The 55,112-nt window shown below is 62.1% G+C and carries 54 protein-coding genes, 1 tRNA gene and 1 pseudogene (1 of these 56 running past the window's edge); 10 read left to right on the forward strand and 46 right to left on the reverse strand.

Translation table 11 applies throughout. The features are described 5' to 3' along the window. Window positions 1-37: 37 nt before the first annotated feature. The 21 genes from BBG20_RS12150 to BBG20_RS12250 all read right to left on the reverse strand — a co-directional run bounded on the left by BBG20_RS12150 (window position 38) and on the right by BBG20_RS12250 (window position 21,782). Window positions 38-874, reverse strand: a complete 837-nt coding sequence (locus BBG20_RS12150) for an IS3 family transposase (protein WP_065899479.1) — start codon at window positions 872-874, stop codon at window positions 38-40. Continuing rightward, window positions 871-1,173: an IS3 family transposase gene (locus tag BBG20_RS33130; RefSeq protein WP_065899480.1), complete on the reverse strand. Its 303-nt coding sequence runs from the start codon at window positions 1,171-1,173 to the stop codon at window positions 871-873. Before BBG20_RS33130 ends, BBG20_RS12150 begins: the two co-directional genes overlap by 4 nt. Before the next feature lie 402 nt (window positions 1,174-1,575). Beyond that, complete coding sequence (locus BBG20_RS12160; RefSeq protein WP_065903542.1) at window positions 1,576-2,931, reverse strand: LLM class flavin-dependent oxidoreductase; 1,356 nt, start codon at window positions 2,929-2,931, stop codon at window positions 1,576-1,578. A 20-nt stretch (window positions 2,932-2,951) separates the two neighbouring features. Then, window positions 2,952-3,386: a RidA family protein gene (locus tag BBG20_RS12165; protein ID WP_065903544.1), complete on the reverse strand. Its 435-nt coding sequence runs from the start codon at window positions 3,384-3,386 to the stop codon at window positions 2,952-2,954. A gap of 11 nt (window positions 3,387-3,397) precedes the next feature. Further along, window positions 3,398-4,981: a flavin monoamine oxidase family protein gene (locus BBG20_RS12170; RefSeq protein WP_065903546.1), complete on the reverse strand. Its 1,584-nt coding sequence runs from the start codon at window positions 4,979-4,981 to the stop codon at window positions 3,398-3,400. Between the two features lie 12 nt (window positions 4,982-4,993). Further along, window positions 4,994-5,917, reverse strand: a complete 924-nt coding sequence (locus tag BBG20_RS12175; protein WP_065903548.1) for an ABC transporter substrate-binding protein — start codon at window positions 5,915-5,917, stop codon at window positions 4,994-4,996. A gap of 18 nt (window positions 5,918-5,935) precedes the next feature. Continuing rightward, a complete protein-coding gene (locus BBG20_RS12180) occupies window positions 5,936-6,709 on the reverse strand; it encodes an amino acid ABC transporter ATP-binding protein (RefSeq protein ID WP_065903551.1) in 774 nt (257 codons plus the stop codon). Next, complete coding sequence (locus BBG20_RS12185) at window positions 6,702-7,673, reverse strand: amino acid ABC transporter permease (protein WP_065903553.1); 972 nt, start codon at window positions 7,671-7,673, stop codon at window positions 6,702-6,704. Before BBG20_RS12185 ends, BBG20_RS12180 begins: the two co-directional genes overlap by 8 nt. Window positions 7,674-7,689: 16 nt before the next feature. Next, complete coding sequence (locus BBG20_RS12190; protein ID WP_065903555.1) at window positions 7,690-10,083, reverse strand: TonB-dependent receptor plug domain-containing protein; 2,394 nt, start codon at window positions 10,081-10,083, stop codon at window positions 7,690-7,692. 800 nt (window positions 10,084-10,883) lie between these two features. Beyond that, window positions 10,884-13,007, reverse strand: a complete 2,124-nt coding sequence (gene gspD / locus BBG20_RS12195; RefSeq protein WP_065903557.1) for a type II secretion system secretin GspD — start codon at window positions 13,005-13,007, stop codon at window positions 10,884-10,886. A gap of 5 nt (window positions 13,008-13,012) precedes the next feature. Continuing rightward, complete coding sequence (locus tag BBG20_RS12200; RefSeq protein ID WP_065903562.1) at window positions 13,013-13,531, reverse strand: general secretion pathway protein GspN; 519 nt, start codon at window positions 13,529-13,531, stop codon at window positions 13,013-13,015. Continuing rightward, the gene (gene gspM, locus BBG20_RS12205; RefSeq protein WP_065903564.1) at window positions 13,528-14,127 is read right to left on the reverse strand and encodes a type II secretion system protein GspM; all 600 of its coding nucleotides are present in this window, start codon (window positions 14,125-14,127) and stop codon (window positions 13,528-13,530) included. The genes BBG20_RS12200 and gspM overlap by 4 nt, the downstream gene beginning before the upstream one ends. Continuing rightward, a complete protein-coding gene (locus BBG20_RS12210) occupies window positions 14,102-15,094 on the reverse strand; it encodes a PilN domain-containing protein (protein ID WP_065903566.1) in 993 nt (330 codons plus the stop codon). The genes gspM and BBG20_RS12210 overlap by 26 nt, the downstream gene beginning before the upstream one ends. After that, window positions 15,091-15,792 carry a general secretion pathway protein GspK gene (locus tag BBG20_RS12215; protein ID WP_065903569.1) on the reverse strand — a complete coding sequence of 234 codons (702 nt, stop codon included), beginning with the start codon at window positions 15,790-15,792 and terminating at the stop codon, window positions 15,091-15,093. Before BBG20_RS12215 ends, BBG20_RS12210 begins: the two co-directional genes overlap by 4 nt. Beyond that, the gene (locus tag BBG20_RS12220; protein WP_065903570.1) at window positions 15,789-16,397 is read right to left on the reverse strand and encodes a prepilin-type N-terminal cleavage/methylation domain-containing protein; all 609 of its coding nucleotides are present in this window, start codon (window positions 16,395-16,397) and stop codon (window positions 15,789-15,791) included. Before BBG20_RS12220 ends, BBG20_RS12215 begins: the two co-directional genes overlap by 4 nt. Further along, the gene (locus BBG20_RS12225; protein ID WP_065903573.1) at window positions 16,394-16,726 is read right to left on the reverse strand and encodes a type II secretion system protein; all 333 of its coding nucleotides are present in this window, start codon (window positions 16,724-16,726) and stop codon (window positions 16,394-16,396) included. Before BBG20_RS12225 ends, BBG20_RS12220 begins: the two co-directional genes overlap by 4 nt. Next, window positions 16,723-17,148 carry a prepilin-type N-terminal cleavage/methylation domain-containing protein gene (locus BBG20_RS12230; protein WP_065903578.1) on the reverse strand — a complete coding sequence of 142 codons (426 nt, stop codon included), beginning with the start codon at window positions 17,146-17,148 and terminating at the stop codon, window positions 16,723-16,725. The genes BBG20_RS12225 and BBG20_RS12230 overlap by 4 nt, the downstream gene beginning before the upstream one ends. A 7-nt stretch (window positions 17,149-17,155) precedes the next feature. Then, on the reverse strand, window positions 17,156-17,566 hold the full coding sequence (gene gspG, locus BBG20_RS12235; RefSeq protein WP_107338969.1) for a type II secretion system major pseudopilin GspG: 411 nt from the start codon (window positions 17,564-17,566) through the stop codon (window positions 17,156-17,158). Between the two features lie 20 nt (window positions 17,567-17,586). Then, the gene (gene gspF, locus BBG20_RS12240; protein ID WP_065903584.1) at window positions 17,587-18,783 is read right to left on the reverse strand and encodes a type II secretion system inner membrane protein GspF; all 1,197 of its coding nucleotides are present in this window, start codon (window positions 18,781-18,783) and stop codon (window positions 17,587-17,589) included. Beyond that, the gene (gene gspE, locus BBG20_RS12245) at window positions 18,780-20,477 is read right to left on the reverse strand and encodes a type II secretion system ATPase GspE (RefSeq protein WP_065903587.1); all 1,698 of its coding nucleotides are present in this window, start codon (window positions 20,475-20,477) and stop codon (window positions 18,780-18,782) included. The genes gspF and gspE overlap by 4 nt, the downstream gene beginning before the upstream one ends. Window positions 20,478-20,741: 264 nt before the next feature. Next, entirely contained in the window at window positions 20,742-21,782 is a 1,041-nt protein-coding gene (locus BBG20_RS12250) for a LacI family DNA-binding transcriptional regulator (RefSeq protein WP_065903593.1), read from the reverse strand. A gap of 209 nt (window positions 21,783-21,991) precedes the next feature. Here BBG20_RS12250 and BBG20_RS12255 point away from each other — a divergent pair, with 209 nt between their 5' ends. Genes BBG20_RS12255 through BBG20_RS12265 form a run of 3 tightly spaced genes read left to right on the forward strand, consistent with a single transcriptional unit; the run spans window position 21,992 to window position 26,438 of the window. Beyond that, window positions 21,992-24,175, forward strand: a complete 2,184-nt coding sequence (locus tag BBG20_RS12255; protein ID WP_065903596.1) for a TonB-dependent receptor — start codon at window positions 21,992-21,994, stop codon at window positions 24,173-24,175. Between the two features lie 2 nt (window positions 24,176-24,177). Next, window positions 24,178-25,509 (forward strand): LLM class flavin-dependent oxidoreductase, encoded by a 1,332-nt coding sequence (locus tag BBG20_RS12260; RefSeq protein WP_065903598.1) that lies wholly within the window; start codon window positions 24,178-24,180, stop codon window positions 25,507-25,509. Further along, window positions 25,506-26,438, forward strand: a complete 933-nt coding sequence (locus BBG20_RS12265) for a sulfonate ABC transporter substrate-binding protein (protein ID WP_065903607.1) — start codon at window positions 25,506-25,508, stop codon at window positions 26,436-26,438. The genes BBG20_RS12260 and BBG20_RS12265 overlap by 4 nt, the downstream gene beginning before the upstream one ends. Window positions 26,439-26,900: 462 nt before the next feature. Here the strand turns inward: BBG20_RS12265 and fecE are convergent, their stop codons facing one another. The 6 genes from fecE to BBG20_RS12290 all read right to left on the reverse strand — a co-directional run bounded on the left by fecE (window position 26,901) and on the right by BBG20_RS12290 (window position 33,545). After that, a complete protein-coding gene (gene fecE / locus BBG20_RS12270; RefSeq protein WP_065903609.1) occupies window positions 26,901-27,689 on the reverse strand; it encodes a Fe(3+) dicitrate ABC transporter ATP-binding protein FecE in 789 nt (262 codons plus the stop codon). 4 nt (window positions 27,690-27,693) lie between these two features. Then, window positions 27,694-28,662 carry an iron chelate uptake ABC transporter family permease subunit gene (locus BBG20_RS12275; protein ID WP_065903613.1) on the reverse strand — a complete coding sequence of 323 codons (969 nt, stop codon included), beginning with the start codon at window positions 28,660-28,662 and terminating at the stop codon, window positions 27,694-27,696. Further along, on the reverse strand, window positions 28,659-29,648 hold the full coding sequence (gene fecC / locus BBG20_RS12280) for an iron-dicitrate ABC transporter permease FecC (protein WP_065903620.1): 990 nt from the start codon (window positions 29,646-29,648) through the stop codon (window positions 28,659-28,661). The genes BBG20_RS12275 and fecC overlap by 4 nt, the downstream gene beginning before the upstream one ends. Window positions 29,649-29,650: 2 nt before the next feature. After that, a complete protein-coding gene (locus tag BBG20_RS12285) occupies window positions 29,651-30,565 on the reverse strand; it encodes a Fe(3+) dicitrate ABC transporter substrate-binding protein FecB (protein ID WP_371920694.1) in 915 nt (304 codons plus the stop codon). A gap of 36 nt (window positions 30,566-30,601) precedes the next feature. Next, window positions 30,602-30,985: a hypothetical protein gene (locus BBG20_RS32435; RefSeq protein ID WP_141697274.1), complete on the reverse strand. Its 384-nt coding sequence runs from the start codon at window positions 30,983-30,985 to the stop codon at window positions 30,602-30,604. 154 nt (window positions 30,986-31,139) lie between these two features. Continuing rightward, window positions 31,140-33,545: a TonB-dependent receptor gene (locus BBG20_RS12290; protein ID WP_065903639.1), complete on the reverse strand. Its 2,406-nt coding sequence runs from the start codon at window positions 33,543-33,545 to the stop codon at window positions 31,140-31,142. 255 nt (window positions 33,546-33,800) lie between these two features. Between BBG20_RS12290 and BBG20_RS12295 the strand changes: the two are divergent. Beyond that, a pseudogene (locus BBG20_RS12295) lies at window positions 33,801-34,644 on the forward strand (lipopolysaccharide biosynthesis protein). Window positions 34,645-34,696: 52 nt separating this feature from the next. Here the strand turns inward: BBG20_RS12295 and BBG20_RS12300 are convergent. From BBG20_RS12300 to thrS, 10 genes are all read right to left on the reverse strand, one after another. Then, a complete protein-coding gene (locus BBG20_RS12300) occupies window positions 34,697-35,245 on the reverse strand; it encodes a cytochrome b (RefSeq protein WP_065903649.1) in 549 nt (182 codons plus the stop codon). Between the two features lie 249 nt (window positions 35,246-35,494). Then, window positions 35,495-35,571 (reverse strand) — tRNA-Pro (locus tag BBG20_RS12305). A gap of 90 nt (window positions 35,572-35,661) precedes the next feature. Beyond that, the gene (locus BBG20_RS12310; protein WP_003174972.1) at window positions 35,662-36,018 is read right to left on the reverse strand and encodes a MerR family transcriptional regulator; all 357 of its coding nucleotides are present in this window, start codon (window positions 36,016-36,018) and stop codon (window positions 35,662-35,664) included. Next, window positions 35,999-36,301, reverse strand: coding sequence for an integration host factor subunit alpha (gene ihfA, locus BBG20_RS12315; protein WP_002553164.1), 303 nt, complete (start codon window positions 36,299-36,301; stop codon window positions 35,999-36,001). Before ihfA ends, BBG20_RS12310 begins: the two co-directional genes overlap by 20 nt. Window positions 36,302-36,304: 3 nt before the next feature. Continuing rightward, window positions 36,305-38,683: a phenylalanine--tRNA ligase subunit beta gene (gene pheT, locus BBG20_RS12320; protein ID WP_065903653.1), complete on the reverse strand. Its 2,379-nt coding sequence runs from the start codon at window positions 38,681-38,683 to the stop codon at window positions 36,305-36,307. Between the two features lie 26 nt (window positions 38,684-38,709). Then, a complete protein-coding gene (gene pheS, locus BBG20_RS12325) occupies window positions 38,710-39,726 on the reverse strand; it encodes a phenylalanine--tRNA ligase subunit alpha (protein ID WP_034099107.1) in 1,017 nt (338 codons plus the stop codon). Between the two features lie 109 nt (window positions 39,727-39,835). Next, window positions 39,836-40,192, reverse strand: a complete 357-nt coding sequence (gene rplT / locus BBG20_RS12330) for a 50S ribosomal protein L20 (RefSeq protein ID WP_002553161.1) — start codon at window positions 40,190-40,192, stop codon at window positions 39,836-39,838. Between the two features lie 30 nt (window positions 40,193-40,222). Continuing rightward, window positions 40,223-40,417: a 50S ribosomal protein L35 gene (gene rpmI / locus BBG20_RS12335; RefSeq protein ID WP_002553160.1), complete on the reverse strand. Its 195-nt coding sequence runs from the start codon at window positions 40,415-40,417 to the stop codon at window positions 40,223-40,225. 60 nt (window positions 40,418-40,477) lie between these two features. Then, complete coding sequence (infC, locus tag BBG20_RS12340; protein WP_169850653.1) at window positions 40,478-41,029, reverse strand: translation initiation factor IF-3; 552 nt, start codon at window positions 41,027-41,029, stop codon at window positions 40,478-40,480. Next, a complete protein-coding gene (thrS, locus tag BBG20_RS12345; protein ID WP_065903656.1) occupies window positions 41,029-42,951 on the reverse strand; it encodes a threonine--tRNA ligase in 1,923 nt (640 codons plus the stop codon). The genes infC and thrS overlap by 1 nt, the downstream gene beginning before the upstream one ends. 367 nt (window positions 42,952-43,318) lie before the next feature. Here thrS and BBG20_RS12350 point away from each other — a divergent pair, with 367 nt between their 5' ends. Further along, the gene (locus BBG20_RS12350) at window positions 43,319-43,633 is read left to right on the forward strand and encodes a hypothetical protein (RefSeq protein ID WP_083221367.1); all 315 of its coding nucleotides are present in this window, start codon (window positions 43,319-43,321) and stop codon (window positions 43,631-43,633) included. 289 nt (window positions 43,634-43,922) lie between these two features. Beyond that, window positions 43,923-44,135: a cold-shock protein gene (locus tag BBG20_RS12355; protein WP_003234260.1), complete on the forward strand. Its 213-nt coding sequence runs from the start codon at window positions 43,923-43,925 to the stop codon at window positions 44,133-44,135. 74 nt (window positions 44,136-44,209) lie between these two features. On the opposite strand, the gene BBG20_RS12360 is transcribed toward BBG20_RS12355, so the two are convergent. Together BBG20_RS12360 and BBG20_RS12365 are read right to left on the reverse strand one after the other, a co-directional pair. After that, a complete protein-coding gene (locus tag BBG20_RS12360; RefSeq protein ID WP_065903659.1) occupies window positions 44,210-44,530 on the reverse strand; it encodes an I78 family peptidase inhibitor in 321 nt (106 codons plus the stop codon). Between the two features lie 144 nt (window positions 44,531-44,674). Further along, the gene (locus BBG20_RS12365) at window positions 44,675-44,983 is read right to left on the reverse strand and encodes a hypothetical protein (protein WP_065903662.1); all 309 of its coding nucleotides are present in this window, start codon (window positions 44,981-44,983) and stop codon (window positions 44,675-44,677) included. A gap of 171 nt (window positions 44,984-45,154) precedes the next feature. Here BBG20_RS12365 and BBG20_RS12370 point away from each other — a divergent pair, with 171 nt between their 5' ends. Then, window positions 45,155-45,367: a hypothetical protein gene (locus BBG20_RS12370; protein ID WP_010209115.1), complete on the forward strand. Its 213-nt coding sequence runs from the start codon at window positions 45,155-45,157 to the stop codon at window positions 45,365-45,367. Window positions 45,368-45,400: 33 nt separating this feature from the next. On the opposite strand, the gene BBG20_RS12375 is transcribed toward BBG20_RS12370, so the two are convergent. The 7 genes from BBG20_RS12375 to BBG20_RS12405 are packed head-to-tail and all read right to left on the reverse strand — an operon-like array spanning window position 45,401 to window position 52,364. Further along, a complete protein-coding gene (locus BBG20_RS12375; RefSeq protein ID WP_065903665.1) occupies window positions 45,401-46,429 on the reverse strand; it encodes a nucleoside hydrolase in 1,029 nt (342 codons plus the stop codon). A 25-nt stretch (window positions 46,430-46,454) separates the two neighbouring features. Then, on the reverse strand, window positions 46,455-46,859 hold the full coding sequence (gene rbsD / locus BBG20_RS12380; protein WP_065903671.1) for a D-ribose pyranase: 405 nt from the start codon (window positions 46,857-46,859) through the stop codon (window positions 46,455-46,457). Beyond that, window positions 46,856-47,773: a ribokinase gene (gene rbsK, locus BBG20_RS12385; RefSeq protein ID WP_065903689.1), complete on the reverse strand. Its 918-nt coding sequence runs from the start codon at window positions 47,771-47,773 to the stop codon at window positions 46,856-46,858. Before rbsK ends, rbsD begins: the two co-directional genes overlap by 4 nt. A gap of 23 nt (window positions 47,774-47,796) precedes the next feature. Continuing rightward, window positions 47,797-48,819: a LacI family DNA-binding transcriptional regulator gene (locus tag BBG20_RS12390; protein ID WP_065903694.1), complete on the reverse strand. Its 1,023-nt coding sequence runs from the start codon at window positions 48,817-48,819 to the stop codon at window positions 47,797-47,799. 3 nt (window positions 48,820-48,822) lie between these two features. After that, window positions 48,823-49,800: an ABC transporter permease gene (locus BBG20_RS12395; protein ID WP_010209107.1), complete on the reverse strand. Its 978-nt coding sequence runs from the start codon at window positions 49,798-49,800 to the stop codon at window positions 48,823-48,825. After that, the gene (locus BBG20_RS12400) at window positions 49,797-51,350 is read right to left on the reverse strand and encodes a sugar ABC transporter ATP-binding protein (protein ID WP_065903699.1); all 1,554 of its coding nucleotides are present in this window, start codon (window positions 51,348-51,350) and stop codon (window positions 49,797-49,799) included. Before BBG20_RS12400 ends, BBG20_RS12395 begins: the two co-directional genes overlap by 4 nt. Before the next feature lie 57 nt (window positions 51,351-51,407). Further along, on the reverse strand, window positions 51,408-52,364 hold the full coding sequence (locus BBG20_RS12405) for a sugar ABC transporter substrate-binding protein (protein ID WP_065903701.1): 957 nt from the start codon (window positions 52,362-52,364) through the stop codon (window positions 51,408-51,410). A gap of 564 nt (window positions 52,365-52,928) precedes the next feature. On the opposite strand from BBG20_RS12405, the gene BBG20_RS12410 reads away from it, so the two are divergent. From BBG20_RS12410 to BBG20_RS12420, 3 genes are all read left to right on the forward strand, one after another. Next, the gene (locus BBG20_RS12410; RefSeq protein ID WP_065903702.1) at window positions 52,929-54,017 is read left to right on the forward strand and encodes an asparaginase; all 1,089 of its coding nucleotides are present in this window, start codon (window positions 52,929-52,931) and stop codon (window positions 54,015-54,017) included. A 178-nt stretch (window positions 54,018-54,195) separates the two neighbouring features. Beyond that, a complete protein-coding gene (locus tag BBG20_RS12415) occupies window positions 54,196-54,447 on the forward strand; it encodes a DUF1654 domain-containing protein (RefSeq protein ID WP_177343942.1) in 252 nt (83 codons plus the stop codon). 4 nt (window positions 54,448-54,451) lie between these two features. Further along, a protein-coding gene (locus tag BBG20_RS12420) for an endonuclease (protein WP_065903705.1) crosses the window boundary here: on the forward strand, window positions 54,452-55,112 show its 5' portion. It continues 29 nt past the right edge of the window; only the first 661 of its 690 coding nucleotides appear in the window; its start codon is at window positions 54,452-54,454; its stop codon lies off the right edge, out of view.

The raw sequence follows: 55,112 nt of genomic DNA on the forward strand, positions 1-55,112 counted from the left end.
TGAACTGGTCAAGTAATCTTGGACACCGATTAAGGTTTCACGCCACCAGCTTCTCCCTGGCGACTGGTGACCGATAGTCGTTGTAGCTATGCGGCCTGGTGATGTTGTAGCGCGATACATAGCGCTGCACATCCGCTCGGGCCTCATGTTCCGACCCGTAGCCTGCTTCTGGCACCCACTCTGATTTCAAACTTCCAAAGAAACGCTCCATCGGAGCGTTATCCCAGCATTCGCCTTTACGGCTCATGCTTTGTCGGAGTCCATGTTCCAGCAGTTCATTTCTGAATTTATGGCTGGTGTACTGGCAACCTTGGTCGGAGTGAAACAGTACGTCTTTTGGGCGACCGCGCAGTTCAATCGCCATGCGCAGGGCTTCGCAGGTCAGCGTGGCATCAGAGATCATCGAAAACGACCAGCCCACAATCCGGCGAGCGAACAAGTCCAGAACCGCCGCAAAATACAGCCAACGCTTGCCGACTTTGATGTACGTCACGTCCCCACACCACACCTGATTGACCGTCGCAACATCAAACTTGCGTTTGAGCACATGCGGTGCCACCAAAGCCTCCACGCCAGGTGACTTGTACTTATGGCGCCGGCGTTGACGGCTGACAATGCCTGCTTCTCGCATCAAGCTGCGAGCCATGAACCGCCCGACATCATGCCCGCCGGCTTGCAGCTGTTTAGCCAAGGTACGAGCGCCCGCAGACTCTCTCGACGCCCTGTGGTGCTTGACCAGCATAGCCTTGAGTTTCTCTCGCTTAGGGCTCACCTTGCCTTGGCGCTGACGCCATGCGTAAAAGCTACTGCGGTTTATTCCGAACACACGACAGCAATCGTTAACGCCGTACTGCTCGCCCAGCTCACAGATCAACGAGAGTGATCTTTGGCGTCCAAAAGCAGGAGAGCACTGGCCTTTTTTAGGATTTCGATATCCCGGTCTCTTTGCCTGAGCAAGGCTTTAAGTTCCTGGATCTCTCGCTGATCCGCGGTAATCGCCTTGGCTCCCACCGGAGTCGAGCCCAAGCGTTCCTTGCGAACTTGATCGACCCAGCGGCGCAAGGCCGTAGGGCCAATATCCAAGCTGGCACAGACCTCGGGAACCGACTGCCCCTCGTCCAGCACCATGCTGGCAGCCTTGAGTTTGAACTCACATGAATAAGATTTACGCATATCCAAACACCTCAGATTTGGACGCCATCATAGCGCCCGATTGAGGTGTCCAAAATCATTAGGCCAGTTCAAGCCGGCTCCTACAAAGAGCAAAAAGCGCATCCACGATGCGAAGCGAGCCGCTTTTGATCTTGATCTGAGGCGCCCCATTAAACACGCTGGCCGCACGCAGGTTTGAATCCGTGGGTAACCCGGCAGGACGCCGGGTTAGCCGCACTGGGCCAGGGATGGCCCATTGCGGTGGCCCACGGATTCAAGCCTGCGTGCGGGCACACCGAGCCTAGGCGAGGTGCCGAGTGTTGGGGCAAGAGCGTTTTGGTTACTTTTGCGCTGTTCAAAAGTGACCCGCCGTAAGGGCGGAACCCATTGCAGCCGTTACCCAACAACGGATCCCCACACAATCTAAGCCCCAATAACCCTCAAAACCTCATCCGTCACCCGCGCCGCCGTGTGGCGATTCACCGGCACCGGCAAGCCCAGGTGCCCACGCAAAGTGTCGTGGCTGTACTCATGGCGAAACAACCCACGCTCACGCAACAGCGGCAACACCTGGTCGGTAAACCGCGCAAAGTCATCCGGCGCGCCCACGTGGATGTTGAAACCATCCACCGCGCCCTCGACAAACCAGCGCTCGATCTCGTCCGCCACGGTCTTCGGCGAGCCGACGAAACTCGAAAACGGCTTGGCAAAACGCAGCGCCGCCTGACGCAGGGTCAGCTTCTGGTCGCGGGCCACTTGCTTGATGTTCTCGGCATGCCCGCGATAGCCGTTGCTGCCCAGGTCGCCCAGTTCCGGAAAGGGTTCGTCGAGCGGGTACTGGCTGAAGTCGTGGTAGTTGAACGGCCGCCCCAGTTGTACCAGCGCCTTGTCCAGGTCCAGCTCGCCATTGCGCGCGCGGTCGATGGCCTGGGCCTCTTCGTCGGTGTCGGCAATGATCGGCGAAATGCCCGGCAGGATGGTCACGTGGTCAGGGTTGCGCCCCGCCGCTGCGGTGCGTCGCTTGATGTCGCTGTAGTAGGCCTGGGCGTCCTCGAAGTTACCCACGCCGGCAAAAATCCCCTCGGCATAATTGGCCGCCAGGCTGCGCCCGGACTCGGAGATGCCCGCCTGGAAAATCACCGGCTGACCCTGCGCCGAACGCTGGATATTCAACGGCCCGGTCACCGAGAAAAACTCGCCATGGTGGTCGAGACGATGCTGGCGCTGCGGGTCCAGAAAGACCTTGCTGGCTTTGTCGCGCACGAAGGCGTCGTCCTCGTAGGAATCCCACAGGCCTTGCACCACCTCCAGGTGTTCGGCCGCGCGGCGGTAGCGCTCGGTATGGTCGATATGCTGTTCACGGCCAAAGTTGCCAGCCGCGCCTTCAAGGCCCGTGGTGACTACGTTCCAGCCGGCACGCCCGCCGCTGATCAGGTCCAGCGAGGCGAACTGCCGCGCGACGTTGAAAGGTTCGGTATAGGAGGTGGTCAACGTCGCCACCAGGCCGATCTTCGAGGTCGCCCCGGCGATGGCCGAGAGCAAAGTCAATGGCTCCAGGCGGTTGAGAAAATGCGGCGCCGAATCCGCAGTGATGTAGGGGCTGTCGACGATGAAGACCAGGTCGAACTTGGCCGCTTCCGCCTGCCGCGCCTGGGCACGGTACCAGTCGATATCGACACTGGCATCGCCCGGGATCTGCGGGTGCAGCCATTCGTTTTGCGCGGTGCCGACACCGGTGAGGATGGCGCCGAATTTGAGTTGCCGCGGTGCTGTGGACATGGGAGGTCTCCTGGTTGGCATCAAGCAGTGCGGGCAGCGATGGCTTCGACTTCCACCAGTGCACCGGGCAGTGGCAACGCCACCACTTGCAACGCCGTACGCGCGGGTTTGTTCGGCTGCTCGGGCGTGCCGAAGAACTGCGTATAGCCACGCTGCAAGCCGGCAAAATCGAGCTTGCCGGCCGTCTCTTCGGCGCCGACCAGGAACACGCGCAATTGCACGATATCGCCCAGGTCGAGGTCGTGTTGCTGAAGGATCCTGCGGATCTTGTTGAACACCGACACGGTCTGCACTTCGGTATCGCCATAGGCCGCCGGCGTGCCCGCCTGGGCATTGGCGTCGTGCAGGTCCGGCAAGGTGCCGCTGACGAAGATCAGGCTGGCGGAAGCCGGCACGGTGACGGTCTGCGAGATCGGGAAATCGCCGACGCTGGTACGTTGAATGCTGTCGCTCATGGTGTTGATCCTCAGGAGGCGGCCAGGGCCGCAAGGTGGGTTTGTTGGGTCACGCGCTCAGCCAATTGCGCGACCACATGCCGTGCCGAGTTGGCCGCCGATTCCTGCCAGATGCCCACGCCGCTTTGCACCAGGCCATCGCCGGCGAAGTACACGCGCCCATGCGCCTGTTCGAGCAAGGCACTGGCGTCGGCGGGGAAGTGTTCGCGTTGCAGCCACGGGCCTTCGCTGTAGGGAATCTGTTCCCAGGACACGGCCAGCGGGTTGCGCAGGTGTTTCGAGTAGCCCGGGTGCAACAGCTCCACAGCTTCCTTGGAGGTGGCGTACTGCTTGTCGAACGGCTGGGCGCCAAAGGCCGCGGCGCCCTCCCCGGTCACGTAGCCCGCCACCAGCAGGCCTTCGCGGGTGTTGAGATCGTTGCTCGGGTACCACAGCAGGCGCGCCGGGTGCTCGATCCAGGACAGGCCGCCGTAGGTGCGATAGTCGGTCTCCCAGAAGCGCGGCGATTGCCAGGCCACTTTGGTGGCCTGGTCGCTGCGGGTGCTGAGCAAGGCAGCCTTGATCGGGTCGCTGAAGTCCGTATCGAGCCTGGCCAGCAGCGGCAACGGCAGGGTCGAGACCAGGTAATCGGCGCGAACCACCTGCTCACGGCCACTCGGGGTGTCGTGGTAGGTGACAGCCACGCCGTCTTCCAACTGGCGGATCTGGCGCACCTGCGCGCCCAGTTGCACCTGTCCACGAACCCGCTCGTAAAACGCATCGGTGATGCGGTCCATGCCGCCGACCGGCTGGAACATGGTCGCCGAGAATTCCGGAAACTCGGTGTGCAACAAAGCGCCCCAGAGTTCCGGGTGCAGCAGTTGATCCAGCGCCAGCGGACCACGGCTGGCCGGCAAGGCACCAGGATGCGCGGGCGATTCCAGGTGCCCCGAACGAATCGTGCCCTCGAAGGCCAGCTCCTGGGACAGGTCGCCATACACCTGCAGGAACGCCAGCAACCGCGTGCGTTCTTCACTGCTCAACACATCATCGAGGGCATCGCGCTGCACCGCCTTGGCCAGCAACCCGGACAGGTGCCCGCGCGCATCGTTGATCGCCTGGCCGACGGTGAACGCCGGCTTGCTCACATCCGGCCGCACCTGAGCGCCATGGCTGCTGTTGACCAGCACTTCGAGGGGCACGCCCAGCTCGCTGCAGTAGTCGAGAATCGTGCGGTGCTGGCTGGGGATGCGCGCAGGGCCGGCGTTGAAATACAGGCCCTGATCGAATGCCACGGTCTGCGTGCGGCCGTCCTTGTAGTCGACGCGGTCGCCGTTGCGCAGGGTCCAGGTGCGTCCGCCGACCCGCTCACGCGCCTCCAGCACTTGCACACTGAAGCCGGCGCGGGTCAATTCCAGGGCGGTGACCAGCCCGGCAATCCCGGCACCGAGCACCAGCACGCGGGTGCCCTGCCCCAGGCCTTCCTTGAGTTTCAGCGGTTGCGGGCGGCGGTGGGATGAAGGCCCCAGGCCCAATACCGCGAGCGCATCCTTGACGGCTTTTTCGCCGCCGACCGCAGCAATGCTGGACAGCGCTTCACGTCGTGTCAGTCCCATGTCAAATCCTCCTTAATCCGGCAGGCCCGGTGGGTTGATCAGCGACTTGTCGACCCGCTCCACGTCCAGGCCCCAGCGTTGCAGCACCTGCTCGTATTGGCCGCCGGCAATCGCGCCTTCCAGCGCGGTGTGGATCGGCTTGACCAGACCATTGTCCTTGCGCGTGGTCACGGCGATATCCGCCTGCAACGGCCAGCCACCGTTGACGGTGCCGACGCGCTTGATGCCGCCGGTGATCGCGGCGGAATAGGCGTACACCGAGTTCGGCCCGAACAGCGCATCACTGCGCCCGGACTGCACCGCCAGTTGCGCAGCGGCCTGGTCGTCGAAGTACTGCAACAGCGCAGGCTTGCGGCCGGCCTTTTCATTGGCGTCGTTCCAGGCCAGCAGGACTTTTTCCTGGTTGGTGCCGGAACCGACGATGATCTTCAGCCCGGCAATGTCCTCGGCCTGTTTGATCTCAGTGATCTTGCTGGTGCTCTTCACGTAGAAGCCCAGCACGTCCTGGCGATAGGTGGCGAAGTCAAAGCGCTTCTTGCGCGCCTCGGTCACGGTGACGTTGCTGATCACCGCGTCGTATTTGCCCGAACTGACACCCAGGGGCCAGTCTTCCCAACTGGTCTGCACCACGTTGAGTTGCAGGCCGAGGCTGTCGGCCACCAGTTGCGCGGTATCGGCCTCGCTGCCGATGGTGGTCTTGTCGTCACTGGCGAGCAGCGCCAGGGGCGGCCCGGCGACACCGGACACGGCGACGGTGAACTTGCCCGGCTGGGCGAACTTGAAGCCTGGCGGGATCTGCGCGATCGCCGCTTCATTGCGCGGCACATGAATGCGCACGCGGTCAGGGCTGAGGTCAACCTGTTGCACGGCGAAGGCGCTTTGCGCGGTGCTGACGGCCAGCGCCAGCAGGGCCACGCGGGCTGTGGTGATAAACATGGGCAGTCACTCCTTGAACTAAAGCACCTTGCCGAGAAAGGCCACGGTGCGGGGATGTCGGGGTTGGCGGAAAATTTGTTCGGGCGGGCCTTCTTCAATCAACTGCCCGTCACAGAGGAACACCACGTGATCGGCCACTTCGCGGGCAAAGCCGATTTCGTGGGTGACGATCACCAGGGTCACGCCCAATTGGGTCAGGCCCTTGATCACGTCGAGCACCTCGCCCACCAGTTCCGGGTCGAGGGCCGAGGTCGGTTCATCGAACAGCAGCACCTTGGGGTCCAGCGCCAGGGCGCGGGCGATGGCGACGCGCTGTTGCTGGCCGCCGGAGAGCTGGCGCGGGTAGGCGTCGACCTTGTCGGCCAGGCCCACCTTGGCCAGCAGTTCACTGGCCTTGGCCTGCGCCTCGGCCTTGCTCCAGCGCTTGTGGGCCAAAGGCGCCTCGGCGATGTTTTCCCAGGCAGTGAGGTGCGGGAACAGGTTGAAGTTCTGGAACACGAAACCGACGTCGATACGCCGCTTGAGAATCTCGCGCTCCTTGAGTTCATAGAGCAGGTCGCCCTTGCGCCGGTAGCCGACGTATTCACCGTCGATGGTGATGTGCCCGCTGTCGATCTTCTCCAGGTGGTTGATGGTGCGCAGCAGGGTGGATTTGCCCGAGCCCGAAGGCCCGAGAATCACCGTGACCTTGCCCGGATCGATGGTCAGGTCGATGTCCTTGAGCACCTGCTGGTTGCCAAAGCGCTTGCCCACGCCCTGGATCTGGATACGCCCTGCGCGTGCTTCAGCCATGGGTTTTCTCCTTCAGCCAGCCACGTATGCGTTGCAGCGGCGTGGGCGGCAACACGCGCGCGGTGCCCCGTGCAAAGTGGCGCTCGACGTAGTACTGCGCGCTGGTGAGCACGGTGGTGATGATCAGGTACCAGACGGTCGCGACGATCAGCAGCGGGATCACCGCCTGGGTGCGGTTGTAGATGACCTGCACGGTGTAGAACAGCTCCGGCAGGGCCAGCACGTAGACAATCGAGGTGCCCTTGACCAGGCCGATGATTTCGTTGAAACCCGACGGCAGGATCGAGCGCAGCGCCTGGGGCAGGATGATCCGGAAGATCCGCCGCGAAGCCGGCAGCCCCAGGGCCGCCGCGGCCTCATGCTGGCCGGCGTCGACGCCGATCAGGCCGCCGCGAATGATCTCGGCCGCATAGGCCGCCTGCATCAGGCTCAGGCCGAGCACCGCCACGGTGAATTGGCTGAGCACGTCCACCGTCGACCACTCGGCGAAGACCACGCTGGTGAATGGCACGCCGAGCACGATGTGGTCGTACAGGTACGCGAAGTTGTAGAGGATGATCAGCACCAGCAGCGCCGGCATCGAGCGGAAAAACCAGATATAGCCCCAGGCCAGGGCCGCCAGCAGCGGCGACCCCGACAGCCGCGCCAGCGCCAGCGCGGTGCCGAGGATGATGCTGAACACGGTGCTCAGCAGGGTCAGCAACAGCGTCTGGCCGAGGCCGCGCAGCACCGACGGCGAGAAGAACCACTGCCCGAACACGCCCCACTCCCAGCGTGGGTTGGTGGCCAGGGAGTGCACGATGGCGAGCAGCACCAGCGCGGCAAAGATCGACCCTGCCCAACGCCAGGGGTGCCGGGCCGGCACCACCTGCAGGGCCTTGATCGGCGTGGAGACACGGCTCTGGCGAACCGGCTGGTCGGTGACCTCATCAATCAGGTCATAGGATTTGGCGACAATGGGCATGGTTTATTCCTCGGCCTTAGAAGGCATAGGTCAAGCGGGTGTAGTAGTAGCCACCGGTAAAACCGAAGGGCGAATAGGTGCCGTAGCTGCTGACCATGGTGCTGCTGGGTACGCCTTGTTTCTTGGGGTAGACGTCGAACAGGTTCTTGGCCCCGATGGCCACGTTGAGGTCTTTGGTGAGGTTGTAGCCAAGGTCGAGGTCGGTGATCCATTTGGCGCTGTAGACCCGGTCGAGGCTGCGGTCATCGGAGACGTTGACCTCCTTGTAGGAGCCGTAGCGGGTCAGGGCCAGGTTGAGGTTGAAGCGGTCGATGCTCCAGTCGCCGCCCAGGATCAGCTTGGTGCTGGGCTGCACACCGGTGATCAGGTTGCGCGCCTGGCGGTCCATCAGGTCATAGGCGGTGCCCAGGATCGTGGTCGACTCCTTGTAGTTGAGGATCTTGGTCTGGTTCCAGTTGAACGCCGCCGTCCACTTCAGCGCGCCGTATTGGCCCAGGTCCTGGCTGTAGTTGCCGACCAGGTCCAGGCCTTTGGTGCGGGTGTCGGCACCGTTGATGAAGTACTGCCCGCCGGAGGTGGAGGTGATGCCGTTGCCTTGCAGTACCTGGGTGATTTCGGGGCCGAGCAAGGTGCCGGTGAGGGTGATGCGGTCACGCAGGTTGATCACGTAGGCGTCGGCGGTGAAGTTCAGGCGATCGGTGGGCGTCAGGGTGAAACCGAGGCTGAAGTTGGTCGAGCGCTCGGGCTTGAGTTCCTCGGCACCGAGGGCCTTGGCCGCCGCCGAACCGACCGGCAGCACGCCGTAGTTGATCGACTGGTACACCCCGTTCACCACGCCGTACGTGGTCGAGCGCGCACTGAACAGGCTGTTGGCCAGGGACGGTGCACGGAAGCCATTGCTCACGGTGGCGCGTACGGCGAACTGCGGGGTGAAGTCATAGCGGGTGGTCAGCTTGCCGCTGCGGGTCGCGCCCACGCCCTGGTTGTAGTGTTCGTAGCGAAAGGCGGTGCCCACGTACCAGTCCGGCACGGGGTTGAAGCCGACGTCGACATAGCTGGCCAGGCTGTTGCGCGAGGCGCTGCTTTCTTCATCCGGCGAAATGCCGTTGGTGACCTGCGCCCCGGACGATGCACAGTTGCCCGGCGCCACGCAGTAGCCGCCGTTGGCATAGGACGCGTAATCACCGGCCTGGACCTCATAGGTGTCACGTCGATGCTCGAAGCCGTAACTCAGGTCCAGGGGCTTTTGCAGGCCGATGTCGAAACCGCGCTTGAAGTCGAGGTTGGTGGTGAGCTCGGTGGAAATCCAGGTGCCGGAGGTGAAGTGGTTCGGCGTGGCCTCGCCCAGCGACGGGTTCTGGTTATGCGTGGTGCCCTGCTCTGCGTCGTTGCGCCCGTAAGTGGTGGACAAGTCCCAGTCCCACTCGCCGACCGTGCCTTTGCCACCCAACGCGGCCTGGAAATCATCCTCGTCGATAAACCAGGTCGGCGTGTAGCCGCCAGGGTAACCGTTGGGTCCGGTGGTAATGGTGTTGGTGATGGTCGGCAGGCGGAAGTTCTGGCCCTGCTCGGCCTTGCGTCGCGAATAGGTGGTGAAGGAGTAGAGGCTGAAGCTGTCGTCGATCGGCAACTCGGCGTTGTAGCCCAGGGTCAGCAGGTTGGTCTTGGGGGTGCCGTAGCCGCCGTAGGTGGAGCGCCCGGCCTGCTCATAGGCCTGGGCGTACGTGTAGCCGTTGGCGCTGGCCTTGTTGTCATCGTTCTGGCTGCGTGCATCCAGCGCCAGCTGCACGATGCCGCCGTTGCCGATTTCAAAGCCCTTGTTGAGGCTTTGCTGCACGGTCTGTTTCTTGCCGTCATAACCCTGGCCGACATTGGTCACCGAGGTGCCGCTGGTGTCGGCCTTGAGGATCACGTTGATCACCCCGGCGATGGCATCCGAGCCGTACTGGGCAGCGGCGCCGTCGCGCAGCACTTCCACATGGTCGATGGCGCTGATGGGGATCAGGTCGAGGTCGGCCGGCGCCGCGCCGGTGTTGATGCCGTTGATATTCAAGGTCGCGGCCGTGTGGCGGCGCTTGCCATTGACCAGCACCAGCACTTCGGCGGCGCTCATGCCGCGCAGGTTGGGTGCGCGGGCAATGCCGCTGGCGTCCCAGCCGGTCTTTTCCGGCAGGGTCAGCGACGGGATCACCGCGCTCAGCGCTTCCATCAGACCGGGCTTGCCGGTGCTCTGCAATTGCTTGGCGCTGACCACATCGATCGGCACCGGGCTGCTGGTGACCGTGCGTTGTTCGGCGCCACGGTTACCGGTGACCACCACGGTAGACAGGGTGCTGTCGTCCTGGGCCTGGGCCGCAGCGGCCAGGATTGCCAGGGCCACTACGGCGGTCGGTTGTAAAACGTGCTTCATAGCCACTCCAGACTTTCCAAATCGCGAGGTCGGGCAATCACGCGGTCGTGTGCGGTGCTCGATGTTTTTTCAAGGGGTGTTGCGGCGATTGGAACTAGGTGTGGGGCAGGTGTGGGGATTGAATTGGCAACATACGTTGAACTCCCTTCCAACGATTCTGCCGCGGGGCGCGTGACCCGGTTGTGGCGGGCAGAATCTGAATTACGCTGGGTACCATCCGAGGTCAGGGGTAGGCTGTTGGATTCAACATAAAGGAATGGATATCAAAAATATAATGCTATTTGGGCATAAGCTAATATTCTCTAAATTCATTATTTGTGAATTGTTTTATTCTTGTTGGTAATGTCTTTTTGAGATTATGTTTGGTGCGGGGTGAGGGTGCATATCCGTTATCTGGGTAACGGCGGCTATGGGTTCCGCCCTTACGGCGGCTCACTTTTGAAAAGCGCAAAAGTAAGCAAAACGCTCTTGCCCCACCACTCGGCCCCTCGCCTAGGCTCGGTGTGCCCGAAAACAGGCAGCCCGAAGCGGGCCGCCGCGACGGGGCGTCCCTGCCCCGTCGCGGCTAAACCGGCGTCCTGCCGGTTTACCCGCTCCGTACTACCTGTTTTCGGCCAGCGTGGTTAATGGGGCGCCTGAGGATCAAGATCAAAAACCAGATCAAAAACCAGATCAAAAGCTGATTGGCTTTTCTGTGGGAGCTGGCTTGCCTGCGATGCGCACACCTCGGTAAATCAGGCATACCCAGGTGACACCATCGCAGGCAAGCCAGCGCCAACATGTTGACCACACCGGTCGGTTCAAGGCCGCAGCAGCTGCATCTGCTGCCGATAATCATCTGTCACCTGCCGCGCCTGGCCATTGCTGGTGATCACCTTGGGCGTGATCAACACTATCAACTCGGTGCGATCCTTGGACTTGCTGGTATTGCCGAACAACCACCGCAACCCGGGGATTTTCCCCAGGTACGGCACCGCGCTGACGCTCTCGGCGTTGTCCTGCTTGATCAACCCACCGAGCAATACCGTCTGCCCGCTCTGCACCGCGACCTGGGTCGACACCGAGCGCGTGGAGATGCGCGGGTTCACCGGCGTGTCGCTGTTGGAACCCGGGTTCTCGGCGTCGCTGACCTGCTGTTGAATATCCATATACACCAGGCCACCCGGATTGATGCGCGGCACCACATCCAGGATCACCCCGGTCTGTACATATTCGACGCTGCTCAAGGTGGTGTCCGCATCGCCGGTGTTCACCGTGGTCTGGCTGATGGGAATGTTGTCGCCGACCTGGATCTGCGCCGGCTGGTTGTTCATTACCACCAGCGACGGCGCCGAGAGCACCTGGGTGCGGCCGTTGGTTTCCAGGGCGTGCAGGGCCACTTGCAGGTTGGAACTGACGAAGGAGTAGAACAGCGAATCCGTCGCGCCCAGCCCTGCCCCGCCGCCGCCCAAGGCGCCTTGGCTGCCCGACGCATTCGCCACCGTGGTGCTGGCGGAATTGCCCGCCAGGCGCCCCAGGTACCACTGCACGCCGAGGTCCAGCTCGCCGGTGAGCTTGACCTCGAGGATGCGGGTCTCGATCTGCACTTGCAGCGGTGGGTTGTCGAGACGCTTGATCGCGGCTTCGATCTCTTTCCACTGTGCCGGGCGGGTGCGCACCAGCAGTTGGTTACTGCTTTGTTGTGCGGTGATGCGGGTGCCGGCCTCGAGGCTTTTATCCGGCACGGCGGGTGGTGTTTCCTCGGTGGCTTCGGGCTCATCGGCAGGCGGTGGCGGAGTGTTCTGCAAGCCGCCGCCGCTGCTGTTTAGCGATGAGAGGGTGGTGGTGCGCAGACCCGGTGCGACTCTGGCCGGGGTGTCGTCCTTGATCGCGCCATTGCCGTAGATCTGCCGCAGGTATTTGGCCAGGTCGGAGGCTTTCATGTTGCGCACATCGTAGACGTACATCTGCGGCTCGTTGCCGCCGCCTTCATCGATGGTGCGGATCCAGTCGCCCACTTCGCTGAGGTACTGCGGCTGTGAAGAGATCGCCACCACCGAATTGGTGCGCTCGATCGGCAAAAACCGCAGCATGCCGGCCAGGGGCATGCCGCTGTCCGGGCCGAACAGGCTCTGCAGCTCGGGCATCAGCTCGGCCACCGAGGCGCGCTGCAGGCCGAATACGCCCACCGACATGCCCTTGAGCCAGTCCACGTCGAAGGTGTCGATGGTGTCCTGGTAATTGGCCAGTTCATCCGGGGTGCCCGCCAGGCTCAGCACGTTGCGCGCCGGATCCACCAGCAAGAATGCGTTCTCCCGGGCGAACGGTTTGAGCAGTTTCTGCATCTCGGTCGCCGAGATATACCGCAACGCAAACAGCCGCGCCGACAAGCCGCTGGACGGCTTGGCCACCGGCATTTGCGGCACCAGCTTGCCCGCCACGGCCTGGTTGGCCGGCAGGATCACGTAGCGCTGGCCCTGGCGGATCATGGCGTTGTCGGTCCACGACAGCAGGGTTTCGAGGATCGACAGCGCCTGCTGTTTGTCCACCGGCTTGGAGGTGGAAAAGCTGACATTGCCCTTCACGCCCTGCGCGATGCTGTAATTCTCATGCAACAGGTCGCCCATCACGCTGTTGATCACCGCTTCGATGGGCTGGTCCTGGAAGTTGAACACGATATCGCCGCTGCCCTCCTCCTTCCCCTGCGCCGTGGCGGCGGGCTGGCGCACGAACTGCTGGTTGCCGCGAATCAGTTGGCGCTGCGGCGGCGCAGGGATGGTCGCCTGCGGGTTTTCGGCCACGGGCGGTGCGCTGGGCGGACGTTGCGAACCGGTGCCTTGCATGGCTTCGTGGAGCAGATCGTCGTCCGGCTCGAGACGATCGGGAAAGGCGCCACAGCCACCCAGGGCAATGGCGGTGGCCAGGCAAAACGTTGAGGTGCGCATATCGATCAAGGGAGGGGCTCGCGGGGAAGAGAAGTCGGTGGGCGGGAGGACGGCGGCGGCAAGCGCCTGGCGTAGAGGCTCAAGGTTTGCGTGCGGCCGTCCAGCACAAAACGCGCGTATTGCGGGGTCAGGTGTTCCAGGCGCCAGCCGTTGGGCAGGGTCTGCCCCAGGCGCACGGTCAACGCGCGGCCATCGGCCTGCTTGAGCATCGCCATTTGCAGGTTGCCGGTGATCATGATCCCGCTGAGGGTCAGGTTGGCCAGGCTCGACACCTGGGCCTTGCCGACCACGCGATCGGGGCTGCGATCGGGGCTGAACAGCGGAGCCTGCCAGGTGGCGGCGAGGCTTTCCAACGGCACGCTGGGCGCCACCTGCACCCTGGCCGAAGGATGGGCACGCGCGGCGGGCTCGGGCAGCCACTGCGGCTCATCGCCGATGCTGCTGAGGATCACCGCCATCAACACGCCCAAGGCGGCAGCCAGGACCAGCAGGCCCCATTCGAGGGGGCGCAAGGCACTGATCATCGCGCCCCCTGCGGTTGCAGGTAGCCGCGCACCAGCAGGTGCACCACCAGTTGGCCCGCGCCGCCACTGGCCGGGGCCTGCTGGGCACGGCGCACGCGCAGTGCATCGACGAACAGGAACGGCGGCTGGTATTCCAGCTCGTGCAGGATCGCCGTGAGCGGCTCGATAGCGCAGTTGAGGGTGAGGCTGACCTTGACCTGGCGATAGGGCTCGCCGTCGTCCTGCTCCGGGGTGATGGGCTGGCGCTGGGTCAGGCTGCAGCCGCCGCCGAGGTTGGCGTGGCTGTTGATCAGGTCGGCGAGGCGTTGCATCAGGTCGGCGGCGACCACGTCGGGGTCATCCCCCGGCAACAGGCTGGTGCTGCTGGCCGGGTCCTGCCTGGCCTGCTCCAGTTGCTGGCGCAGGGAATCGCCCTGGCGCAGCACGCCGGCGTAGCGTTGCTGCTGCTCGCGCAGTTGCTCGGCCTGTTCGCCCATGGCGCGCAGGGGGCCGGCGAACCAGCTGTCGATCAGCAGCCAATAGGCCGCGCCGACCACCATGGCCAATAACAGCAAGGCCGCGCCGCGACATTCACGGGGTGTGAGGGGTCGGCGCATCGGCGGCCTCCTGGCGTAGATGCGCGCGCAAGGCAAACTGGTCCTTACCGGTGCGGGCATCGGGTTGAATCACCCCTTCGAACTGGGCGTTTTCAAGGCTGTGGCAGCCCTTGATCCGGGTAATCAGGGCGCTGGCCTTGGCGCTTTGCCCGGCGAACGAAATCTCGCCGTCCTTCACATCCAGCTGGTCGAGCCAAGTGTCGGCGGGCAGGCAGGTGGTCAAGTCATTGAGCAGCGCAGCCAGGGGCGGTTGCGCCAGTTTGCGCCGGGTCAGGTACTGCGCCGCACCACGCGTGGCGAGCAGTTGCTGGCGCAGCGCATGCACATGCGCGACCTCGGCCTTTTGCTGCTGGACACTGGCGTGCATGGCGTCGAGCACGCGTTGGCGGTCGTTGAGCCACAGCAGCATCGCCGCGATCAGCAAGGCGCCGCACAGCCACGGCAGGCTGCGTTGCAAGCCCTTGCCCACCGGGCGTTGACGCGGTCGCAGCGGCGCTGGAAGCAGGTCGATGCCCAGGTTGGCCACATCCACCCGATGGGGATGCAGGCCGAACGCTGCGCAGTCGATGAGGATCTGGTCCAGGCGCTCGCGCAGGATGGCGACCAATGTCACCTCAAGGTGGCTGGACGTGCGCCGCTCCTGGCGGGCGACGAAGTACAGCTGTTCGGCTTCGAACGGCGTGTAGCGATCCAGTTCATAGCCGACCACCGCGTTGAGGTTGCGCGCGGCTGCCAGCGGCAGTTGCACGGTTTGCAGCAACACCGCCTCGGGCGCGAGCATCAGCACCTGGCGCGTGCTATCCACGGCAACCGGCGCCGTCAGCGGCCACGGGTGGATCTGCTCCGGCGGTTCGCGCAGCACCAGCCAACGCGGCAGGCAACCGCGCAGTTCCGCGAGCCACAGGCGCCAGCCTTGTTGCAGCAGGCTGCCACGCCAGTGCCGGGCGATGGGTTCGAGTCGATTCATTCTTGCCAACGCAGCACCCGGTAGGGTTGTGCGCTGTCCTCCGATGGGCTCAATAAAACCGTGACTTGCAGCCGGGCCTGATAGCCGCCGGGGCGCTGGGCGCGGCTATCGACCACCAGCACTTCGCCCGGGTCGGCGCCCTCGGCGTCCGCGTGTGGCAGGTTGAGTGCCTGGCGCATCAAGGGACTGGCGAAGGCCGGGTCGGGGCGATCGAGGTCGCTCCACAAGGTGATCTCGGGCAGCAGTTGGCTGTACAGCGCCTGGGTCATGCCGGGCAACTGGCGCACTTCTTCCAGCACCCGAAACGGCGCCAGGCCCTGGTTGCGTCGCGCCTCCAGCGCCTTGACCCACTGCCCGGCCTCGGCCGGACTGGCGCCGCAGGCCAGGGCCAGGTGCATGAGGTCCTGCGCCTCGGCGTTGATCAGGTAGAGCTTGCCGCGCTCGCTGCGCAGGTTCACCTGCACCTGCGCGTCATCAAAACTCAAGGTCCTGTCGCGGCCATCGGCGATCCAGTGTCGATCAGCCATGGCCATGGCGATGCCGGCTTCGGCGGCCAGTACGGTCTGGGTGTGCTGGCGCAGCCACAATGCCTGGCGGCTTTCCAGTTGCACCCAGCCGGCCAGGCCGCCGAGCAACACGGCGAGCAAGGCCAGCACCCACAGCACCAGCAGCAGCGCGGCACCGCGCTGGCGCCTCATTCCTCGACGCTCCCGCTGGACAGGTTCAGGCGCAGGGCAATCACCTGGGTCACCCAGGGCACCGGTCCGTCGACATGCGCGGCGATACGCACCGCCGCCGGCAGGCGCCGGGGCCACGGCCAGGTGTCGATCCAACCAGTCGGTTGGCCCAGCGGGGATAGCCCGCGATAGCTCAATTGCAGCCTTTGCAGGTGGTCGAGCAGCACCTGCGGCTCATCACGCGCGACGGTGCTGGCCGATTCCAAGCGCGAAAACGCCACCTGCAATTGCTGCCCGGTCCTTTGCACCGTGAAGCGTTGAATGCCGCCGCCGAGTACACCGGGCAAGGTCGCCACAAACTGCAGGCGCTCGGGCGTGCCGACAAAAAAGCCATCGGCCTGGCTGTCGTCCTCGGTCACATCCAGGGGCAGCGCTTCGCTGATTGCCGTGCGCAAAAACTGCTGGGCGGCGCGCCTTTCATCCAGGCTGACCGTGTAGCGCTGGGCCTTGGCCACCGCGCGATTGGCGCCCAGCAATGCGCCGCCCACCAGCACCAGCAACACGCTGAGCAAACTCAGGACCACAAGGATTTCCAGCAAGGTGAAGCCCTGCTCGCGGCGCGTCACAGGCGTGCCTTCAGGGTGCTGAAGTGCGCCTGGTGCTGGCCTTCGCGCACGCTCAGGTCGAGGCGAAACAGCTGCGGCTGCTGGCGGGTACGGGTCAGTTGCCAGTGGATGCCATCCAGTTCGCCCTGGCTGCGCCCTTCGACCAGGCGCCCGGCCGCTTCCTGGTCCAGCACGGTGAGCGCCACGTGGGTGAGCCGATCGCTGCGGGCGACCTGTGCCAACGAGCGCGCGCTCTGGCCGAACGCGACCAGCAGCACCGTGCTGCACACCGCCATCAGCGTCAACGCTGCGAGCATTTCGAGCAGGGTGAACCCCGCCTGGCGTTTCATGGCAGCACCCGGGACTGGACGCTGCCGGTCAGCCAGCCGACATCAATGCGCCAACGTCGACTGCCGTTGGCCAACACCAGATGGCCGCCGGTGGAACTGCCATCGGGGTAAAACTCGATGGCCGATCCCGCCTGTTCAGCCGTGTGCAACCCGACCTGCAACTCAGGCGGCCAGTGTTGCAGCGCACGGCCCGGCGCCTGGAAAGTCCTGCCCGGCAAATCAAACGTCGTGCGCGCTACCTGGCCGTCGACAATCGCCCCGGCCCGCGTTGTGCGCAGCGCATCGACCAGTTGCCCGACCACCCGCCGCTCCTGCGCCGCCTGCAGCCCCTGGCGCACCCCCAGCCCCAGCAGCCCGGCAGCGACGCCCAGCAGCAGGATCACCACCAGCATCTCCAGCAGGGTAAAGCCGCGCTGGGCCATCGCCGGGTTACTCCCAATTGCCCAGGTCGGCGCTGTAGCCGTCGCCGCCCGGTTGGCCGTCCTGGCCGTAGAAGATCAGGTCGAAAGCGCCGTGTTCACCGGGGAAGCGATAACCAAAGGCGTGGCCGAACGGGTCCTTGAGGTCCGACGGCTTGGCGTATGGCCCGGCCCAACTGGACGCGTTGCCGGGCTTGTCCACCAACTGCTGCAGGTTGTTGGGCGGCGAGCCGACATCCAGGGCGTAGCTGTCGATTTTCATGCTCAGGCTCGCCAGCTGCGCCTTGCCCGCGCCGTATTTGCCCTTGTCCACATTGCCGCCGACCTGGCGTACCACAATGGTTGCAACGATGCCCAGCAGCACGATCACCGCGAGCATTTCCAGCAGGGTGAAACCGCGTTGGCGGCGTGAAGATTTCATCGGTCTGGCTCCTTGAAGATTCATATATTGCTGGTCAGGCTCATCAGCGGCAGCATGATCGCCAGCATGATCACCGCCACCAGCACGGCCATGACCACAGTCAGCGACGGCACCAGCGCGGCGAGCAGGCGGTCGATGCCGCGCTTGGCCTCGACGTCGAAAATGTCGGCCACCTTGAGCAGCATGCTGTCCAGTTCACCGGCCTGTTCGCCGACGTCAATCATTTGCAGGGCCAGCTCCGGCAGCAGCGCTTGGCTGCCGAACGCGCTGGCCAGGGTGCCGCCGCCTTTCACCGACTCCGCCGCCTCCGCCACCTGGGCCTGCAGCGCGCGATTGCTGCAGACCTGGCGCGCGATCACCAGCGCTTGCAGCAGCGCCACGCCGTTGCTGAGCAAGGTGCCGAGGGTGCGCGCCAGACGCGCGGCTTCGACCCGCTGCAACAGCGGACCGATCACGCGCAGGCCGAGCAGGCGCCGGTCGTGGCGTTGCCGGCGCAGGGGATCGCGCAGGCGCGCGGCGAGTGTCCAGGCCATCACGATCAATGCCGCCAACACCGCCAGGCCATAGCGACCGAGAAACTGGCCGAGCGCGAGAATCACCTCGGTGATCCATGGAATCGGCACGCCCAGGTCCTCGAAGATCGGCACGAATTGCGGCACCACGTACGCCAGCAGCAGCGCCAGGGAACCGAGCACGCCGACCACCAGGAACGCGGGATAGATCAGCGCATTGATCACTTCGCCCCTTAATAACTGGCTGCGCTCCAGGTAATCGCTGAGCTGGCGCAAGGTGCTTTCCAGCGCGCCGCCAGCTTCACCGGCACGCACCATGCTCAGGTACAGCGGGGAAAAGTTGTCGCCCTCTTGCGCAAGCGCCGCGGATAACGTCTGGCCTGCCTTGACCTGCTCGCGGATGCGTTCGATCAACGCGCGCACCGCGGGCGGGCCGGGCTGTTTGAGCAACAGGCCGAGGGCACGTTCCAGGGGCTGGCCGGCGCCCAACAGCGTGGCCAGTTGCTGGGTGAAACTCACCAGCGCTGCGCCCTTCAACGGCCCGCGCGTGTTGCGCAGCAGCCGGCTGCCCGCCGCTTCGATGTGCAGCAGCAACAAGCCGCGCTTGTGCAAGGCGGCGACGGCGGCAGCCTGGTCGGCGGCATCCAACGTGCCGCTCTGCGTGGCACCCTGGCTGTCCAGGGCGCGGAATTTGAACAGGCTCACGCGCCCTCTCCACGGGTGACGCGCAGTACTTCTTCCAGCGAGGTAATGCCCGCCAAGGCCTGGCGCAGGCCTTCTTCATGCAAGGTGCGCAGGCCGGCACGACGGGCGGCCTGCTCCAGGGTGTCGGCGTCGGCGTGGCGCATCAGCAGGCTGCGCAGCTCATCGTTCATCACCAACAGTTCGGTGATGGCGCTGCGGCCGTGATAACTGCCGCGGTAGAGCAGGATCGGGCGCTGTTCGGTCAGGCGGTCGAGGCCATGTTCCTCGACCAGTTCCGGCGGTGCTTCGAACGCCACGCGCGTGGCCGGGTCCAGCCGTCGCACCAGGCGCTGCGCCAGGATGCCGCTGACGGTCGAGGCGATCAGGTAACTTTCCACGCCCATGTCCAGCAGCCGCGTGATACTCGCGGCGGCGCTGTTGGTGTGCAGGGTGGACAGCACGAGGTGGCCGGTGAGGGAAGACTGGATAGCGATGCGGCAGGTTTCGAGGTCGCGGATCTCGCCGATCATGATCACGTCCGGATCCTGGCGCACGATGGAGCGCAGCGCACCGGCGAAGTCCAGGCCGATGGCCGGCTTGACCTGGATCTGGTTGATGCCTTCGAGCTGGTACTCCACCGGGTCTTCCACGGTGATGATCTTGCGTTCGGTGGTGTTGAGCCGCGCCAACGCGGTGTACAGCGTGGTGGTCTTGCCCGAACCGGTGGGCCCGGTGACCAGCAGGATGCCGTGGGGCCGCTCCAGCAGATCGAGGAAGGCCGCCAGGCGCTGGCCGTCGAAGCCCAGGCTGGGGAAGTCGAACTGCACGGTTTGCCGGTCCAGCAGGCGCATCACCACCGACTCGCCGAAACTGGTCGGCACCGTGGAGACCCGCAAGTCCAGTTCCTTTCCCTGGATACGCAGCATGATCCGCCCGTCCTGGGGCAGGCGCCGCTCGGCGATGTCCAGGCGCGCCATGATTTTCACCCGCGAGATCACCGCCGCCGACGAACTGGCCGGCGGCGCCTCGGCGTCGTGCAGCACGCCGTCGATGCGGTAGCGCACCTTGAGCTGGTTTTCGAAGGGTTCGATGTGGATATCCGACGCGCGCTGTTCCACGGCGCGCTGCAGGATCAGGTTGACCAGCCGAATCACCGGCGCTTCGGAGGCCATGTCCTTGAGGTGCTCGATATCTTCCAGCGCGCCGCCCTGCTCATCGAGGTTCTCGATCAGCGTGCCCATGGCGGAACGCCCCTGGCCGTAATAGCGCTCGATCAGCGTGTCGACTTCAGTACGCGGGCCGATCGCCAGCCACACCGGCACCTGGCAGGCGTAGGCCAGGGCCTGGAACGGATAGGCCTGCGCCGGGTTGGCCGCGAGCACGCGCAGCCCGCCCTGGTTCCAGCCCATGGGCACCACCTGGTAGTGGCGCATGAAGCGCTCGGTGAGCGCCGGCAAAGGGTCGAGCAGCGGCGGCGCGGCATCCGCCAGCAACAGCGGCGCACCGAGCAGGCCGGCCCAGGCACGCGCCAGCTCGATTTCCGAGACCAGCCCCAGGCGCGTGAGCAGCCCCAGCAGGTCGCCGGCATCGGTGGACAAGCGCCGGGCACGCTCCAGGTCGACGGTTTTCAGCCCGGCGTGCTGCATCAGCCACGCGCACACTTGGTCGGTGTGCGGTATCTGCAGATGGCAGGCATCGATAGGCATGGACGACATAGTAGTGGGTGTCTGATTGCGAGAAAGTATGGCTATTTGGAACTACTGGGCATTAAAGGTAAAAGGCCATTAGTTCGCCACGCCGCAGTCGAAGTTAACCGGGGTTATCGACTGGAAGTTACAACGCTAGTTCCGGAACCTCGGAAACAAACTGAAAAGAATAGCCAAGGACTGTCCCGGTTTTCCGGTACAACCCTTGATTTAAAGCCTTCGTTACCTGCCGTCAGGATTTGGCTAATTGCAATTAGCCACTTACTTAGTTATTCAGGCACTTTCGCGCTCGATCAAGCGACATTGCAAAAGATTCAAGCGCTGAACTTCCTCTTCAACCGGCAATACGCCCAAACTTTGCAGAACCCGCGTCGCTGCTAATACACCGATATCCAGGGCCGGCGGTTTGATCGTACTGAGGCTCGGCAACAACATTTCGGCAAACGGATAATCGCCGAACCCCAGCACCGCGCAGTCCTGCGGGATCTTCACGCCGGCACGCTGCCCGGCCAACAGGCCGCCGGCGGCCAGGTTGTCATTGGCGAAGAAGATCGCGTCGGGCGGTGTCGCATGGCCCATCAGGGTTTCCATCGCCTGCTTGCCCGCTTCAAAGGGCGCGCGGTCAGCGTCGGGGGCGAATACCCAGGGGGTGACGCCCAACGCCGTCAGCGTCGCGGCGAACCCGTCTCGCCGTTCCAACGCGCTGAAGTCGCCCGGGGCGCTGTTCTGCACGAAGGCGATGCGCCGATAGCCTTTGCCATGCAGGTAGCGCGCGGCCGTGACGCCCACGTCGTAGTGGGAAAAGCCGATCTGCAACGGCTCGCGCTCGGGCACGTAGTCCCAGGTTTCCACCACCGGGATATCGACGTCGGCGATCATCTTTTCGGTGCCCGCGCTGTGGAAGCGACTGGTCAGCACCAGCGCCGCCGGCGACCAGCCGAGGAAGGCGCGCACCGCGCTTTCTTCCTGTTCGGCGCTGAAGTAACTGGACGCCAGCAACAGCTGGTAGCCGTGGCGGCTGAGCGTGTCGCTGAAACCCTGGATGGTATTGGCGAAGATCGGCCCCGAGATGTTCGGGATCACCATCGCCACGATCCGCCCTCGCGCCGAGGCCAGCCCGCCGGCCACCAGGTTGGGCACATAGCCGAGTTCGGCGACTACCGTGGCGATGCGCTCGCGACGCTCGGGCGAGACCTGGTCCGGCTGGTTGAAATAGCGCGACACGGTAATCGCCGATACCCCGGCCTGGCGCGCGACGGTGTTCAAGGTGACGCGCCCGGCGCCACGGCGTTTGCGCGGTTTGTCTTCGCTCACGGGATGATCCTGTTAAAAACCAAAAAGAATATAGGGCTAATTTTTTAGTATTTGACGCTCTAAACCAGACCTACCAATAATGCCGATGTTAGCGCTAACAAAGCGCGTTGTCTGCTACTCGCTCGAGCGAATGCCCAAGACAGTTTCACAGGCGCTGACGGTCGCAAGAACCGCAGCGGTTCAGGGCATTTCTTTCGAGCGGACACAGCATGCACAGACGCACTCACTTGTTTTTACTCGCCGGTTTGACGGCCCTCCCCGTACCCGGCGCCTTTGCCGCCGACGAGGCGGAACCGACGCTCAAGTCCGTCACGGTCACGGCCACTCGCCGCGAAGAGTCGCTGCAAAAGGTCCCGGTGGCGGTCTCCGTCCTGGACGGCGAGCAACTGGAGCGCGACAACCGCAACGGCGTGGCGAGCATCGCACAACAAGTGCCGTCACTGAACTTCCGCACCGGCGCATCGAACAAGGACACGTCGCTGTTCGTGCGCGGCGTCGGCACCATTTCCACCTCCCCTGGCGTCGAGCCGACCGTGGCCACGGTAGTCGACGGCGTGGTCTACGCGCGCCCCGGCCAGGCCACCCTCGACCTGCTCGACCTGGAGCGCATCGAAGTGCTGCGCGGCCCGCAAGGCACGCTGTTCGGCAAGAACGCCTCGGCCGGCGTGCTGAACATCACCAGCAAGGCGCCGACGGCCGAAACCCATGGCTATATCGACCAGTCCTACTACAGCGGCAATGAAAGCCGCACCCGCTTCGGCATCGGCGGCAGCCTGGTGCCGGACGTGCTCAAGGGCTCGATCAGCACGTTGTTCGGCAGCTACGATGGCAACGTCGACAACCAACATAATGGCCAGGAGGTCAACGGCTACAACCACAAGGGCATTCGCGGCAAACTGGAATTCACCCCGAATGACGACGTGAAACTGACCCTGATCGCCGACTACATGCAGTCCCACGACGATGCGCCGAATGGCGTGGTGAGCAAGTCCCTGACCCCGGCCTTCGCCAATGCGTTAAACCCGGTGCGCGCCTCCAGCGACAACCGTGATATCAACACCGACACCCGCAGCCATGTGGAAGACACCAACAAGGGTTTGTCTGCGCAACTGGACTGGAACCTGGGCGACTACACCCTGACCTCGATCACCGCCTGGCGCGGCTGGGACAACACCCAGTACCAGGATGGCGACCGCCTCGGCAGCGTCACCGCCGCGTTCCCCGGCACCGCCGACAAAGGCGAGCTGGCCTTCGATCAATACTCCCAGGAACTGCGCCTGGCCTCGCCCAAAGGTGAATTCCTGGAGTACGTCGGCGGCCTGTTCTACATGCACGGCAAAGACAAAGAGACCTACCAGCGCACGCTGACGACCACCACACGCACCGACCGCGGCATCGCCGACTACAGCACCACCAGCGACAGCTACGCGGTATTCGGCGAGACCACGCTGAATTTCACCTCGCGCTTTCGCGGCATCGCCGGCCTGCGCTATACCCACGACGACCTGAAATACGATCACCGTCGCACCTCCACCTCGGCCACCCTGGTCAGCGGGATTCAACCGGCCACCTCGAGTTCCGGCTCGGTGGATGAAGATGGCTGGTCCGGCCGCCTCGGCGTGCAGTACGACATCACCGACAACATCACCAGCTACCTCACCTACTCGCGCGGCTACAAAGGCCCGGCGTACAACGTGTTCTTCAACATGCTGGCGCGTGACACCGACGCGCTCAAGCCGGAAACCTCCAACACCTGGGAAGCCGGGATCAAGGCCACCGCCTGGAACAACCGCCTGACCACCAACCTGGCGGTGTTCCACAGCGATTACGACAACTACCAGGCCAACTTTTTCGACACGGTCGCCGGGCAGGTGGTCACGCGACTGATCAACGCCGGCAGCGTCAGCACCGAGGGCGTCGAACTGGATTACGCCTTGCAGGCTACCCAACAGCTGAAATTCTCGGGTGCCCTGGCCTACACCCGCGCACGCATCGATGAATTCGCCTGCCCGGCGGGCGCGGCGGCCACCTGTAATGTCAATGGCAAGCCGCTGCCGTACAGCCCGGACTGGAAAAGCTACGTGCGCGCCGACTACACAATCCCGCTGGATAACAGCCTGGACATCGAACTGGGCACCGATTACAGCTGGCAGAGCGAAGTGCAGTACGACATCAGCCAGAATGTCGACACCCAGCAAGGCGCCTACGGCATCTGGAACGCCAGCGTGGCGCTGGCCGACTACAGCAACGGCTGGCGCGTGGCGTTCCTGGCCAAGAACCTTGCCGACAAGTCCTACTCACCGCTGCTGGCCACCGGCGGCAACTACATCTACCGCGCCGTGCCCCGTGACGATGAACGTTACTTCGGCGTGCAACTGCGCAAGGATTTCTAAGCATGAGCCGTCAACTGAAACTCGGCGCCTTCCTGATGGCCACCGGGCACCATGTCGCCGCCTGGCGCCACCCGGACGTGCCGGCGAATGCCGGGCTGGATTTCGCCCAGTACAAACACCTGGCGCGCGTTGCCGAGGCGGCGAAGTTCGATGCGCTGTTCGTGGCAGACAGCATCGCTGCCGCCACCGGTGAGGTCGCCAGCCATATGGCGCGCTCGGACCATTTCGAACCGCTGACGTTGCTGTCGGCGTTGAGTGCAGTGACGGAGCATATCGGCCTGATCGCCACGGCGACCACCAGCTATAACGAGCCTTACCATGTGGCGCGTAAATTCGCCTCGCTGGATCACTTGTCCGGCGGGCGCGCCGGCTGGAACCTGGTGACCTCGGACAACGCCGCCGAAGCGCAGAACTTCGGGCGCGAGGAACACCTGGGCCATGCTGAGCGCTACAGCCGCGCGCGCGAGTTTCACCAAGTGGTCACCGGCCTGTGGGACAGCTGGGAAGACGATGCCTTTGTGCGCGACAAAGCCAGTGGCACCTATTACGACCCGAGCAAGCGGCATGTGCTGGAGCATGTCGGCGAACACTTCCGGGTCAAGGGCCCGTTGAATGTGGCGCGCTCGCCCCAGGGCCAGCCGGTGATCGTGCAGGCCGGCTCTTCCGAGGCGGGCCGCGAGCTGGCCGCGCAGACCGCCGAGGTGGTGTTTACCGCACAGACGTCGCTGGCCAATGCCCAGGCGTTCTATGCCGACCTCAAGGCGCGGTTGAGCCGGTATGGACGTGAGGCGGACGCGCTGAAAATCATGCCCGGCGTGTTTGTGGTGGTCGGGCAGACCGAGGCCGAGGCGCAGGCCAAATTCGCCGCGTTCCAGGCGCTGGTTGAACCTGAAGTGGGCGTCGCGTTGCTGGGGCGCATGCTGGGCAATTTCGACCTGTCCGGCTACCCGCTGGACGGGCCGTTGCCGGCGCTGCCGTTGACCGACAGCGGGCAGCGCAGCCGCCAGCAGCTGTTGAGCGAACTGGCCGAACGCGAGCATCTGACACTGGCACAACTGGGCCGGCGAATTGCCGGCGGTCGTGGGCATTACAGCCTGATCGGCACACCCACGCAGATCGCCGACGAGCTGCAGCGCTGGTTCGAACAGGGTGCAGCGGATGGTTTCAATATCCTCGTGCCGCATCTGCCCGGGGGGCTGGAAGACTATGCCCGCGAGGTAGTGCCCGAGCTGCAACGGCGCGGCCTGTTTCGCACCGAATACAGCGGCTCGACCTTGCGCGAAAACCTCGGTTTGGCGCGCCCGCAAAATCGCTTCAAGGAGGTTCAGGCATGAGGATTGCCGCGTTATTGCTCAGCCTGCTGGCGGTTACGCACACCGCGTTGGCGGCCGCACCCGACACTTTGCGCATCGGCTACCAGAAAGGCTCGATCGCCCTGGTGCTGGCCAAGGAACATGGTTTGCTCGAACAGCGCTTTCCGCAGACGACCGTGAAGTGGATCGAATTCCCCGCCGGCCCGCAGATGCTCGAAGCGCTCAACGTCGGTGCGCTGGACGTGGGCTCGACCGGTGACATTCCGCCGCTGTTCGCCCAGGCCGCCGGTGCCGACCTGGTCTACATCGGCGCCGAGCCCCCCAAGCCCAGTGCCGAAACCATTCTGGTGCGCAACGACAGCCCGCTGCATTCAGTGGCGGACCTGAAGGGCAAGAAAGTCGCGTTCCAGAAGGGCTCCAGCTCTCACAACCTGATCCTGCGTGCCCTGAATAAAGCCGGCCTGAGCTACAAGGATATCCAGCCGGTGTACCTGCCCCCCGCTGACGCGCGCGCGGCGTTCGAACAAGGCAGCGTGGATGCCTGGGCGATCTGGGAACCCTACTCGTCGCTCGCCTTGAGCCAGAGCCCCAGCCATGTGCTGGCGAACGGCGAAGGCCTGGGCCTGTCGGGGCCGGTGTATACCGCGCGGCGCGAATATGCGAACGCCAACGGCGGCTTTATCCATGATCTATTGGAGGAACTCAGCAGCGCCGAAGCCCTCACCCGCAGCCAGCGCGAAGACAGCCTGCGCGTGCTGACACAGTTCATGGGCCTGCCCCGCGAAGTGATCGCACGCTACATGGATAACCGCCCGCCTTCGCCGATCTTGCCGATTGATGAGGGGATCATTAACGCGCAGCAGGCGACGGCAGATTTGTTCTTTCAGAACCACCTGCTGCCCAAGGCGATTGAAGTGAAGAAGGCAGCGTGGAGTGTTGACGCTCGCTGATAGCAGTACCGTGGAGATGCCCATGAAGGCGGTGGGTCAGCCACTGCATGAGGTGACTGATACACAGCCTTCGCGAGCAAGCCCGCTCCCACAGTTTTGATCATCGTCCGGGTTCGGATTCGAGGTGTTTCGCCAACATTCGCGCCGACGATACGACCCGGTTCGAACTTGAAATACAACCCAAATGTGGGAGCTGGCTTGCCTGCGAAGGCGGTGGGTCAGCCACTGCATGAGATGGCTGACACACCGCCTTCGCGAGCAAGCCCGCTCCCACAGTTTTGATCCTCGTCCCGGCTTGGGATTCGGGATGTTTCGCCCACATTCGCGCCGACGATACGACCCGCTTCGAACTTGAAATACAACCCAAATGTGGGAGCTGGCTTGCCTGCGATAGCGGTCGGTCAGCCACTGCATGAGGTGACTGACACACCGCCTTCGCGAGCAAGCCCGCTCCCACATTTTCTAACCGAGCCGGGTGCTCTTCTCGACCAGGCACATGGGCGTGCCCGCCACCGGCTCCTGCATGATCTGCACTTGCACTTCAAACACCTGGCGCATCAATTCGGCACTGATCACTTGCTCCGGCGCGCCATCGGCCACCAGCTTGCCGCCGTGCATCACCGCCAGGTGATCGGCGTAGCGGCAGGCCTGGTTGATGTCGTGGAGCACGGTGATCACCGTCTTGCCTTCGGCGGCGAGTTCGCCCATCAGGTCGAGCAGTTCGACCTGGTGGCTGATGTCGAGGTAGGTGGTGGGTTCGTCGAGCAGCACCACGGGCGCGTTCTGCGCCAGCACCATGGCCAGCCAGGCACGTTGGCGCTGGCCGCCGGACAGGTCGGCCAGGGCACGGTCGGCCAGGTTATCCAGTTCCAGGCGCTGCATGGCCTGGGTCACATGGGACTGGTCGTTGCCGCTCAGGCGCCCCCACAGTGAGTTGTGCGGGCTGCGACCGTAGGCGATCAACTGGCGCACGCTGACGCCCTCAGGCACCGGCAACACCTGGGGCAGAAACGCGACCTGTCGCGCCAGTTGGCGGGCAGACAGGCTCGCATAGGCCTGGCCATCCAAGGTCAACTCACCCTGGGTCGGCTTGAGAATGCGCGCAAATGCCTTGAGCAAGGTGGACTTGCCGCAGCCGTTGGGGCCGATCAACGCGGTGACCTTGCCCACCGGCGGCGCGAACGACAGGCCCTGCACGATGCGCGTCGCGCCGTAACCGATATCGAGCTGTCGTGCGTGGAGAATACTCATGTGATCAGCCCTTGAACCGTGCCAGCAACCAAAGAAAATACGGCGCGCCAATCACCGCCGTGAGCACCCCCGCAGGGATTTCGCTGGGCGCAATCAAGCTGCGCCCGAGGGTGTCGGCGAGCACCAGCAGCAGCGCGCCGATCAGCATCGCTGCCGGCAGCAAATAGTGGTGATGTCCGCCGACCAGGCGCCGCGCCATGTGCGGTGCGACCAGGCCGATAAACCCGATCGGGCCGATCACGCCCACCCCCAGGCTGGTGAGCAGCACCGCGCAAGCCATTGCCAGCCAGCGCGTGCGGCCCAGCGCGGTGCCCAGGCTGTGGGCGGCTTCATCGCCCAGGGCGATCAGGTTGAGCGGCTTGGCCAGGCACAATCCCAGCGGGATCAGCACCAGGAACGGCAGCACCAGCGCCACATGGTGCCAGTTGCGGCTCCACAGGCTGCCGGTCAGCGCGAGCAAGGCGGTGTTGATATCCAGCGGATGAGACAGGATCAGAAACTCGGTGACGCTGGACAGGGTCACCGCAATCGCCACCCCGGACAGCGCAAAGCGCACCCCGGAAAAACTCACGCCGGTGTTGTACAGCGCCAGCAGCAACGCGCCGCCGGCACCGCCCAGGCACGCCACCAGCGGCAGCCAGGCGATCGGCAGGTGCGGCCAGCCGATGATCGCCACGGTCAGCGCCAATCCCGCGCCTTGGGTCACGCCGAGGATTTCCGGCGAGGCCAGCGGGTTGCGAATCACCCCCTGCACAATCGCCCCGGCCAGGCCGAATGCGCAGCCTGCGAGGATCGCGATCAGGCTGCGTGGCAGGCGGTGGTTCCACACTTCAAAGTCGAGCGCGTCATGGACCAGCAGGCGGTCCAACACGGTCTCCGGCGTGAGCCACACGGTGCCCGCGCTGAGGCTGACAAAGACCGCCAGCAGCAACAGGCCGAGCAACAGCCAGAGGCGCAATCGTGGCTGGGTCATAGGGCACGCCTGGCGAGAAAGAGGAAGAACGGCGCACCAATCAACGCGGTGACCACCCCGGCCGGGGTTTCCACCGGGAAGGCCACGGCGCGGCTGAGCAGGTCGGCGCCCAGCACGATCACCGCACCCAATACCGCGCTCAGCGGGATCAGCCAGCGGTAATCATTGCCGAGAAACTGGCGCAGGATATTCGGCGCGATCAGCCCGACAAAACCAATCGGCCCTACCGCGCAAACGCTAGCGCCCACCAGCAACAGGCTGGCGACAAACACCTGCAGGCGCAGGCTGGCGAGGCCCACGCCCAACGAGCGCGCGGCGTCTTCGCCGAGGTTGATCAGGTTCAAGCGCGGCGCGCACCACAGCGCCCACAGGCCGCCGATCAAGGTGCACGGCCAAAGCAATTGCACCTGCGTCGCACCGACGTTGGCCAGGGAACCGGCCAGCCAGTTCAACACGCTTTGCGCCTGGGCCTCGACCAGGATCACGGTGAGGCGGGTCAAGGCAGCACACAAGGCTGCGACGGCAACGCCCGCCAATACCAGGCGCCCCTGGGCCGTGGTCGGCGACCAGGCGCCGCCCAGGCTGAACACCGTGATCCAGGCCAGTGCGCCGCCCAGGCAGGTCATCAGCAAGGCGCCACCGGCGAACGGCAACGCGACCAACCCGGTGGAAAACAACGCAAGCCCCAACGCCGCCCCCGCCGTCACGCCGAACAACGAAGGCGATGCCAGGCGGTTGCGGGTGATGCCTTGCATCAGCGCCCCGGCCAGGCCCAGGCAAGCCCCCACCAACGCCGCGCACAGCGCTCGCGGCACACGCAACTGAGCCACGATATAGGCCATGTTGCCGCCGACACGGCCCTGATGAACCAGGCCGTTCCAGGCATCCGCCGCCGTCAGGGTGAACGGTGACCAGCTGTACAACGACAGCCAGAACAACCCGGCGCCGAGCAGCAGAATGCCGGCTGCCGCCACACTGCGCGCCATGCTTATTGGCTCAGTACGGCTTTACCGCCCTTGAGAATCGCCAACGCGTCTTCGGCAATCTGCTCCGACGCCAGCACCCCACGGTTACGCGCCCAGCTGTCGCCATCCACTTCGGCCACCTGCTGGTGACGTACGGCGCCGAGCACTTGCCACAGCGGCTGCTTGCTCCAGCTGTCGACGATGCTCGGGCGGCGGTAATGGCCGACCAGCAACCAACCCGGGTCGAGGGCGAGGAGTTGCTCCAGGCTGACGAATTCGGTCGGCGCCGCATTCGCGCGTACCGCTGGCACCTTCAGGCCGATCGCCTGCAGTACGCTGCCCGCGTAGGAGTCCGGGCCGTGCACCGAGAAGCTGTCTTCCCGCGCGACACCAAACAATACGTTGGTGCCGGCGGGGATCTGCGCGGCGATTTTTTTCAGGTTGTCGCGGTTCTGCGCGATACGCGCTTGCATCTGCGGGCCTTTGCCGAGGGCCTTGCCGATCAGTTCGGCGGACTTGAGGCTGCCCTGGTAATCCTCGCCGCGCGAGGGCAGCAACAGGGTCGGCGCAATGCTTGCCAAGTCGCTGTACAGCGCCTGATGACGGTTAAGGTCGGCAACGATCAGGTCCGGCTTGAGCCGGGCGATTTCCTCGATGCTCGGCTGCGAACGCAGGCCCACGGATTGCCACTGGCCGATGGCTTGGCGCACCCTGGGCAGCACGCGGTTGGCGTCGCCATCGTCGGCGGCGCCAACGGGTGTGACGTCGACGGCGGCCAGGCTGTCGAGAAAGGAGAACTCCAGCACCACCACGCGCTTGGGCGCATCCGGCAGATGCACGGCGTGCTGGCCGTCATTGAGGTCGATGGGCGCAGCGCTTAATACGCTTGAAGAAAACGCCAGGAGGCAGGCGGCAAGGGTCGGGATGGAGCGCAGCATTCGCATGACAAGTACCTCGGCGTTAAAACACCCCGGCTAGACAGGCTGGGGAAAACGGCGGGTACTATTCCATATCGGCGCGGCGTGATCAAAAAACATTCTCATTTCCACCATGGGAACGGGCTTGCTGTGTTGAGCAAGCCTGTTGGGGTCAGCAAACTTGTTGGGGTGAGCAGGCTTGTTGGAGTCAGCAAATTTATTGTGGTGAGCAGGCTTGTTGGAGTCAGCAAATTTATTGTGGTGAGCAGGTTTGTTGGAGTCAGCAAACTTGTTGGGGTGAGCAGGCTTGTTGGAGTCAACAAACTTATTGGGGTGAGCGGGCTTGTTGGAGTCAGCAAATTTATTGTGGTGAGCACGCTCCTGTGGCGAGCGGGCTTGCCCCGCGTTGGGCTGCGCAGCAGCCCCAAAACAGATCAGCATGGAATGCCTGGCACACCGCATTTTGCTTGAAAGGGGCTGCTGCGCAGCCCAACGCGGGGCAAGCCCGCTCGCCACAAAAGATCCTGCGCACCCCGCCCTGCAGGCTCACCTTAGAAAGCCTGAGAAAGCCCCCCAGGCATACCCGTCACAGCGATCAGAAATCGACAGTAGCCGACAGCAAATACGTACGCGGTGTCGACAGGGTCAGTCCCGGCTCGCTGTCATCCGACGCTCCCGCCGAACTCCAGTAGCGTTTATCGGCGACGTTTTCCACGTTCGCGCGCAAGGTAATGTGCTTGTCATCCACCTTGAACGCATAGCGCGCGCCGACGTCGACACGGTTCCAAGCGTCGATCTCCTTGACGTTGGAGGTGTCCAGGTACTGCGAGCTGGAGTAGATGCCACGGCTGGTCAGGGTCAAACCTTCGAGGCCCGGCACATCCCATTCGGCGCCGAGGTTGACGTTGTACTTGGGCGTGGCCGGCGCGCGGTTGCCGTTGGTGGCGCCGTTGGTGGTGTCCTGCAGCTTGCTGTCGATGTACATCACCCCGCCGAGCAGGCGTACGCCCTTGAGCGGCTCGCCGAACATGCTCAGCTCCGCCCCGGTGTTCTGGCGCTTGCCGTTGGGACCGAACACCGTCGTGATGGCATTGGTTTCGTAGGCAGGCTGCTTGATACGGAACACCGCAGCGGTCACCGCAAAGGCGCCGGCGTCGTATTTGGCGCCGACTTCCACCTGGCGGCTGATGAACGGCGGGAAGATTTCATCGTCGTTGGCCGAGGTCGACGGCGCGACCTTGCCCTGGCTCAGGCCTTCCATGTAGTTGGCATACAGTGACAGCTTGTCGGTGGCCTTGAACAACAGGCCACCGGACGGCGAGATCTTTTCTTCGTCGTAGGCGGTGCGGCCTTTGACCCCGTTGTTCCAGTCATCCACCTTGACCCGCTGCCAGCGCGCGCCGAGGGTCAACAGCAGGCGGTCGTCGAAGAAGCCCAGGGTGTCGGACAACGCCACGCCGCTGAAGCGGTTCTCGGTGTAGACCTTCGGATCGGGGCGGGTTTGCACCGAGGGTGTCGGTATCTGCACCGGGTTGTAGAGGTTGCTGCGGCCCTGCGCATACCGTGCGCCGCCGTTTTCGAAATCCATATAGAAGTAGCTGGCGGCCAGGTTGACCTCATGGCTCACCGAGCCGGTCTGGAACCAGTTGCGCACGCCGGCGGTGTAGGTGCGCACATTTTCATCGCGGGTGAAATCGCGCGGCAGCACCAGGAAGTCGCCGGCGGCGTTGGTCACAGACACTGCATGGCGCAGGAAGTCGTGGTTACTTTTGCGCGCGCCCATACCGCCGTACAGCATCACGTTATCGCTGAGGTCGTACTCGGCGTTGACCGTCCCGAAGGTGTCGTTGGTGCTGGCCTTGCTCCAGGACTGCGCGTAATTGCGACGCACATCGTTGGCGCTCGGCACCGGCGCATTGGCTGCCACCTGCACCCGCTCCTGCGGGGCATCAGTGTCGCGCTCGGTGTGACCGATATCCGTGGAGAGGCGCAGGCGCTCGCCACGAAAATCCAGGCCAAGCACGGCCATTTCACGGTCGACACTCTGGTGTTCCCACTCGGTGTCGCCGGACTGCTTGACGCCGTTGAAGCGGATACCGAACTTGTTGTCCTCGCCAAAGCGCCGTCCTACATCCACGGCGCCGCCGGCCTGGCTGTCGGAGGCCCAGTTGCCGGTAAACGAGTTGATGTCCTTGTCGGTGGCGCGCTTGGGCACCACGTTGATCCCGCCGCCCACGCTGCCACGCGGCGAGATGCCGTTGATCAACTGGGTCGGGCCTTTGAAGATGTCGACGCGGTCGGCCATTTCCATGTCGATGGTGTAGGTCGGCAACACGCCGTAGAGGCCGTTGTAGGCCACATCGCTGTTGAACAGGCTGAAGCCGCGGATGGTGAACTGTTCATAGCGCCCACCGGCCGGGTTGGTGGCGCGTACCGACGGGTCGCTGGCAATCAGGTCACCGAGCGTGCGCGCCTGCTGGTTCTTCACCGCATCCTGGGTGTAGGTGGTCATGCTGAACGGGGTTTCCATGAAATCCCGCGTGCCCAGCAGGCCCTGCGAGCCGCGCCGCGCCACCTGGCCACCGGCGTAGGTGTCGCCGTCGTAGAGGCCGGTGGTGCCGAGAATCGAGGTCGGCGCCAGCTCCAGGCTGCTGCCATCCGGTATCGGCACCAGCATGTAATCGCGGTCGCCCATCGGTTGCAATTGCAGACCCGACCCTTGCAGCAAGCGGGCAAAGCCCTCCTCCACCCCATATTCACCGGACAAGCCACTGCTGCTGCGGCCGCTGACCAGCGCCGGGTCGACGGACAGGTTGACGCCCGACAACCCGGCAAACCGGGTCAGCGCCGCGCTCAGGCTGCCGGCCGGCACCTGGTAACTGCGCCGGGCGGCAGTGTCTTCGGCATAGCTTACGGGGACGAACAACGGGCTGGCGCTGAGGCTCAGCATCAGGCTCAGTTTCAGCAACGGGCGCAAGCGCAAAGGTAGAACTGCGGGCATTGGAGGAAGCTCTCGATTTTGTTCACTTGCCTGGAATGACAGGCGAGGCGAAAAAAGGGGACAGGCTTCGGCCAACTTTCTTCAACATCGCAGGGAAATGGCGACGCCACCTCCCTGAAAAATGGGGAAAAGAGCCACAAGAGTTTCGGATTTTTCGAAGCGTGCGTTTATGTAGTCTTTTTTATAAAGGAACTCCCACGAAGCTTCCGGGTCGGCTGATGTACCTATTTTCATTTCACTACACGGATGGGTCGGATGAAACAGATGTCCTTCGTCGAGACCGAGCATGCTGGCGCCGCCAAGGACGCTCTGTATGCCCGCCTCTCAGGCCCCAGGCACGCTAACGCAAGCCAGCAGGCTGTGCACGACTTTGATAGCTGTCGGAATATCGAATCAGGCGCCGTATTCATTATTGCCTCCGGCCTGTCAGCCAAGTCGTTCCCGTTCGAAACGTTTGCGCACGTGCCAATGATCACGATGAATGGCGCTGTCTCAATGTTTCTGAACACAGACATCCAACCGTTTTTTTACGCCTGCACCGACAGAAGCTTCTCCAAGCAACAGCCGGATTTATTCAAATACGCCATGGCAACCAGCAAACGCGTGGCGCTGTGGGAGGACCATGCGCGATCGTCCCGTGCGCGCCCGACCGGGCAGCTCTATCGGCTGACCAAGGCGAAAAGACCCTCCTGGCTCGATGCGGCCATGGGCAGACACGCTGCCCTGGTGGCTGACCACTCCCTGCTCGCAATGCGCAAAAGGCCGGTAGGCTTCAGCAAAGACATGAGCAAGGGCTTTTTCGACGCACGAACCGTGGCCTACCTGGCCATCCAGTTGGCCTACCACGCAGGCTTCACCAAGGTCTTTCTGGTCGGCGTCGACCTGCATGAAAATTCGGGACGAGACCCAAGACTCGGTCAAGTCGCCCTGCGGGCTCGATGAACACTATGAAACCCGCATCCTTCCCTCGCTCGAGCTGATGTCCAGGAAGGTCATGGGTGATGACTTCATGGTGTACAACTTCTCCGACTGCTCGCGGATCCCAGAGAGCGTCATACCCCGCGTGACGCTGGGGGAAGTCCAGGCGATGCTCCAGTAAGCCTACGCGCACTCAGGGCCCAGCCCTGGAGCGCGCCGATCACGCTCCCCCTTCAATCGCCGCGGCCGGGCAGCATGCCTGCGAGCACGTTGTCCTTGTCAATGAAGTGATGCTTCAGCGCCACCAGTGCATGCCCACCCACAAGTACCCCGCATAGCCAGGCAGTGTAGGTGTGGATGGCCTTCGCCAAGTCATAGAGACTTTGATCAGGCTCCACCAGCGGCGGCAACAGCAACAACCCGGCGAGCAGGATGGGTTTGTCTGCAACCGAACTCCAGTACCAGCCAGACATCGGCAACCCCACAAGCGCGACGCCGTACAACAGCAGATGACCGACGAACGCGCCCCGCTGCATCAGCGGGCTCATCGTCGCAGGCATCGCTGGGGCCGCATGTGTAAGACGCCAGCCAACACGCAGGACGATAAGCAAGAGCAGAACGCTGGCCATCGCCTTATGGACAAAGGTGAGCTGGTGCTGAGGGTTAAGCTCATCGCGCCAATGCACCGCCACAATCCCGACAAACCAAGCCGCCACCCAGATCAGCGCCATGCCCCAGTGCAACCACTTCGCGGTGGCCGTATAGCTTTCTGCCTTCGACATTCGGATAGCCCTCCCTTTCTTAGAAGCTTGGATTATCGTCAATAGGCGTTATCGAAAAACCGTAAAATGCCGATGATGATGATCGAGTTTTCTGATTTTTCAGGGGGGACGGCGGGTATTCAGATAGGCTGCAGCAGTAGCAAAGTGGGGACTTCACCGACCTTCGCGGTCAGCGTGCGAAGCGCGATTATTTTTTTGCGGGCATGAAAAAGCCCAATCGTTTCAGATTGGGCTAAGTCATTGAAAATATGGTCGGGACGGAGTGATTCGAACACTCGACCCCTAGCACCCCATGCTAGTGCGCTACCGGACTGCGCTACGCCCCGACTAGGCGTGTTACTGGGTTTGCTTCGCAACGAAGCGATCAGGAATATACCGCAAGCTTTTGAAATGTGGAAGTATTTTAAAAGCCGGATTTATTTCTTCAAAACCACCAGCACATCTTCGAGTTCGGAGATCATCTGGCGGATCAGTTGCTTGTATTGGGTGGTGTCGTCTTTGGCTTCATCACCGGACATGCGCTGGCGCGCACCACTGATGGTGAACCCCTGGTCGTACAGCAACGCACGGATCTGTCGGATCATCAGCACATCCTGGCGCTGATAATACCGACGGTTCCCGGTGCGTTTGACGGGGTTGAGTTGAGGAAACTCCTGCTCCCAATAGCGCAGCACGTGCGGCTTTACCGCGCATAGCTCGCTGACTTCACCAATGGTGAAGTAGCGTTTGCCTGGGATGACGGGTAGCTCGTCGTTATGACTTGGTTCCAGCATAAGCCTCAACTCGGGCCTTCAACTTCTGCCCTGGACGAAAGGTGACCACACGGCGAGCCGTGATCGGGATTTCTTCTCCCGTTTTTGGATTGCGGCCAGGCCGCTGGCGTTTGTCCCGCAGGTCAAAATTGCCGAAACCGGACAATTTGACCTGCTCATTGTCTTCCAGAGCGTGCCTGATCTCTTCAAAAAACAGCTCGACCAATTCCTTGGCCTCGCGTTTGTTCAGACCCAACTCTTCGTACAGACGTTCCGCCATCTCAGCTTTCGTCAAAGCCCCCATACGTCACTTCCTTAACGTGGCGTTCAACCTTTGTTCGAGCGAGGTGAGGATATTTTGTGTCGTGGTATTCACCTCATCGTCATTAAGAGTGCGCGATGGATGCTGCCAGGTCAAGCCAACTGCAAGGCTTTTTCTATGCGGATCAATGCCTTTACCCTGATAGACGTCAAATAGCCTGAGGTCTGTCAGCCATTCCCCTGCATTTTCACGGATTACATCCAGAACGGCAGTGGCGGCCACTTCACGGTCAGCGATCAGCGCCAGGTCGCGACGCACTTCAGGGAAGCGCGACAACTCGCTGAATTTAGGCATCTTGCCCGCGGCGACTTCAGCCAGGACCAGCTCGAAAACGAAGACTGGGCGGTCCAGCCCCAGGGTTTTCGACAGCTCAGGGTGAATAGCCCCCACGAAACCCACCAGGCGACCTTCGCGCTCAATGCGTGCAGTCTGGCCCGGATGCAGTGCCGGATGCTGACCCGGTACAAAAGTGAAGTCATCCAACGCACCGGCAAAGCCCAATACTGCTTCCACGTCGGCCTTGACGTCGAAGAAGTCCACGCCATCGCGGCCCTGCGCCCAGCCTTCCGGCAGACGGCTGCCACAGACCACACCCGCCAGCATTGGCTCTTGCTTGAGGCCGTCGAGTTGACCGACGAAACGCAGGCCGCTTTCGAACATGCGCACGCGGTCTTGCTGACGGTTCAGGTTGTGGGAAAGCGCCTTCACCAAGCCAGGCCACAGCGACGAACGCATGGCAGCCATGTCATTGGAGATCGGATTGGCCAACAGCAGCGGCTCGACGCCCGGGTTGAACAGTTCGAACTGCTTCGGGTCGATGAAGCTGTAGGTCACCGCTTCCTGGTAGCCACGGGCAACCAGCAGACGGCGCAACTCAGGCAAGTGCGCACGCGCCTCGGCCTTGGGTTGTGGTGCCAGGCGGGCTTGCGGGTAGCGAACCGGCAGACGGTTGTAACCGTATAGACGCGCCAGTTCTTCGATCAGGTCGACTTCCAGGCTGATATCGAAGCGATGGCTTGGCACTTCAACGTGCCACTGCCCTTCCCCACCGGCGGTAATACCCAGACCGAGAGCGGACAACAGTTGCTCGATTTCAGCCGGCGCGATCACCAGGCCGAGCATCTGCTCGACGCTTTTGGCACGCAGCGTAATCCGCGCAATGGACGGCAGGTACTGCTCACTGACGGTTTCAGTGATCGGACCCGCTTCACCACCGGTGATTTCCAGCAGCAGGCCCGTGGCGCGCTCCATGGCTTCACGGGCGAGCTTCCAGTCCACACCACGCTCGTAGCGGTGCGAGGCATCGGTGTGCAGGCCGTAGGAACGCGCCTTGCCAGCGATGGCGATCTGGTCGAAAAACGCGCTCTCCAGGAAGATATCGCGGGTAGTCGCGGATACACCGCTGTGCTCGCCACCCATCACACCGGCAATGGCCAGGGCGCGGAAATGGTCGGCGATTACCAGGGTATCGGCACGCAGGCTGACTTCCTGGCCATCGAGCAGCACCAGCTTCTCGCCTTCTTCGGCCATGCGTACGCGGATGCCACCGTTGATTTCGGCGAGATCGAACGCGTGCAGCGGTTGGCCCAATTCCAACATCACGTAGTTGGTGATGTCGACAGCCGCATCGATGCTGCGCACGTCAGCGCGACGCAGGCGCTCGACCATCCACAGCGGAGTAGGCTTGGACAGGTCGACGTTACGGATTACCCGACCCAGGTAACGTGGGCAGGCGTTGGGCGCCAGCACTTCGATCGAGCGCACTTCATCGTGCACTGCCGCTACAGGAGCGACCACGGGGCGGGTCACGGGGGCGTTGTACAGCGCACCCACTTCACGGGCCAGGCCGGCCAGGGACAGGCAGTCGCCACGGTTCGGGGTCAGGTCGACCTCGATGCTGGCGTCTTCCAGTTCCAGGTAGACACGAATGTCCTGGCCAACCGGTGCGTCGGCCGGCAGCTCCATCAAGCCGTCGTTGCCCTCGCCCACCTGCAGCTCGGCCTGGGAGCACAGCATGCCGTTGGACTCGACGCCACGCAGCTTGGCCTTCTTGATCTTGAAGTCGCCTGGCAGCTCGGCACCGATCATGGCGAACGGGATCTTCAGGCCCGGGCGCACGTTAGGCGCTCCGCACACGACCTGGAAGGTCTGCGCGCCATTACTGACCTGGCACACACGCAATTTGTCGGCGTCTGGATGTTGCTCGGTGCTCAGCACCTCGCCCACCACCACGCCACTGAAAACACCGGCGGCCGGCGTCACGCTATCGACCTCAAGGCCGGCCATCGACAGACGAGCAACCAGCTCGTCGCGACCTACCTGCGGGCTTACCCAGCCACGCAGCCATTGTTCACTGAATTTCATCCTGCTCTCCTAAAGATTCGTTACGACTAGCGAAATTGCGCGAGGAACCGCAAGTCGTTGTCGAAGAACAGACGCAAGTCATTCACGCCGTAACGCAGCATGGCCAGGCGCTCGACGCCCATGCCGAAGGCAAAGCCCGAGAACTCTTCCGGGTCGATCCCGGACATGCGCAGCACGTTGGGGTGAACCATGCCGCAGCCCATCACTTCCAGCCAGCCGGTCTGCTTGCAGACGCGGCAGCCTTTACCGCTGCACATCACGCATTCCATGTCGACTTCGGCGGACGGCTCGGTGAACGGGAAGAACGAAGGACGGAAGCGCACCGCCAGCTCTTTCTCGAAGAACACCCGCAGGAACTCTTCGATGGTGCCCTTGAGGTCGGCGAAGTTGATGTCGCGATCAACCAGCAGGCCTTCAACCTGGTGGAACATCGGCGAGTGGGTGATATCGGAGTCGCTACGGTACACACGGCCTGGGCAGACGATGCGGATCGGCGGCTTGTTCGCTTCCATGGTGCGGACCTGTACCGGCGAGGTATGGGTGCGCAACAGCATGTTCGCGTTGAAATAGAAGGTGTCGTGCATCGACCGGGCCGGATGATGGCCTGGGATGTTGAGCGCCTCGAAGTTGTGATAGTCGTCTTCGACCTCAGGGCCTTCGGCAATGCCGTAGCCGATGTGGGTGAAGAACTGCTCGATTCGTTCCAGAGTCCGGGTGATCGGATGCAGACCGCCCGAGGCCTGGCCACGGCCAGGCAAGGTCACGTCAATCGACTCGGCGGCGAGCTTGGCCGCTAGATCGGCCTCCTCGAGCGACGCCTTGCGCGCATTGAGCACCTCTGTGACACGCTCCTTGGCAACGTTGATCAGCGCACCGACTTGCGGACGCTCTTCAGCCGGCAAATTCCCCAGGGTCTTCATCACCTGAGTCAATTCGCCCTTTTTGCCAAGGTAGTGAACCCGGATTTGCTCCAGGGCATTGATATCTTCAGCGCTTTGCACAGCCTCAAGAGCTTGAGCGACGAGCGCGTCCAGGTTTTCCATGTACAGACTCCAGATACAAAATAGGGGAAGAGCTTGAAGGCTCTTCCCCTATTTATGACGTTTAACACCTTGGGCCACAGGAGTGACCCAGGGTGACTGTCGGGGGTACTTAAGCCAAGGTGGCTTTAGCTTTCTCGACAATCGCAGCAAACGCCGCTTTTTCGTTCACTGCCAGATCAGCCAGAACCTTACGGTCGATCTCGATGGACGCTTTTTTCAGGCCAGCGATGAAACGGCTGTAGGACAGACCGTTAACACGAGCACCAGCGTTGATACGAGCGATCCACAGAGCGCGGAACTGACGTTTTTTCTGACGACGGTCACGGTAGGCGTATTGGCCTGCCTTGATTACCGCTTGCTTGGCAACACGGAATACGCGTGAGCGTGCGCCGTAGTAGCCTTTAGCAAGTTTCAGAATTTTTTTGTGACGTTTACGGGCAATGACGCCACGCTTTACACGAGCCATGAGTTACTTCCTCTATTCTTGATCCAAAAATTAACGAAGGCGCAGCATGCGCTCGACTTTTGCCACGTCAGACGGATGCAGCAAGCTGCTACCGCGCAGTTGACGCTTACGCTTGGTCGACATTTTGGTCAGGATGTGGCTCTTGAAAGCGTGCTTGTGCTTGATACCGTTAGCAGTTTTCAGAAACCGCTTAGCAGCACCACTTTTAGTCTTCATCTTTGGCATGTTCGGATACTCCGCATTCAGTTGATAAACATAATCAGAAGGCCTGCCGTGCCCTGTTGATTACTTCTTCTTTTTCGGGGCGATGACCATGATCAGCTGGCGTCCTTCCATCTTAGGATGCTGTTCGACCGAACCGTACTCGAGCAGGTCAGCTTCAACCCGCTTGAGGAGTTCCATCCCCAGCTCCTGGTGGGCCATCTCACGGCCGCGGAATCGCAAGGATACCTTGGCCCTGTCCCCATCACTCAGGAAACGTACCAGGTTGCGCAGTTTTACCTGGTAATCCCCTTCCTCCGTCCCTGGACGAAACTTGATTTCTTTTACTTGAATCTGCTTCTGGTTTTTCTTCGCCGCAGCAATCTGCTTCTTCTTCTCGAAGATCGACTTGCCGTAGTCCATCACCCGGCAAACAGGCGGGACTGCGTCGGCGGAGATTTCCACCAGGTCCAATTTGGACTCTTCAGCGATACGAAGCGCTTCATCAATCGAGACGATGCCAATCTGCTCGCCGTCAGCGCCAATTAACCGAACCTCGCGTGCCGAGATATTCTCGTTGATCGGGGCTTTCGGTGCAGCTCGTTTATCTTGTCTCATTTCACGCTTAATAATAATTACTCCGAATCTGGGCGACCACGCCGGGAAACCGCTTGCGCGAGGAACTCAGCGAACTGGGCGACGGGCATCGAGCCCAGGTCAGCACCTTCACGAGTACGCACAGCGACAGTCTGCATCTCGACTTCCCGATCTCCGATAACCAAAAGATAGGGAACCTTGAGCAAAGTATGCTCGCGGATTTTAAAGCCGATCTTTTCATTTCTCAAGTCGGACTTGGCACGAAATCCGCTTTCGTTGAGAGTTTTTTCAACTTCAGCGGCAAAATCTGCCTGTTTATCAGTGATATTCATGATCACTGCCTGGGTCGGAGCCAGCCACGCAGGGAATGCACCCTCGTAGTGCTCGATCAGGATCCCGACGAACCGTTCGAACGAGCCGAGGATCGCCCGGTGCAGCATAACCGGGTGTTTACGGCTGTTGTCTTCGGAGACGTATTCGGCTCCCAGACGGATCGGCAGGTTAAAATCGAGCTGCAAGGTACCACATTGCCAGACACGGCCAAGGCAATCTTTCAGCGAGAACTCGATCTTCGGCCCGTAGAAGGCCCCCTCGCCCGGCTGCAGGTCGTACGCAAGGCCCGCACTGTCTAGCGCTGCGGCCAGCGCAGCTTCGGCGCGATCCCACAGCTCGTCGGAACCGACACGTTTTTCCGGACGAGTGGACAGCTTCATTTCGACTTCGGTAAAGCCGAAATCGCGATAGACATCCATGGTCAGCTTGATGAACGCGGCGGATTCGGCCTGCATCTGCTCTTCGGTGCAGAAGATGTGGGCGTCGTCCTGGGTGAAGCCGCGCACACGCATGATGCCGTGCAGCGCACCCGAGGGCTCGTTACGGTGGCAGGCACCGAACTCGGCCAGGCGCATCGGCAACTCGCGGTAGCTCTTCAGCCCCTGGTTGAACACCTGCACGTGGCACGGGCAGTTCATCGGCTTGATGGCGTAGTCGCGGTTTTCCGACTGGGTGGTGAACATGTTGTCGGCGTAGTTGGCCCAGTGCCCGGATTTCTCCCACAGGCTGCGGTCAACGACTTGTGGAGTCTTGATCTCCAGGTAGCCGTTTTCGCGCTGGACCTTGCGCATGTATTGCTCGAGCACCTGGTACAGGGTCCAGCCGTTCGGGTGCCAGAACACCATGCCCGGCGCTTCTTCCTGGAGGTGGAACAGATTCAGGCGCTTGCCGATCTTGCGGTGGTCGCGCTTTTCAGCTTCTTCGATGCGCTGGATGTAGGCCGCCAGCTGCTTCTTGTCAGCCCAGGCAGTGCCGTAGATCCGCTGCAGCTGCTCGTTCTTCGCGTCGCCACGCCAGTAGGCACCGGACAGCTTGGTCAGCTTGAACGACTTGAGGAAGCGTGTATTCGGCACGTGCGGGCCACGGCACATGTCGACATATTCTTCGTGGTAATACAGGCCCATGGCCTGCTCGTCCGGCATGTCTTCCACCAGACGCAGCTTGTAGTCTTCGCCACGGGCGGTGAACACGTCGATCACTTCGGCGCGCGGCGTGACCTTCTTGATCACGTCGTAATCTTTTTCGATCAGCGCGTGCATGCGCTGCTCGATAGCCGCCAGGTCGTCCGGGGTGAAAGGACGCTCGTAGGCGATATCGTAATAGAAGCCTTCTTCGATGACCGGGCCGATCACCATCTTCGCGGTCGGGTACAGCTGCTTGACCGCATGGCCAATCAAGTGCGCGCAAGAGTGGCGAATGATCTCCAGCCCCTCTTGATCCTTGGGCGTGATGATTTGCAGGCTGGCGTCACGGGTGATCAGGTCGCTGGCATCCACCAGCTTGCCGTCGACCTTGCCGGCCACGGTGGCCTTGGCCAGGCCTGCACCAATGGATGCGGCGACCTCGGCTACGGAAACCGAATGATCGAATGAACGTTGACTGCCGTCGGGAAGAGTAATAGTTGGCATGGCGCCTCCTCTCCTAGTGGTGACCCCTACCAAAGGTCACGTGGGTTGGGATGAGCCAGTACAAGATCCAACACCAGGCCGTTCAGTGATGAACGCCTGCCTTACAGCGGCAGGAGCCTTTCGGCCAACCGATAATCGAACCAGAGTGACTGGAGTGAGCTAAAAAGAAACATGGCAAGGCGGCAATTGGCACGCCCGGAATTCGCCAAGCGCAAGATGCTAGCACAGATGAACGGTCATCGCGCCGACGGCATCCTGCGTAAACGCAAATTCCGGCCTTTATAGCTGCAAAAGTGAACTTGAGCTGTACGCCATGCCTCAAACCCACTGAGAATCGCCGTTCGTCCTCGACCCAAAGGAGCATCCCATGATGCGTTTCACCTCTACCCTCGCTCTCGCCGCTACCCTGAGCCTCCTTTCCCTCGGCGCGCAGGCTGCAGCCCCATCCAACTGGCCAGCCGGCGCCCGTGACAGCTTCGTTAAAGACTGCAGTGCAGCCGCCCAACAGAACGTGGACGCCAAAACTGCCAAAGACCATTGCGAATGTGGCGCAGACAAGATCAACGCAGAATTGAGCACTGCCGAGATCAAGGAGCTGATGACCAATCAGAACGCGGATCCTGCGCTCAAGAACAAGGCAGTCGCGGCGATTACGTCGTGCAAAGTCGTGAAGAAAAAGTAACTCCGACCCGAAATCAGACGGTCGTTTTGCTGAAAAAAAGGCCTGAAAACTGCCATTTCGCACAAATTACGCAGCTTTTACGGCTTTTTTTAACAGCTGATATTTCGTGCTAAAGCCCCGTAGATCGGGGCTTTCAGCCAAGAACAGCACTAAACGCAACGCTATTGATTAGCAAACAATGCCTTGGGGGGGCTCCCAAGTCGAACATTTCGACTATGATAGCCCAGTGTGCCCAGTTGGCCTGAGCAGCACAGCACTACTGAAAATATATGTTTCTTGGAGATACACCATGTCTAATCGCCAAACCGGCACCGTTAAATGGTTCAACGATGAAAAAGGCTTCGGCTTCATCACTCCTCAAGGTGGCGGTGACGACCTGTTCGTACACTTCAAAGCTATCGAAAGCGACGGTTTCAAAAGCCTGAAAGAAGGCCAAACCGTTTCCTTCGTGGCTGAGAAAGGCCAAAAGGGTATGCAAGCTGCACAGGTTCGCGGCGAGTAATTCTCCGCTGAGCTAAAAAAAACCCCGTCCATGTGACGGGGTTTTTTATGCGCGCTGCAAAAGCCGGCAGGCTATCAGCCGCAGTTGACCCGCGTGATCACCAGGTTATCGTCGGTGTTGAGGTTCAAGCGGTCGGAGCGGTATTCCAGGGTGATCATATCGTTGGGCTTGAGGATGCGCGCGTTCTGCGCACCGGCACGGGTACGGGCCTGCTCCAGCAACTGGGGCGAAGCTTTCTGGCCGATCGTGAATTCGGCGGCCTTCGACTCACAGCGGCTATGACCGGCATCGGCCACGGCGGCGTCTTTGGCTGGCTCAGAGGCACCCTGGGTGCTGCAACCCGCCAAGGCGAGTGCTGCCAACAAAGTACCGAATGATGCGAGCTTCCAAGGCATGAAGCCTCCTATGATAAAAAATGGACAGAGATCGTGCGACAGCAGTCGCGCGGATTGGTTTCAAGACGTAAACCGCCGCCGGGCAAGTCTGCCTGACTCTGCACCGGCATTCGCCCGGTCAATCGTGACCAGATATGAAAACAATCAGTAGATATCGATGTAGTCAAACGGCGGCTTCGGCCAGTTCTGCTTCAACGCATTGAAAATCTGCGTGACCCATACCTCATCGCTTGCCGCCACATTGCCTACGTAACCAGAGCCTTTGGCCCAGGTTTCCAGGCGAAACAGCAGCCCATCGATGTCCACGCCGCCCACAGCCTTCCCGGAAGAGATGTAGGCAATACCGCCCTTGGTTACCCGCAACTGGGTATGTTCGTCGTCGCTGGCGCTGGCGATCAGTTGACGCACCGCAGCCAGGGTCAGGTTCTCGGGGTTGTTCAAATCGATCTGCACGCGGTGTTCCCCGGCAATTGGACAGGCGCACAGTGTCGCACAGGGCTGGGCATCTGCCGAAGCGCTTGATGCCTAAGTAGCAGTGCCAAACGCCGCGCAAAATGGTTAACTGCGCCCGTGAGAACCGCGTTCCAGCGCATTGCCCAGTACTTTCAGCCCCGTGAGATTTCCATGACCACCGTAACCCTCCAAGCCGACATCAAAGCCAAGTGGCCCCAAGGACAGAGCTCCTACAGCCCCGGAAGCCCGGAGGAATTGGCGATCATCGGCATCGACCTGCTGGTCAAGGAACTCGGCACTCAGGCGGCGCAAGCCTTCATCGGCCAGATATTCGAGAAATACCCAGCCGACCACATGGGCGCACACGACCCCGAGCGCGAATAAGAACCGGTCGGCGAGCGCCGACCGGCAGCAGCATTACTTCAGACGCGCGAGGCGCTCGGTGAGCAGGTCGAAGAAGCCCTGGGCGTCGCCGTTTTCAACCCAGAACGCGTTCTTCGGTTGTTTCAGGCCGTCGTACCAATCGACGATGGTCTGGCCGAAGGTCGGGCCTTCACGGCTGTCCACCACCACATTGACCTCACGGCCGCTGAACAGCGAAGGCTTGAGCAGGTAGGCAACTACGGTAGCGTCATGCACCGGGCCGCCGGGAATGCCGTAGTGCTCCATGTCGCCCTTGACGTATTCATTCAGGATATCGCCGACGATCTTGCTCGCGTTGTTCTTGATATCGGCGATCTGTTTCAGGCGCGCTTCACTGGTCAGGACCTTGTGGGTCACGTCCAGCGGCAGGTAAGTCAGCTTCACCCCGCTCTTGAGCACGATCTCGGCCGCTATCGGGTCCGCGAACAGGTTGAACTCGGCCACAGGCGTGATATTGCCGCCATTGAAGTGCGCACCGCCCATCACCACCACTTCCTTGATGCCTTGGGTGATTCCAGGCGCCTGGGTCAGCGCCAGTGCGAGGTTGGTCTGCGGACCGAGCATGGCGATAGTGATGCTGTGGGGCTTGGCGGTGCTCAGGGTCTTGATCAGGTAGTCGACGGCATTGCCGTCAGCCAGGCCCTTTTTCGGTTCATGCACGGTGACCCCGGAAATCCCCTCCTTGCCATGGATGTTCTCGGCGTAGATCGGCGTGCGCAGCAGTGGCTGTGGCGCACCGGCGTACACCGGAATGTCCTCGCGCCCCGCCCACTCGCGCGCCAGGCGTGCGTTGCGAGAGGTCTTGTCCAGGCGCACGTTGCCGGCGACGGTGGTCAGCGCACGAATGTTCAACTCATCCGGCGAGGCCATGGCGAACAGCAACGCCACCACATCATCGGCGCCAGGATCGGTGTCGATGATCAGGTCGATTTTTTCCGCCGCTTGGGCGCTTGCAGCAGTGAGCGCGGACAAAAGCAGAACACTCCGAAACAGATTTTTCAGGGTTGGGAGACCACATTGCATAAAACACTCCTTGTCGTTGGGAACTCTAGAAGGTTACGCCGGACACCAGCGCGATATTGCAGTAAGGCTGGCATTCGCCGGTGCGCACCACGGCGCGCGCCTTGCGGCTGAGTTGTTTGAATTCGTCATGGTTGACCAGCCGCCGCTCACCCAGGGCCGCCTGTTCGGTGAGCGTATTGAGCTCGGCCAGCGCCGGCGGCTGCTTGAGCAGGATCTCTTCGGCCAGCACATGGCTTTCCACCTGCATCTCACTGAGCACGATGCGCAAGGTGCTGATGAAATCCGGGATGCCCTGGGTCAACGCCAGGTCGATCAACTCGACGCCGGGCGGTACCGGCAAGCCGGCATCGCCGATCACCAGGATGTCGCCGTGACCCAGGGAGGCGATCACGCGCGACAGGGCGATATTGAGCAGAGGGGTCTTTTTCATGAGGGCACAAAACCTTGTACGTCGTGCAGCGTGGGAATGGAGGGTTGCGCACCGGCACGAGTGACCGACAGCGCTGCCGCGACCTGGCCAAAACGAATCGCCTCGGCTTCGCGCTTGCCATTGGCCAGTGCTGCTGCGAAGCCACCGACAAACGTATCGCCGGCCGCAGTGGTGTCCACTGCCTTGACCTTGGGTGCCGGCAAATGCTCGAACACTTGGCCGTCAGTAAACAGCGCGCCCTCGGCCCCCAGGGTGATGATGACCTTACCGGCGCCCGCCTTGATCAACTGCGTCGCAGCGACCTTGGCGCTGTCGAGGGAATCAACCGTCACGCCGCTCAGCGCACTGGCTTCGCTTTCGTTGGGGATCAGGTAGTCGATCGAGGCGTACCATTCGGCCGGCAAGGGCGCGCTGGCCGGGGCCGGGTTGAGGATCACCGTCTTGCCCAGTTCGCGACCGCGCTTGAGGGCATAACCCACGGTCTCCATCGGCACTTCCAGCTGGCAGACGATCACGTCGGCCGCCTGCAGCACGGCATCAAACGCCTGCAACGAAGCAGGCGTCAGCTGACCATTGCTGCCGGCAACGATCACGATGGCGTTCTGGCTGTTGTCATCGACCACAATCAGCGCCACGCCGCTGGAGCCATCTACGGTGCTGACGGCCTGGCAATCGATGCCTTCCACCAGCAACGCGTCACGCAGCTGAGTGCCATACGCATCGCTGCCGACGCAGCCGACCATCGCCACCTCCGCCCCGAGCCGCGCCGACGCCACAGCCTGGTTCGCCCCCTTACCGCCGGGCACGGTGGAAAACGTCTGGCCAACCAAGGTTTCACCGGCACGCGGCAGCCGGCTGGCACGGGTGACCAGGTCCATGTTCAAGCTGCCTACTACCACTACTTTTGCTGGCATACATCAGTACTCATCAATTCGGTTCAGCGGTATTGCGCAAACGTACCGGCGATAGGCGCCGTCGACTCGCGCAACACGATGCTCGGCGTCACGATCCGTTGATCGATCGGCAGTTGGGGTGTTGCAATTCGTCGCAATAAAAGCTCGGCCGCGGTCTCGCCCAGTTGCACGATCGACTGCCCGACCGTGGTCAACGCCGGGTAGACATAGCGACCCATTTGAATGTCATCGAACCCGATCACCGACAGCTCGCCGGGTACACGGATATTACGCTCGGCAGCGGCGCGCAATACGCCGAAACCGATCATGTCGTTGCTGGCGAAAATCGCACTGGGCGGGTTTTCCGCCAGCAGCTTCACCGCCGCGGCATACCCGCCGGTGCTGGTAAAGTCACTTTCCTGCGCGCGATCAGCCGCCACCTCGACGCCCGCCTCGCGCAGCGCGCGGTGATATCCCGCCAGGCGCATCTGCGCGACACGGGTATGGCCCGGGCCGCCGATGCAGGCGATGTCCCGATGGCCCAGTTCGAGCAAATGCCGGGTGGCCAGGTACGCGCCCTGCTCATGGTCGATGCGCACCAGGTCGACATCAATGCCGTCCAGCGCCCGGTCGACGATCACCATCGGCGTGCGCACCGCGCTCAAGCCGGCGGCGAGGCCACTGTCATCGCCGCCCACCGAGGTCACGATCAACCCGTCGACGCGCTTCTCCAGCAACACGCGCAAATAGCTGCGCTGCTTTTCGGCGTTGTCATCGGAGTTGCAGAGGATCACGCAGTAGCCGTTACGCTCGCAATAATCTTCGATGCCGCGCGCCAGTTCGGCAAAGTATGGGTTGAGGCTGTTGGGCACCAACAAACCAATGGTTGCCGTGGTCTTGGCCTTGAGCGAACGCGCGACGGCGCTGGGCACGTAGTCGAGCTGCTTGATCGCCGCTTCGACTTTGATCCGTACCGGCTCGCTGACCGGGCGCGTCTTGTTCACCACGTGGGACACCGTGGTGTAGGAAATGCCTGCAAGCGCTGCCACATCCTTGATCGTTGCCATGGTTCAGCCTCGACGACTGGCGCGCTGGCTGCGGTAGGTATCGAGCACCACGGCAATCACGATCACGGCCCCGGTGATGATGCGTTTGGTCGGTTCCGTGGCACCGATCTGCGCAAGGCCGGCGGCCAATACCGAAATGATCAACACGCCGAAGAAGGTGCTGATCACCGAACCGCGTCCGCCCATCAGGCTGGTGCCGCCGATCACCACCGCTGCAATCACTTGCAGTTCCAGGCCGGAGCCGGCATTCGGATCCGCCGCTTCCAGGCGTGAAATCTGGAACAGGGCCGCCACACCGGCCAACAGGCCCATGAGGCTGAACACCAGGATTTTATACGGCTTGGGGTTGATCCCCGCCAGGCGCACGGCCTCTTCGTTGGTGCCGATGCCGATCAGGTAGCGCCCGAAGACAGTGCGGGTCAACACCAGTTGGGCCGCTATGATCACCAGCAAGGCGATGATGAACGACGGCGAAATCCCAAAGGCAATCGGGTTGGACAGCCAGGCAAACGAGTCACCGATGTAGGCGGTGCGCGAACCGGTCATCTGGTACGCCACGCCACGGGCCATTTCCAGCACGCCCAGGGACACGATAAACGAGGGGATCCGCCAGGCCACGGTGATCGAACCGGTGATAGTGCCGGCCAATGCGGCGCAGCCCATGCCGAGCACGGCCGCCGGCAAGACGCTCCAGCCCCAGCCGAGAATCGCCACGCTGACCGCCGACGCCGCCAGTGCCAGCACAGAGCCCACCGACAGATCGATGCCACCGATGATCAGGATGAAGGTCATGCCGACCGCCAGCACCATCAAATCTGGAATCTGGTTGGCCAGGGTGCTGAAGGTGTCATAGGACAGGAAGTGATCGCTGAGCACCGAGAACAGCGCAATCATCGCCAGCAACGCGCCCGCCAACCCCAGGTAGGTACCCAGGCCGTAGAAGTTGCCGCCAGTTTTACCGGGGGAAGTTGTTGTTTTCATGGGGTATCCCTAAGCACTGCGTCATTGAGCAGCGCATCACGTTTCTGATAGCCGGCAAAGGCGGCGGCGAGCAATTCGTCCTGGGTCCAGCTGTCGCGCTCGAAGGTCTCGATCAGGCGGCCGGCAGACAGCACGCCGATGCGGTCGCAGATCAGCATGAGTTCGCGCAGGTCACTGGACACCACCACCAGCGCTTTGCCCTGGCGGGTCAATTCGCCGAGCAAGGCATAAATGTCGAACTTGGCACCCACGTCGATGCCACGCGTGGGCTCGTCGAACAGCATCACCGAGCAGTCGCGTTCCAGCCAGCGGCCAATCACGACTTTCTGCTGGTTGCCGCCCGACAGCTCCGACACCAGCTGCGCCGGGCTGGAACTGCGGATACGCATGGCGTCGATCTGGCGCTTGGCCAAGGCGGTTTCGTCGCGGCTGTTGACCACGCCGCCGCCGGAGATTTCCGGCATGTTGCCCAAGGCGATATTGGCGCTGATGGACTGGGTCAACAGCAGGCCTTCGCCCTTGCGATCCTCGGTGATCAGCGCAATGCCATGGCCGACCGCGTCCACTGGCGAACGAATGCTCACCACTTGGGCCGGCGAACCCAGGGCCACCGTGCCGCTGTCGGCCAGGTCGGCGCCGAAAATCAGGCGCAGCAACTCGGTGCGACCGGCGCCGATCAGGCCGGAGATGCCATAGATCTCGCCGGCACGCACTTCAAAGGAGACGTCGCGGACCTTGTCCGCGCGGGTCAGGCCTTTAACCGTCAAGGCCGGGCCGCCGATGCTGCGCGGCCCCAGGTCAATGTGTTCGCCCAGCTCGCGACCGACCATCAAGGTGACCAGTTGCTCGCTGTTGTAGTTGGCCATCGGCTCGACGCACACCAGCTTGCCGTCACGCAGGACCGCAATGCGTTGGGCGACACGGGCGAGTTCTTCAAGCCGGTGTGAAATGTAGATGATCGCCACGCCCCGGGCCTGCAGGCGGGTGATTTGTTCAAACAGCATCTCGACTTCACGGGCAGTCAACATGGCCGTGGGTTCGTCGAGGATCAGTACATGGCAGTCGCCGATCAGGTTGCGGGCGATCTCGACCATTTGCTGGTGGCCGATACCGAGGCTGCCGACCAGGGTGTCCGGGTCGATGGCGTCCAGGCCGACCTGGGCCATGGCTTCGATGGCGGCTTTGCGCAACTGCTTGCGACTGATCCAGCCACAGTGGCTGGGCAGATTATCCAGGAACAGGTTTTCGGCCACGGTCAGCGTCGGCAGCAGGTTGAGCTCCTGCATGACCATGCGCACGCCCAGTTCTTCAGCCTGGGTGCGGCTGCCGGGGCGGTAATCCTGGCCGTTGAACTGCATATGCCCGGTCGTCGGCGTGACCAGCCCGCCGATGATTTTCGACAACGTGCTTTTACCGGCGCCGTTCTCACCGGTCAGCGCCAGCACTTCCCCACGATTGAGCGTCAGGGTGATGTCGGACAGAACCGGTTGGGCATAGGTCTTGCCGATACCGCTGACCGAGAGGACAGCGTTCGGGGCGGAAGATGACATAGGAAAATCTCCAGGCGCCCGCTCAGGACGAGCGGGCGCTGTTGGGTGCTGCCAGGATTACTTCTTGAGGACGAGTTCGACCGGGGTTTCGATCACGCCATCTTTGGCATCGACTTTCTCACCCTTGACCAGCTTGAGCGCGTTCTGGATACCGAACACAGCTTGCTGGGCAGCAGCCTGGTCAGCGGTCGCCAGGACGCGGCCGTCCTGCAGCATGGGCTTGATGGCTTCGATGTTGTCATAGCCAACTACCAGGACCTTGCCAGCCTTGCCGGCCGCACGCACGGCGGAAACCGCGCCCAGCGCCATGTTGTCGTTACCCGCCAACAAGGCCTTGAGGTCCGGGTATTCGCTCAGCATGGCCGAGGCCACTTTCTGGCCCTGGTCAATTTCCCAGTTGCCGGATTGAGTCGAGACGATCTTCATGCCGGCAGCGTCCATCGCATCCTTGTAGCCTGCGGTGCGCTGCTGGGCGTTGGTGGTAGTCGGTACGCCTTCGATGATGCCGACCTTGTCACCCGCGGCCAGTTGCTTGGCCAGGTAATCGCCGACCAGCTTGGAGCCTTTGCGGTTGTCCGGGCCTACGAACGGGATGTCGAGGTTTTTGCTTTTCAGCACGTCCGGGTCCAGGCGGTTGTCGATGTTGACCACCTTGATGCCGGCATCGGAGGCTTTCTTCAACACCGTCACGAGTGCCTTGGAATCGGCGGGCGCGATGACGATGGCGTTGACCTTGGCGAGGATCATCTGGTTGACGATATCGATCTGCGCGCTGGTATCGGTTTCGTTCTTGATACCGTTGGTGATCATGTCGAAATCGGCGGCGTGGTCTTTCTGATAGGCCTTGGCGCCGTCCTGCATGGTCACGAAGAATTCGTTGGCGAGGGATTTCATCACCAGCCCAACCTTGGGTTTGGCGGCGTCATCGGCGAATGCAGAGGAAAGAGGTAAAACGGCGGATGCGGCAGCAAGCACAGCGACAGCAAGAAGACGTCCAGCGAATGGCAGCTTCATGGGTTCACTCCGATCTTATGATTATTGTGAGCAACGCTTGCACCGAAGAGTGCTTCGGCAGCCCTCCCACCCGGGGTGGCTGATACGAGCTGTCACGTTACTCCAGGAGTGCGCCGTGAAACATCTCGCAAACGTTTGCGTTAATCAAACTATGAGAACCTTGTCGAGATTTGTCAACGGTAGAAACCCGTCTTTCATCCAAGCCCTCTAGCGCCTGGCCTCGCAGTGTGCAAGGCGCGAGATTAAACATTGCGACCTGCCCTTCGTTCTCTAAAACGACAGCCTTTGCCGGATCATTCGCCACCGCCCTCATGGAACCAGTGCGCCTTTTCGGACAACCGAACGCAATCGCAGCCAATGTTCGGAAAGCCGGACGAAGGGCGTTCGAACGCACTCAAAAACAACAAAATAAGTTGTTTCAAATCAACAGCTTAATTTATATCCGCGAATACAATCAGCCTGGTACAGATCCTGCTCTCATCCTGCACCTCGTGGCATTCAGAACCGCCCGGGTGTTCTAGATGAACCTGCTACAGCACTCATCAAAAACCAGAGAGAAAAATAATGAAATCTGCACTGAAGAACATTGTCCCGGGCGCATTAGCCCTCCTGCTGCTGTTCCCTGTTGCCGCCCAGGCAAAGGAAGCCGAAACCAAGACCAAGCTGTCCAACGTGGTGATTCTCGCCACCGGCGGCACCATTGCCGGCGCTGGCGCCAGCGCGGCCAACAGTGCCACCTACCAGGCGGCGAAAGTCGGTATCGAGCAATTGATCGCTGGTGTTCCTGAGCTTAGCCAGATCGCCAATGTACGCGGCGAACAAGTGATGCAAATTGCGTCCGAAAGCATCAATAACGAAAACCTGCTGCAACTGGGCCGTCGCGTCGCCGAACTGGCCGACAGCAAGGACGTGGATGGCATCGTGATCACCCACGGTACCGACACCCTGGAAGAGACCGCCTACTTCCTGAACCTGGTGGAAAAAACCGACAAGCCAATCGTCGTGGTCGGCTCCATGCGCCCAGGCACCGCCATGTCGGCGGACGGCATGCTCAACCTGTACAACGCCGTGGCCGTGGCCGGCAGCAAAGACGCGCGCGGTAAAGGCGTGCTGGTGACCATGAACGACGAGATCCAGTCGGGTCGTGACGTCAGCAAGATGATCAACATCAAGACCGAAGCGTTCAAGAGCCCATGGGGCCCGCTGGGCATGGTGGTTGAAGGCAAATCCTACTGGTTCCGCCTGCCTGCCAAGCGCCACACCATGGATTCGGAATTCGACATCAAGACCATCAAGAGCCTGCCGGACGTGGAAATCGCCTATGGCTATGGCAACGTGAGCGACACAGCGGTCAAGGCCCTGGCCCAGGCTGGCGCCAAAGCCATCATCCATGCCGGCACCGGCAATGGTTCGGTATCTTCCAAGGTGGTCCCTGCCCTGCAGGAACTGCGCAAGCAAGGCGTACAGATCATCCGCTCTTCCCACGTGAATGCCGGTGGCTTCGTTCTGCGTAATGCTGAACAACCTGACGACAAGTACGACTGGGTCGCCGCACATGACCTGAACCCGCAAAAAGCCCGCATCCTGGCCATGGTCGCCCTGACCAAGACCCAGGACAGCAAAGAGCTGCAACGGATGTTCTGGGAATATTGATTCCTGGCCATACCTTGTAGGAGCTCGCCTCTCCAGGCGCGCTCCTACACATTTCACTCCCCCGCCTTACGCAAAACTACCTGAACAGCTGTCAGACGAACTTCTTGAAATTTAAGCAGTTGCGAAATCGCCCACAGTTAAATACTGTATGTGCGTACAGCTTATTAAGGAATACTCCGTGGCAAAGTCCTCTTCCGCAGCGCCAACCCCGCCTGATGCCTACGAACGCCTGGCCATTCGTGTGCAAAAGATCATCAACTCGACCAACGCCCAAAAAGCCAAGGCAGCCTTGATCTTCCGCCTGCCGGACGAGCCGGAGGATGAGTGGGAGCGGTTGCTGGAAGAAATTGCGGAGAACGACAACGTCACCCTCGCCTATCGGGACGACGGTGGCGTGCAGATTTTCTGGGTTGTACCGAAGGAAGATTGATTCAATGAGTGTCCGTTTTATCGCTGTGTGCTGCCTGTTCTTTGCTGTCAGTGCCCAGGCCCAGGCACCCCGCACCTTCAGCGAAGCCAAGAAAGTCGCCTGGAAACTCTATGCCCCCCAATCCACCGAGTTCTACTGCGGCTGCAAATACACCGGCAATCGCGTAGACCTGAAAGCCTGCGGCTACATCCCGCGCAAAAACGCCAACCGCGCCGCCCGCATCGAGTGGGAGCACATTGTTCCGGCCTGGCAGATCGGGCACCAGCGCCAGTGCTGGCAGAACGGCGGGCGCAAGAACTGCACGCGCCACGATGACGTGTTCAAGCGCGCCGAGGCAGACCTGCACAACCTGGTGCCGAGTATCGGCGAGGTCAACGGTGACCGTAACAACTTCAGTTTTGGCTGGCTGCCGGTGCAAAGCGGGCAGTACGGTTCATGCCTGACCCAGGTCGACTTCAAGGCCAAGAAGGTCATGCCCCGCCCGTCTATCCGCGGAATGATCGCGCGCACCTATTTCTATATGAGCAAGCAGTACGGCTTGCGCCTGTCGAAACAGGATCGCCAGCTCTACGAAGCCTGGAACAAGACCTACCCGGTGCAGGCTTGGGAGCGCCAGCGCAACCAGACCGTGGCGTGTGTGATGGGACGTGGCAATGAGTTCGTCG

Origin of the sequence: Pseudomonas aylmerensis, from assembly GCF_001702265.1 — a bacterium.
In the GTDB taxonomy this organism is placed as follows: Bacteria; Pseudomonadota; Gammaproteobacteria; order Pseudomonadales; family Pseudomonadaceae; genus Aquipseudomonas; species Aquipseudomonas aylmerensis.

What these genes read in the sequence shown, in the direction of transcription:
- gspG (WP_107338969.1), bottom strand. Translation starts at nt 17,566, where the DNA reads ATGAAATCTTCACGCCGCCAACGCGGTTTCACCCTGCTGGAAATGCTC.
- BBG20_RS12190 (WP_065903555.1), bottom strand. Translation starts at nt 10,083, where the DNA reads ATGAAGCACGTTTTACAACCGACCGCCGTAGTGGCCCTGGCAATCCTG.
- BBG20_RS33130 (WP_065899480.1), bottom strand. Translation starts at nt 1,173, where the DNA reads ATGCGTAAATCTTATTCATGTGAGTTCAAACTCAAGGCTGCCAGCATG.
- pheS (WP_034099107.1), bottom strand. Translation starts at nt 39,726, where the DNA reads ATGGAAAACCTGGACGCGCTCGTCGCTCAAGCTCTTGAGGCTGTGCAA.
- pheT (WP_065903653.1), bottom strand. Translation starts at nt 38,683, where the DNA reads ATGAAATTCAGTGAACAATGGCTGCGTGGCTGGGTAAGCCCGCAGGTA.
- BBG20_RS12405 (WP_065903701.1), bottom strand. Translation starts at nt 52,364, where the DNA reads ATGAAGCTGCCATTCGCTGGACGTCTTCTTGCTGTCGCTGTGCTTGCT.
- BBG20_RS12170 (WP_065903546.1), bottom strand. Translation starts at nt 4,981, where the DNA reads ATGGGACTGACACGACGTGAAGCGCTGTCCAGCATTGCTGCGGTCGGC.
- BBG20_RS12355 (WP_003234260.1), top strand. Translation starts at nt 43,923, where the DNA reads ATGTCTAATCGCCAAACCGGCACCGTTAAATGGTTCAACGATGAAAAA.
- thrS (WP_065903656.1), bottom strand. Translation starts at nt 42,951, where the DNA reads ATGCCAACTATTACTCTTCCCGACGGCAGTCAACGTTCATTCGATCAT.
- BBG20_RS12180 (WP_065903551.1), bottom strand. Translation starts at nt 6,709, where the DNA reads ATGGCTGAAGCACGCGCAGGGCGTATCCAGATCCAGGGCGTGGGCAAG.
- BBG20_RS12390 (WP_065903694.1), bottom strand. Translation starts at nt 48,819, where the DNA reads ATGGCAACGATCAAGGATGTGGCAGCGCTTGCAGGCATTTCCTACACC.
- BBG20_RS12370 (WP_010209115.1), top strand. Translation starts at nt 45,155, where the DNA reads ATGACCACCGTAACCCTCCAAGCCGACATCAAAGCCAAGTGGCCCCAA.
- BBG20_RS12185 (WP_065903553.1), bottom strand. Translation starts at nt 7,673, where the DNA reads ATGCCCATTGTCGCCAAATCCTATGACCTGATTGATGAGGTCACCGAC.
- gspM (WP_065903564.1), bottom strand. Translation starts at nt 14,127, where the DNA reads ATGCGCCGACCCCTCACACCCCGTGAATGTCGCGGCGCGGCCTTGCTG.
- BBG20_RS12215 (WP_065903569.1), bottom strand. Translation starts at nt 15,792, where the DNA reads ATGAGGCGCCAGCGCGGTGCCGCGCTGCTGCTGGTGCTGTGGGTGCTG.
- BBG20_RS12200 (WP_065903562.1), bottom strand. Translation starts at nt 13,531, where the DNA reads ATGATCAGTGCCTTGCGCCCCCTCGAATGGGGCCTGCTGGTCCTGGCT.
- fecE (WP_065903609.1), bottom strand. Translation starts at nt 27,689, where the DNA reads ATGAGTATTCTCCACGCACGACAGCTCGATATCGGTTACGGCGCGACG.
- BBG20_RS12350 (WP_083221367.1), top strand. Translation starts at nt 43,319, where the DNA reads ATGATGCGTTTCACCTCTACCCTCGCTCTCGCCGCTACCCTGAGCCTC.
- BBG20_RS12410 (WP_065903702.1), top strand. Translation starts at nt 52,929, where the DNA reads ATGAAATCTGCACTGAAGAACATTGTCCCGGGCGCATTAGCCCTCCTG.
- BBG20_RS12230 (WP_065903578.1), bottom strand. Translation starts at nt 17,148, where the DNA reads ATGGCCCAGCGCGGCTTTACCCTGCTGGAGATGCTGGTGGTGATCCTG.
- ihfA (WP_002553164.1), bottom strand. Translation starts at nt 36,301, where the DNA reads ATGGGGGCTTTGACGAAAGCTGAGATGGCGGAACGTCTGTACGAAGAG.
- BBG20_RS12210 (WP_065903566.1), bottom strand. Translation starts at nt 15,094, where the DNA reads ATGAATCGACTCGAACCCATCGCCCGGCACTGGCGTGGCAGCCTGCTG.
- BBG20_RS12300 (WP_065903649.1), bottom strand. Translation starts at nt 35,245, where the DNA reads ATGTCGAAGGCAGAAAGCTATACGGCCACCGCGAAGTGGTTGCACTGG.
- BBG20_RS12265 (WP_065903607.1), top strand. Translation starts at nt 25,506, where the DNA reads ATGAGGATTGCCGCGTTATTGCTCAGCCTGCTGGCGGTTACGCACACC.
- BBG20_RS12285 (WP_371920694.1), bottom strand. Translation starts at nt 30,565, where the DNA reads ATGCTGCGCTCCATCCCGACCCTTGCCGCCTGCCTCCTGGCGTTTTCT.
- BBG20_RS12225 (WP_065903573.1), bottom strand. Translation starts at nt 16,726, where the DNA reads ATGAAACGCCAGGCGGGGTTCACCCTGCTCGAAATGCTCGCAGCGTTG.
- gspD (WP_065903557.1), bottom strand. Translation starts at nt 13,007, where the DNA reads ATGCGCACCTCAACGTTTTGCCTGGCCACCGCCATTGCCCTGGGTGGC.
- BBG20_RS12175 (WP_065903548.1), bottom strand. Translation starts at nt 5,917, where the DNA reads ATGTTTATCACCACAGCCCGCGTGGCCCTGCTGGCGCTGGCCGTCAGC.
- BBG20_RS12255 (WP_065903596.1), top strand. Translation starts at nt 21,992, where the DNA reads ATGCACAGACGCACTCACTTGTTTTTACTCGCCGGTTTGACGGCCCTC.
- BBG20_RS12165 (WP_065903544.1), bottom strand. Translation starts at nt 3,386, where the DNA reads ATGAGCGACAGCATTCAACGTACCAGCGTCGGCGATTTCCCGATCTCG.
- BBG20_RS12400 (WP_065903699.1), bottom strand. Translation starts at nt 51,350, where the DNA reads ATGTCATCTTCCGCCCCGAACGCTGTCCTCTCGGTCAGCGGTATCGGC.
- BBG20_RS12160 (WP_065903542.1), bottom strand. Translation starts at nt 2,931, where the DNA reads ATGTCCACAGCACCGCGGCAACTCAAATTCGGCGCCATCCTCACCGGT.
- BBG20_RS12375 (WP_065903665.1), bottom strand. Translation starts at nt 46,429, where the DNA reads ATGCAATGTGGTCTCCCAACCCTGAAAAATCTGTTTCGGAGTGTTCTG.
- BBG20_RS32435 (WP_141697274.1), bottom strand. Translation starts at nt 30,985, where the DNA reads ATGCTGATCTGTTTTGGGGCTGCTGCGCAGCCCAACGCGGGGCAAGCC.
- gspE (WP_065903587.1), bottom strand. Translation starts at nt 20,477, where the DNA reads ATGTCGTCCATGCCTATCGATGCCTGCCATCTGCAGATACCGCACACC.
- rpmI (WP_002553160.1), bottom strand. Translation starts at nt 40,417, where the DNA reads ATGCCAAAGATGAAGACTAAAAGTGGTGCTGCTAAGCGGTTTCTGAAA.
- BBG20_RS12275 (WP_065903613.1), bottom strand. Translation starts at nt 28,662, where the DNA reads ATGACCCAGCCACGATTGCGCCTCTGGCTGTTGCTCGGCCTGTTGCTG.
- BBG20_RS12260 (WP_065903598.1), top strand. Translation starts at nt 24,178, where the DNA reads ATGAGCCGTCAACTGAAACTCGGCGCCTTCCTGATGGCCACCGGGCAC.
- fecC (WP_065903620.1), bottom strand. Translation starts at nt 29,648, where the DNA reads ATGGCGCGCAGTGTGGCGGCAGCCGGCATTCTGCTGCTCGGCGCCGGG.
- BBG20_RS12395 (WP_010209107.1), bottom strand. Translation starts at nt 49,800, where the DNA reads ATGAAAACAACAACTTCCCCCGGTAAAACTGGCGGCAACTTCTACGGC.
- rbsD (WP_065903671.1), bottom strand. Translation starts at nt 46,859, where the DNA reads ATGAAAAAGACCCCTCTGCTCAATATCGCCCTGTCGCGCGTGATCGCC.
- BBG20_RS12360 (WP_065903659.1), bottom strand. Translation starts at nt 44,530, where the DNA reads ATGCCTTGGAAGCTCGCATCATTCGGTACTTTGTTGGCAGCACTCGCC.
- rbsK (WP_065903689.1), bottom strand. Translation starts at nt 47,773, where the DNA reads ATGCCAGCAAAAGTAGTGGTAGTAGGCAGCTTGAACATGGACCTGGTC.
- BBG20_RS12310 (WP_003174972.1), bottom strand. Translation starts at nt 36,018, where the DNA reads ATGCTGGAACCAAGTCATAACGACGAGCTACCCGTCATCCCAGGCAAA.
- rplT (WP_002553161.1), bottom strand. Translation starts at nt 40,192, where the DNA reads ATGGCTCGTGTAAAGCGTGGCGTCATTGCCCGTAAACGTCACAAAAAA.
- BBG20_RS12290 (WP_065903639.1), bottom strand. Translation starts at nt 33,545, where the DNA reads ATGCCCGCAGTTCTACCTTTGCGCTTGCGCCCGTTGCTGAAACTGAGC.